Source organism: Duganella violaceipulchra (assembly GCF_019166075.1).
In the GTDB taxonomy this organism is placed as follows: Bacteria; Pseudomonadota; Gammaproteobacteria; order Burkholderiales; family Burkholderiaceae_D; genus Rugamonas; species Rugamonas violaceipulchra.
In genome coordinates this window covers 1-56,312 of record NZ_JAHTGR010000023.1, presented here as the reverse complement: position 1 = coordinate 56,312, position 56,312 = coordinate 1, and the positions used below count along the sequence as shown (strand labels likewise).

Below are 56,312 nucleotides of genomic sequence, written 5' to 3'. Positions count from 1 at the left end.
TCTCGGCCAGCAGCTTCTGCTTGGGGTTCTTCAGCACCCGCGTCAGCGCCGGCAGGGTGCCGGGCTGCATCTCCTTGATGTCGACCTTGATGACGTCGCACAGCGGCTGGAATTTTTGCACGTCTTCGGACTGGCCGATCACGTCGTCCAGCGCAAACTTGAAGCCGGCCTGCTTCAATTCACGGATGCGGTCGAGGATTTCCGGCGTGGCTTTGACCGTCTCCAGGATTTCCAGGATGACCTTGTCGTTCGGCAGAAAACGGATGAAGTCGCTCATCAGGCCGATGGCGTCGACGTTGACGAAGGCCATCTGGTCACCCACCACGTGCTCCATGCCCAGCTCGGAAGCGTGGGCGATCACGGTGGCGGTGGCCTCGGCGTCGTCGGTGATGGTGGCTTCGTTGCGAACGCGGGCGTCGCGAAAGAGCAGCTCGTATGCCACCAGCCGCTGTCCCCGGTTGAGGATGGGCTGGCGCGCAAGAAAGAAATTATCGGCTAGCTTGGACGGCATATTGGACGGCGCGATCATCATGGGAAACTCCCAATCTGCAATCTGCTTTGATTCGGTTTGCCGTCTCAAGCGGCAATCCGCTAATGACGAGACTATACCCAGCTATACCGTCCTGACAACATTTTTCTAGCGCGCAACCGGCCGGCGCGCCGCATTGTTGCGCGCACCCGTCGGTTTGCCGCTTTCCAGCGTGAACCGGGCGCCGGAATCCTTGCCCAGCACCTTGACCAGGTAGGGCATGACTTGCTTCAGCATCGGCTCCAGCGTGTACGGCGGGTTCAGGATGAACATGCCGCTGCTGTGCAAACCGAAACCATCCGGCATCGGCGTGTTGGTGGTCAGCACGACGTTGAGCCAGTCGCTGCATTGCAGCTGCTTGAGCTTGTCGGCGAACTGGCGCGACTCCATGCGATGCAGCAGCGGATACCAGACCGCGTAGGTGCCGGTCGGGAAGCGCACCAGCGCCTCGGCCAGCGTGTCCTTGACCTTTTTGTAGTCCTGCTTGTCTTCATACGGCGGATCGATCAGCACCAGCGCGCGGCGCGACGGCGGCGGCAGCAGCGCCTTCAGTGCCTGGAAGCCGTCGCCGCGGGTGACCAGCACGCGCTTGCCGCGCGTGGTCGAACGGATGCCCTGCTGCGCGGCGTGCTCGTCGAGCTTGCGGAAGTTATCGGCCAGCAGCTTGGCGTCGGCCGGGTGCAGCTCGAACAGACGCAGGCGGTCCTGCTCGCGCGCGACCTGGTCGGCGATGTAGGGCGAGCCGGGGTAGTAGCGCATCTTGCCGCTCGGGTTCATGGCGCGCACCAGGTCGACGTATTCCTTGAGCGCGGCCGGCATGTCGGTGCGCTCCCACAGCGGGCCGATGCCGGTGTCGTACTCTGCATTCTTGGAGGCGAACGTGCCGTCGAGCGCATAGACGCCGGCGCCGGAATGGGTGTCGATATAGCTGTAGGCGGTATCTTTTTGATTCAGATACTGCATCAACTGGATGGTCACGAAATGCTTCAACACATCGGCGTGATTACCCGCGTGAAAACCGTGGCGGTAACTCAACATAAGCTTGGTACTTCCTAAATAAGATGGTGCGGAACAATCCGGCATTATCCACTAGAAAGCGCCGCCCGCCAAAAAAGCGCCCATATCGTTTGCGTCAAAGCGTGCACCAGCATGGTGACTAAGATGGAACAGCCGTGCTGCATCCGCAGCCGCGGCGACCTTTCACGGAGGAGATTATGGCATTCAACAACGTAGGTCCACTGACCTTCCTGGCGCCGGGACAAACGGCGTTCTGGAGCTACAGCTATCCCAGCGACCATGGCACGCAGTTCGCCTCGGCCGACGTCAAGGCGCCCAACCTGGGCGCGGTCCACATGGCGGACCAGCAAAGCAAGCGCAAGGAAAACAATGGCAATGCCACCTATTTCGTCCAGATCCACAACAAGGGCATAGGCGGCGCCTTCCACAACCTGCAAGGCGGAGGCATGATATGAAAATGACGATCATTACGGACGACCAGAACAACATCCTGGGCGCAGTCCAGGGTCATTCGCTGACCGACAAACAGGGACAGGTGGAAGCCAGCGTCTCATTCGCGCCCGGCCACACCACCCACATGCTGGAGGTGGACGACGACCTGGGCACCATCAACGACATCGACGACTTCCAGGGCCGCCTGAAACAACACCTGCAACAGCACCTGGCCGGCAAGCCCTGACCTACCGCGGCGCAGGCAGCCTGCTCCAGCCTGCGCCGCGCCTCCCCTCTCAGGCCACCTTCTTGTCGAAAAATTGCTCGTCCTCGGTCGAACCGTGCAGCGCGGTGGTCGATGACTGGCCGTTCTGGATGCACTGGGCCACGGCGTCGAAGTAGCCGGTGCCCACTTCGCGCTGGTGCTTGACCGCCGTGAAGCCGCGCTCGGCGGCGGCGAATTCCGCCTCCTGCAATTCCACGAAGGCCGACATCTGGCGCCGCGCGTAGCCGTGCGCCAGGTTGAACATGCCGTAGTTCAACGCATGGAAGCCGGCCAGCGTGATGAACTGGAACTTGTAGCCCATGGCGCCCAGCTCCCGCTGGAACCTGGCGATGGTGGCGTCGTCCAGGTTTTTCTTCCAGTTGAACGAGGGCGAGCAGTTGTAGGCCAGCATCTTGCCGGGGAAGCGGGCGTGCACGGCCTCGGCGAACTGCTTGGCGAAGGCCAGGTCGGGCTTGCCGGTCTCGCACCAGACCAGGTCGGCATACGGCGCGTAGGTCAGCGCGCGCGCGATCGCCTGCCCCATGCCCGGCTTGACCTTGTAGAAGCCCTCCACCGTGCGTTCGCCGGTGCAGAAGGGTTTGTCGTTGTCATCCACGTCCGAGGTCAGCAGGTCGGCCGCTTCGGCGTCGGTGCGGGCGATCACCAGGGTCGAGACGCCCATGACGTCGGCCGCCAGCCGGGCCGCCGTCAGTTTTTCGATGGCTTCGCGCGATGGCACCAGCACCTTGCCGCCCATGTGGCCGCATTTCTTGACCGAGGCCAGCTGGTCTTCGAAGTGCACGCCGGCGGCGCCGGCCTCGATCATGGATTTCATCAGCTCGTAGGCGTTCAGCACGCCGCCGAAGCCGGCTTCAGCGTCGGCCACGATGGGCGCGAAGAAATCGATGTCGTCCTTGCCTTCGGACCACTGGATCTGGTCGGCGCGCTGGAAGGTGTTGTTGATGCGTTTGACCACCATCGGCACCGAGTTGGCCGGATACAGTGACTGGTCGGGGTACATTTCACCGGCCAGGTTGGCGTCGCCGGCAACTTGCCAGCCGGACAGGTAAATCGCTTTCAGGCCGGCTTTGACTTGCTGCATGGCCTGGTTGCCGGTCAGCGCGCCGAGGGCGTTGATATAAGGCTCGTTGTTGACCAGGTTCCACAGTTTTTCCGCGCCGCGCTTGGCCAGCGTGTGCTCGATCTGCAGGGAGCCACGCAAGCGCACCACGTCTTCGGCGCTGTAGGTGCGGGTGACGTCCTTCCAGCGAGGGTTGGTGTCCCAGTCCTGTCGCAAGGCTGCGATTTGCTGTTCACGGGTTGCCATGGTGCTCTCCTATTTAAAAACGAAATCCGTTAATCAAATAGTAGACCTCTTTGTGCTATGCACCAATAGTCTTATATAAGACATATAACTAAATATATTTCCTTAAAAATCATATGCTTGCATAAAATTTCCCATGATATGGAACGACATTTCTTGAAATGGAAGGAAAAAAGGTAGCTGCCAGTCATGCTTTTCCGCAATGTGAAATACCTGCCTCGCCAGATGAAAAAACACCCCGCAAGCCGCGTGGCTGACGGGGTGTCCGAGAGCGCCGGATCGGGATCAGGCTTTGCGGCGGCGCGCAGCCACTCCCAGCAGGCCCAACCCAGTCAGCAGCATGGCGTACGTTTCCGGTTCGGGAACGGCTTGCACGGCGAAGCCGGTAGCACCGATGTAGGCGCCGCTCATGGTGAGGAAGCTGATCGACGGGGCGCTCTCCAGGAAACCGTGGAATTCGCCCTGGTTCTGGCCGCCATTGGTCGTGAAGGTCAAGGTGGTCGATTCGATCAGCGTGTGCGTTGCATCGTAGACCGCGATCGTCGCCGGACCATAGTAGACCGGCACATAGTTGAAGAAGGCGCCGACGCCGGCTACCGCCTGGCTGAACGCCAGCGTCATGGTGCTGCTCTGGTCGTTGGTGCCGGCCATCGTCAGGCCGCTCCAGCGGCCATTGTCGGCGAAGCCGTAACCGTCGCCATAGCCGAAGACGGAGTTGCTGTTGGCGCTGCTCCAGTCCACGCCCGGCGCCAGATTCAGCGGGCCGGCGCCGAAGTAATTCAGCACTGGCATCGTCAGGGTGGTGGCGCCCGGCAGGGAGGTCACCGGGGCGGCGTGGGCGGTCACCCCTGCCAGCGCGCATAACACGGCAAAGCTAAGTCTTCTCATGGAGCACTCCTGATGAGCCCGCGCCCGGAAATTGACGCCTTGTAACTCTCACATGGAAACTTATCATTGTCAATATTTCATTAAGGAAATACCACAAAGGTTTCCATAATGCACATCCTCAGGCAAGCATTTGCTGCGCCACCAGAATACCGTCGGCGTCCGCGTAGATCCAGTCGCCCGGCTGCACCGGCACGCCCTGGATATGCACCCGCACATTGCGCTCGCCTAGCCCCTTCTTGCTGCTTTTTTGCGGATGGGCGGCCAGCGCGCGCACGCCGATTTCGCAGGAATTGATCTCGTCGCTGTCGCGGATGCAGCCGTCGACGATGATGCCGGCCCAGCCGTTGTCCTGGGCCAGCAAGCCCAGCTGGCCGCCGACCAGCGCCCGGCGTAGGCTGCCGCCGCCGTCGATCACCAGCACATTGCCGCCGCCCTGGGTTTCCAGCACCGACCGCACCAGCGCATTGTCCTCATGCACCTTGAGCGTGGTCACGCGACCGGAAAAACGCCGCTGCTTGCCAAAGTGCTGGAACACCGGCGGCAGCACGGCCAGGCGGCCGTCCTCCAGCAGGTTGGCGTTGTCGTCGCATAAATCGGTGGTGGCAAAGCTCATGGTGGTCCTGTGCGGGTTGGTTAAGATAGCAATGATTCTAAGCTGTTTTGGGCATGCCCACCACGCGGGTCTTGCTGCCGACCCCGATCGCGGTCAGTATCACCAGCGCCTGGAACACGGCAATGCCGATGAACACGCCGGACGGATGGTTGGCGTCCATCAGCGCGCCGAACAGCAGCGGCCCCAGCGCCAGCCCGCTGTCCAGGCCGGAATACACGACGCCGAACACGCGGCCGGTGGCGTTGGCCGGCGCCGCGCCGCGTATCAGCAGGTCGCGCGACGGTCCGGAGATGCCGGTCACCAGTCCGATCAGCCCCATCAGCACCACCGCCAGCCAGGCCGGCACCACGGCGGCGGCCAGCACCAGCGCCAGCAGCGCCGCCGTGCCGAACGCCAGCATGATGATACGGTCATGATGGCGGCTGCCGGCGCCCAGGAAGCCGCCATACAGCATGCCCACCGCCGAGGCCAGCATGTAGGCGGTGTAGGCCGTGGTGGCCCACGCCAGCGACATGCCGTACAAGCTCACCAGGCTGGTGGCCGCGAAGCTCTGGATGCCGGCCAGCGCCACCGCCGAGATCAGGAAGAAGGCAAAGCACATCCACACCACCTCCAGCCGCAGGAAGCTGAAGGCACTGGCCTTGCCGCCGCCGGCCGCCGTGGCCAACGGCGCCGCGACCGGCTCGGGCCGCAGCGCGTGGCGGTTCCAGACCAGCAGCGCCAGCACCGCCAGCGGCAGCACGGCCGCGCTCAACAGCGCCGTGCGCCAGTCCGTGCGCGCGGCCACGACGGTCAGGAACAGCGGCGAAATCGCCCAGCCGATATTGCCGCTGATGCCGTGCACCGAAAAACCGTGCGTCAGCCGCGCCCTGGACACCCGCTGGTTCAGCAGCGTGTAGTCGGCCGGATGGAACACGCTGTTGCCGCAGCCGGCCAGGAAAGCCCCCAGCATCAGCTGCGCGTAGCTGTGCGCGCTCGACAGCATCACAGCCGACAAGCCCAGCAGCGCGATGCCGCTGAACAGCACCGTGCGCGCACTGTAGCGGTCGACGACGAAGCCGGCCATCGCCTGCCCCACGCCGGAGACGGTGAAAAACACCGTCATCAGCAGGCCCAGCTCGGCATAGGAAAGATGGAACTCCGGCTTCAGCCAGGGGATCAGCGCCGCCAGGATCACGTGGTAAAAATGCGAAGTGCCATGCGCCAGCCCGACCAGGCCGATCACCCTGGCGTCCTGCCGCAGCAACGATGTGTGGTTCATGCCGTCTCCCTGTTTCAAAAAAAGAAAGCATAGTGTAAGCATTCGGCGCCAGACCGATTTAAGATAGCGGGTCAATATTTGTCGAGAATCCGCCATGCCGATACCGGTCGTCACACACACGCAATTCAACTGGCATTGCGACTTCCCCACCCCGGACCGGCCGCTGACCATGTCCGGCCGCGACCTGCCGGCCGCCGCCGTGCTGCTGCCGCACCACCATCCGTGGGGCCAGTTCACCTACGCGATGCAGGGCGTGATGCGGGTGACGGCCAACCATAGCAGCTGGATCGTGCCGCCGCAGCGCGCCATCTGGATCGCGCCGGACGTCGAGCACGCGATCACGGTGCTGGAGCCGAGCCGGCTGCGCCCGCTGTGCGTGCACGCCAGCCGCTCGCCCTTCCCCGACGCCTGCAAGGTGGTCGAGGTGTCCAGCCTGCTGCGCGAGCTGATGGCCGCGTTGGAGCAGCACGACCAGGACGAGCAGTCCGGCCGCGAGCAATTGTTGGGAGAGATGATCCTGGACGAACTGCCGCGCTGCGCCGGCCGTGCACTGCGCGTGCCGCTGCCGGACGACAAACGCCTCAAAGCCCTATGCGACGCGCTGATCGCCGATCCCGGCGCCGAGCACACGCTGGAACACTGGGCCGGCCAGGTCGGCGCCTCCGAGCGCACGCTGACCCGCCTGTTCGAGCGCGAGCTGGGCATGAGCTTCAGCCAGTGGCGCCAGCAGGTGCGGCTGGCGCACGCGGCGCCGCTGATCACGCGCGGCGTGCCGCTGTCTCAAGTGGCGGCACAGCTGGGCTATGCCAGCCAATCAGCCTTTTCCGCCATGTTCAAGAAGACCTTCGGCAGCACGCCGACCGCTTTTTTCGCCGAAAAATAGCCCGGCGGGGTTAGCTGAAGTCCAGCTCGCCGTGCGCGACACCGATGTGGATGGTGTCCTTGGGGCCGAAGCGGCCTTGCAGGATCAGCTTGGACAGCGGATTCTCGATCTGCTGCTGGATCGCCCGCTTCAACGGCCGCGCGCCATACACCGGATCGTAGCCCGCCTCGGCGATCTTCTGCAGCGCGTCCTCGGTAATGGTCAGCGTCATCTCCATCTTGGCCAGGCGCTGCTCCAGGATCGCCAGCTGGATCTTGGCGATGGCGCCGATGTTCTTCTCGTCAAGGCCGTGGAACACGACGATTTCATCGATACGGTTGATGAACTCGGGACGGAAGTGCGAACGCACCTCGGCCATCACCGCCAGCTTGACCACGCCGGGATCGGACTCCTCCATCGCCTGGATCTTGTGCGAGCCCAGGTTGGAGGTCATGATGATGACCGTGTTCTTGAAGTCCACCGTGCGGCCCTGGCCGTCCGTCATGCGGCCGTCGTCCAGCGCCTGCAGCAGCACGTTGAACACGTCCGGATGGGCCTTCTCCACCTCGTCGAGCAGGATCACGCTGTACGGCTTGCGGCGCACGGCCTCGGTCAGGTAGCCGCCCTCGTCGTAGCCGACGTAGCCGGGCGGCGCGCCGATCAGGCGGGCCACCGAATGCTTCTCCATGAACTCGCTCATGTCGATGCGTATCATCGATTCCTCGGTGTCGAACAGGAAGCCGGCCAGCGCCTTGGACAGCTCGGTCTTGCCGACGCCCGTCGGCCCCAAGAACATGAACGAGCCATATGGACGGTTCGGATCGGACAGGCCGGCGCGCGAACGGCGGATGGCGTCGGACACGGCGGCGATCGCCTCGTCCTGGCCGACCACGCGCTCGTGCAGCTTCTCTTCGATGTGCAGCAGCTTGTCGCGTTCGCCCTGCATCATGCGCGAGACCGGGATGCCGGTCGCGCGCGAGACCACTTCGGCGATTTCCTCGGCGCCGACCTCGGTGCGCAGCAGCTTCGGCTTGGCGGCCTCGCCGGCCTTCAGGTTGACGCTCTCGGCCTGCTTGAGCTGCGCTTCCAGCTCCGGCAGGCGGCCATACTGCAGTTCCGACACGCGCTGCCAGTTGCTCTCGCGCGTGGCCTGCTCCATCTGCAGCTTGATGCGGTCGATCTCTTCCTTGATGTGGGTGCTGCCCTGCACCACCGCCTTCTCGGCCTTGAGGATTTCCTCGTAGTCGTTCAGCTCCCGGCCCAGCTTGACGATCTCCTCGTCGATCAGGTCCTGGCGGCGGCGCGAAGCCTCGTCCTTTTCCTTCTTGACGGCTTCCTTCTCGATCTTCAGCTGGATCAGGCGGCGTTCCAGCTTGTCCATCACCTCCGGCTTGGAATCGATCTCGATCTTGATCTTGGACGCGGCCTCGTCGATCAGGTCGATCGCCTTGTCGGGCAGGAAGCGGTCGGTGATGTAGCGGTGCGACAGCTCGGCCGCGGCGATGATGGCGGCGTCCGAGATGGCGACCTTGTGGTGCAGCTCATACTTGTCCTGCAGGCCGCGCAGGATGGCGATGGTGGCCTCGACCGACGGCTCGTCGACCAGGATCTTCTGGAAGCGGCGCTCCAGCGCGGCGTCCTTCTCGATGTATTTGCGGTACTCATCCAGCGTGGTGGCGCCAACGCAGTGCAGCTCGCCGCGCGCCAGCGCCGGCTTGAGCATATTGCCGGCGTCCATGGCGCCGTCGGCCTTGCCGGCGCCGACCATCGTGTGCATCTCGTCGATGAAGACGATGGTCTGGCCCTCGTCCATGGCCAGCTCCTTGAGCACCGACTTCAGGCGCTCCTCGAACTCGCCGCGGTACTTGGCGCCCGCCACCAGCGCCGCCATGTCCAGCGACAGCACGCGCTTGCCCTTGAGCGAATCGGGCACCTCGTTGTTGACGATGCGCTGCGCCAGGCCTTCGACGATGGCGGTCTTGCCGACACCGGGTTCGCCGATCAGCACGGGATTGTTCTTGGTGCGGCGCTGCAGCACCTGGATCGCGCGGCGGATCTCGTCGTCGCGGCCGATCACGGGGTCGAGCTTGCCGGCGCGGGCGCGCTCGGTCAGGTCCAGCGTGTATTTTTTCAGGGCTTCGCGCTGGCCTTCGGCCTCGGCGTTGTCCACCTTGGCGCCGCCGCGCACGGTGTCGATGGCCGCCTCCAGCGACTTGCGGGTCAGGCCGTTCTCGCGCGCCAGCTTGCCGGCGTCGGATTTGTCCTCGGTCAGCGCCAGCAGCACCATCTCGCTGGAGATGAACTGGTCGACGCGCTTCTGCGCTTCCTTGTCCGCCAGGTTCAGCACCGAGACCAGTTCGCGCCCGGCCTGCACGTCGCCGCCGGTGCCGGACACCTTGGGCAGCCGCTCCAGCGAGGCGCCCAGCGCCTTGGTCAGGCCGCCGACATTGACGCCGGCGCGCTGCAACAGCGAGCGCGCGCTGCCGTCGTCCTGGTTCAGCAGCGCGGTCAGCAGGTGGACCGGCTCGATGTACTGGTTGTCATTGCCGACTGCCAGGCTCTGCGAGTCCGACAAGGCTTCCTGGAGTTTGGTGGTGAGTTTGTCTTGCCGCATGGAATTGCTCCGATAAATTTAACTTATCGCATACATAGGGGTATGCGATCCGTTTTCAAGGAGACACCGTTTTAAATCGCAAATCCATGCGCTACATCAATTAGGGCTCAGTGCTCCACTTTTTCAGCGCGACGTCGTCGCTGACGCGGGCGTCCACCCAGCGCGAGCCGGCCGGGGTTTGCTCTTTTTTCCAGAACGGCGCTTCGGTCTTGAGGAAGTCGATGATGTACTCGCAGGCGGCGAAGGCCTCGCCCCGGTGCGCCGACGTCACCGCCACCAGCACGATCTGCTCGAGCGGCTTGAGCGGGCCAACCCGGTGGACCACCAGCGCGCCGAACACCGGCCAGCGCTGGCGGGCCTGCTCGATGATGGCGAGGATGGATTGCTCGGTCATGCCGGCGTAGTGCTCCAGCTCCATCTCCGCCACGCTGGCGCCCTCGTTCAGGTCGCGCACCGTGCCGACAAAGTTGACGATGGCGCCGACCTTGGGGTTGGCGGCGCGCAGCCGCGCCAGCTCGGTGCTCAGGTCGAAGTCTTCGGTCTGGATGCGGACCTGGAAGTGATCGCCCGCGCTCATGCACGCTCCGCGGCGCCGATGCGGCGGAACAGTTGCTCGATGCGGCTGGCGGTGCGGTCGTCGGCCAGGGCCGGCATCGCGCACAGCTGCAGATAGGCGGTGCCGGCGCTCTGCGGCTTCTGGCCGGACTTCAGCGACGATTGCAGCACTTCGACCTGCATCTTCAGGCGCTCGCGCGCGAACTCGGCGCCGCTGTCGACGCCGGCCACGATCTCCAGCCGCAGCACTTCATCGAGCAGCTTGGCGCGGTTGCGCTCCAGCTGCTCGGCGTAGGCGCTGCGTTGGCCATCGAGCGCAGCCAGCGCCGCGTTGAAGCGGCCGTGCAAGGCGCGCTCGTATTCGGCGGCCAGCGGCGGCAGCGCCGACCAGCGCGCTTGCCAGTCCGCGCCGTCGATGGCGGCGCCGTCGGCCGGCGTGCCGATCGCGCTTTCCAGCGCCTGGCACAGGCGCAGCTTGTCGCGCAGCGCGTTGGCCTGGGCGGCGCCGGCGCGGCGTTTGATCGCGTCGGCCTGGCCCTGCACCTTCGCCACCGCCGCCTGGTAACGCTGCGTGATGCGCGCTTCCGACGCGCGCGGCACGCCGCCGGCCGCATGCCAGGCCGCCGCCGTGTCGCGCAGCGTCTTGGCGATGGCCGCCAGCTGCGCCTTGTCGTCGCCGCTGAAGGTTGCCGCTTCCAGTTCGTTGCACAGCGCTTCGCGCGCGTGCAGGTGGGCCTTGCGTTCGTGGTCGGCGGCGTGCGCGGACTCCTTGCGTTTGGCGAAGATCGCGTCGCAGGCGGCGCGGAAGCGTTGCCACAAGGCCTGCTCGATCTTGCGCTCCAGCGGCAGCGCCTTGGCCTGCTCCTGCCAGCGCTCCTGCAGCCGGCGCAGATGGTCCAGGGTGTGGCGGTCGCTGGCCTGCATCTGCTCGGCTTCGGCGATCAACAGCTCGCGCTTGGCGCTTTCGATCTTGCGCTGCTCGGACAGCGGCGCCAGCATCTGCGCCAGCGCCTTGTCGAAGGCCTGGTCGAGCTTGCGTTTATCCTTGCGGTCGATGGTGCCCAGACGGCCCCACACCTGGCGCAGGCGCTGGCCGGCGGCGGCCACGTTCTTCAAGTCCGCGCCCTCGCTGGCTGCGGTGGCGGCCATGTTGCGGGTTTCGTCGATCAGGGCCTGGGCCTTGGCGGCGTTGGCGTGGCGCTCGTCGGCCAGTTGCTTGAAGTGGGCGGCGGCCGGCGCGTAGGCGGCGGTGCAGGCGCTGTCGAAGCGCTCCCACAGGCTCTTGGGCGCGTGGCCGGAGACCGCGTCCAGCGACTTCCAGCGCTCGCGCATGCTGCCGACCTTCTTGGCCAGCTCGCTCATCGCCAGGCCCAGCGCGGGCAGTTCTTCCACCGCCTTGACCAGTTCCTCGCGCGAGACGTTGCCGCCCCAGCGGGCCCAGTCGCCCAGGCGTTTGAGCTCGGCGCGGACGTGGTTCAGGCGGTCGGTCTGGGCCGGCGTCAGACGGGTCTTGTGTTCCTTGAGCCACTTGTCGTGGTCGGCGGCAGCGTGCAGCAGGCCCTGCTCCAGCGCGGCTTCCATCGCATCCAGCGTTTCCAGGAATTTCTTGTCGGTTTCCTTCGGCACGGCCGGCTTCTTCGGCTCGCGCGCGACGGGCGCAGGCGCAGCGGCGGCGGCTGGGGCGACGGCCGGCGATTCGGCCGCGGGCGCGGCTTCCGGCGCGGCGGCGGGGCGCTGGCTGGCGGCCGCCAGTGCGGCGCGGCTCTGCTCCAACGCCTGCGCGAAATCGCTCAGCAGATGCTTGGGCAAGGCGTTGTGTTCCGGCGCTCGCTGGTATTCGGCCTGGGCGGCGGCGTGGCGTTCCAGCGCCTGCTGCGCTTCTTCGGGCGGCAGGCCGGCGCTCGGCAGCTGGCGCAGCGCCGCCATCGCATCGATGATGGTGCGCTGCAGATTGACCTGCGCCTCCAGCCGCGCAGCCAGCGCGGCGCGCGCGCCGGCGAACGGCTCGGCCAGCTCAGGCACGGCGGCGGTGACCTGCCATTGACGATCCAGGTCGGCGACCTGATTGGGCGTCAGCTTCTCATCCTGCAACAAGCGCTGGGCCTGGTCCAGGCAGGCCTGGGCCTTCTGCTGCTCGGCCAGCTGGTAGCGGATCGCATCCAGCCGCCCCTGCATCAGCTTGGCGACGCGGCGGTCGGTATTGCGCATCGCCTGCATTACCTGTTCGAGACAGGCCTGGGAATGGACGTGTTCGGCGGCGGCCAGGCGCACGCCGGCAAATTCGCTGTGCAGGATCAGTTCGACGGCGGCGGCCTCGTCGCCCGCCAGCGCGGCGGCGCGTTGCGCCTGCTCCTCGCGGCGGCTGGCCGATGCGGCAGCGGCGGCGCCCTGCTCGGGAGCGGCCACGGCGGTCTGTTGATCGGCCGCCTGGTCGGTAGTTCGCTTGAAGATGAAATCGAACATGGATGCGCTATGAGATGGCTAAAACCACCATCATAGCAAAGCGAGGGGAATTTGCCCGATGCGTATGCTAATTGGGCGGTTATTTCATCGCCGGCAGCTGCCGGGTCGATCGGACAAGGCTGGCGGGCGCCGTTTGCGCCGCGTCTTCCTCGATGCTTACTATCGGCAACACCTGCAAACCGGGGATGCTGATCTGGCCGTCATCTACCACGCGCACCGCGCCGGCCAGGTTGCGCGCGGCCACCGCCTTGGGCTTGGCCGCCTCGACCGCCTCGACCGGCGTCATGCCCGCACGTTTCATTTCTTCCAGATGCTTGTCGTGCATCATCAATTGATTCGCAATGGAAAACCATGTTTCGCCGGCGATGGCGTTGCGGGCGATGGCGAACAGTTCCTGCTCCTCCTTTTCCAGCCGCTTCAGCAGCGAGGAGCAAAAGGTTTCGATGCTGTCGCAAATCAGGTTGACCTGTTCGTCGCGCACCTCGGCCACCGAACCCAGCCGGTCTTGCAGCATGCGGATCGACAGCAGCGCCGACTGGTTCAGACGGTTGAGCTCGTCCAGCAGCTGGTCGGCGCGCTCGGTCGCCTCGCGCAGCGCGGGGATCAGGTACATCTCGGTTTTACGCCAGTGGCAGGCCTGGTACAGGCTGTTCAAATTCTCGCAGGCATATTCCAGCTGCGACAGGGTGATGCTGTGTTGATGCATCAGCGTGGAGCGCACATACTTTTGGAACGATAACAAACTGAGGCGGACACTTGCGTGTTCCACCGACAGTGCTACCAGAGTATATGTGGCAGTTAACATTCTGACTCCCAAAGCTGAAGTTGCGCGCGCCCGGACGAGCGGCAATACCGGAAGTGAAAGTGTAAATAAAGCCGACAAACACGCTTTGAGCTAGAACAAATACAGGCCGTAGCGCTATACATATCAATATATAACAACCCGGCCGCGAATGCTATCGTAAAGACAATTGAAGCCGCACCATTCCTGCCTCCGGGTGCGGCAAAACCACGCCGCCGAAATGCCGCACCAGTTTTTGCACGCCCAGGTTTTCCGACAAGGCGTCGCCGACGATCTCGGCCGTGCCCCGGCTGCGGAAGTAATCGACCAGTTTCTGGAACAGGATGTAGCCCAGCCCCTGCCCCTTCAGGTCGGAACGCACGATGACGGCAAATTCAGCGGACTGATTGTCCGCATCGGCCACGGCGCGCACCACGCCCAGCGTTTCCGGCTCGCCGCCGGGGCCGTTGCGGGTGGCGATGAAGGCCATCGCGCGGTCGTAGTCGATCTGGGTCAGCCGCGCCAGCTGCGACGGCGGCAGCTCGCGCATCGCGGTGAAGAAGCGCAGCCGCACATCGTCCGGATCGAGCGCGGCGAAGAACACCTGGTGCTGCGGCGCGTCCTCCGGCCGGATCGGCCGCAGCAGGATGCGGCCACCGCCCCAGTCCAGCGCCTGCTCCAGTTCCAGCGGATAGGGACGGATGGCCAGCGTGTTGTCGCTGCGCGCCGGCGCCAGCCGCACGCGCGCGGCCAGCGCCACCACGCCGCCGCCCAGCGCCAGCAGCGGATTGAGGTCAAGTTCCGCCAGCTGCGGCAGGTCGGCCACCATGTCGGCCACCTGCACCAGCGTGCGGCACAGCGCGTCGGCGTCGGCGGCGGTCTGGCCTTGCGCCAGCAGGCGCGCCACGCGGGTGCGGCCCACCATGTCGCGCGCCAGCACCATGTTCAGCGGCGGCAGGCCGGCGGCGCGGTCGGCCGCCACCTCCGCCGCGATGCCGCCCTGGCCAAAGAACACCACCGGCCCGAACACCGGATCGGTGGCGATCTGGATGCGCGCAGCGGCCAGCGTCGGCCCGGTCAGCGCGGCCTGCTGCGGCGTGGCCAGCGCGATGCCGTAGGCCGACAGCAGCGCGCGCGCGTCCAGATCGGACAGCTCGCCGCGGCCGGCCGCCAGGGCCGCGATCACCAGCGCCTGGGCCGCCGCGCGTTCCGGCGCCGCGGTCGCGGGCAGGCGCGCCGGCACCTCCATCAGCAGCTCCTGGTTGCGCCGGTACTGGGCGATTTGCAGGAAGCCGTGGATCGCCTTTTCCGGCGTATCGTAGGTGGGCAGGCCGGCGTCGGCGAACACCTGGCGCGCGGCCGCCACCGAACGGCCGCCCAGCCAGCAGGACAGCACGTTCTTGGAGGCGTTGCGCATCAGCGGCGCCACCGCCGCCGCGATCAGGCTGCTGGGCACCATGGCGGTGGGCGCGTGCAGGAACAGCAGCGCGTCGGCCTGGGTTTCGCGCAGCAGCGCCTCCACCGCGCTGGTGTAGCGCTCGACCGGCACGTCGGCCAGCAGGTCGACCGGGTTGGTCAGCGGCGCGTCGGCGCGTTTGAGCAGACGCAGGGTCTCGGCCGACAACGGCGCCAGTTGCGCGCCGCCGCATTCGAGCGCGTCGGCCGCGATCAGGCCCAGGCCGACGCCATTGGTCAGCACCGCCAGCCGCTCGCCGCGCTGCGGGCGTTGGCGCGCCAGCGTCTCGACGGCGTCGAACAGGTCCTCGGTGGAATGCACGCGCAGCATGCCGGCGCGGCGGATCGCGGCGTCGAACACCAGGTCGGCGCCGGGGGCGGCGTCGCGTCCCACCTTCAGCACGATCACCGGCTTGCCGCGCGCCGCCAGCCGTCCGGCCGACATGAACTTGCGCGCGCAGCGCACGTCTTCGATGCACAGCAGGATGGCTTCGGTCTCCGCGTCGCCGGCCAGGTAGTCCAGCAGGTCGCCGAAGTCGATGTCGGCGCCCTCGCCCATCGCGACAAAGCGCGAGAAGCCGATGCCGCGCAGGCTGGCCCAGTCCAGCACCGCCGCGCCCAGCGCGCCCGATTGCGAGACGAAGGCCAGCTTGCCCGGAGCGGCGGCAAGATGGGTGAAGCTGGCGTTGAGCCCCAGCGCCGGCGATTGCAGGCCGACGCTGCCCGGCCCGAGGATGCGCAGCAGATGCGGCTTGGCCGCATCCAGCATCGCCTGCTGCAGGCTGCGGCTGCCGGCCTTGATCTCGGCCAGCCCCGCCGTCATGACGATGGCGGCGCGGGTGCCGCGCGCGCCCAGTTCCGCGATCAGTCCCGGGATGGTCGACGGCGGCGTGCACAGGATGGCCAGGTCCGGCGCCGCCGGCAAGGCCGACACCCTGGCGTAGCACGGCAGGTCATGCAGCACCTGATGCTTGGGATTGAGCGGCCAGAGGGCGCCGCCGTCGCCACCAAAGCCGGCTTCCGCCAAGTTGGCCAGCACGCGCGCGCCGATGCGCTGCGGGTTGTCCGATGCGCCGATCACGGCCACCGAGCGGGGTTGGAACAATCGATCGAGATTCCTGATGCTCATGGCGGCCCTGCCTTTTTACCAGCGTGAAGCGTGGTCCTCGGTCACGCCCATCATCTGCGTGACCATGCGTTTGGGTTGGTCGGGCGCGCTGCGCACCCAACCGGTGAAGGTGCCGATCGGCTGCAGGTAGCGGCTGGCCGCCACCACCAGGTTCTTGTTGTCGCGGCGCGCGCCTTCCGGCGTGAAGTACAGCTCCAGCAGATCGTCCTCGGTGAAGATGTGCCACTGCGACAGCGGATCGCTGCTGTCGTAGATGAAGTGCACCGGCGCCAGCGCGTGCACCTGGCCGTCCAGCCACAGCGCGTTCTCGTTACCGCCGAAGTAGCCCGACTGCAGGTTGAAACCCATCTCCAGGTTGTGCGCCGAAGCCCAGCGCCAGGCGGTGTTACGCGCCAGCAGGCCGTTGGAATAGTCGAAGCTGGCGACGCCGCCGGCCAGGTTGTAATCCTCGCGGAAGGTGCGCACTTCGCCGCTCAGCGGCAGGCCGGACGACTTCTGCGTGGCATGCACCGAGCCTTGCGCAACGGGCCCGGTGGCCAGCAGCAGCGGCGAGGCGCCGGGGCCGAATTCGGCGTCGATCTCCAGGTAGTCGCAGCGCAGCGTCAGGCCGTAGCTGCCGTCGTCGCGGCTGTCGATGGCGATGCTGCTCTTGCGCGTCTTGAAGCTGCTCGACGCGCCGGCATGGTCGGCCAGCCGCGCCGACAGGCCGGGCAAGCCGTCCTGGCCGAAGTTGGCCAACATGTCGCCGTCGCTGCGGTCGAAGGCGTAGGCGAAGGCGGTGCTGGTCCAGCCCAGGTCGACGATGGCCACCGCGCAGAATATCTGCTCGGTACACAGGGCCACGTAGTGCCAGCGCTTGTGGTGGAAGCGGCGCCACAGGCGGCCGCGCGCGAACGGCGCGGCCAGCTGGCTCCAGTCGATATGGCCAACCTGGCCGGCGTAGCGGCCGAACAGCGGCTGGCCGTCTGCGCTCAGCAAACTGGCGGGGGCGGCGGGCAAACTCATTGAACTCCCATCATGCAGCTTCCATTTCCTTGGTGTTGTTGACCAGCGCGGCGCGCAGCAGCGGCGCGAAACTGTCCGGCGTGGCCTGGGTGATCTGTACATCGGGGCACTCGTGCCAGTTGGCCAGGCGCTGCAAGGCGCCGGCGACGTCGCGCACGAAGCGGTCGCTGACGCGCACGCCCGGCTCCAGCGCCAGCGCTTTCAACTCGAACACGCCGCCGCGCCGGTGCGCCTTGGCGTCCACCCGGCCGACCAGCGCGCCGCGCCGCAGGATCGGCAGCGTGAAGTAACCGTAGCGGCGCTTCTCCGCAGGAGTGTAGCATTCAAGCCGGTAGTCGAAGCCGAACAGCTCCAGCGCGCGGCGCCGGTCCCACACCACCGGGTCGAACGGCGACAGGATGGTGGTCAGGGTCGGCGCCAGCGTGCCGGCGGCAGCGGCGGCCAGCAGTTCGGCGTGGTCGGGGTGGACGTAGACTGGATCATCCCACTCGTCGACCCAGGCGCGCAGCAGCAGGCCCTGCTCCACCAGCTGCTCCGGATCGAGCCGCGGCGGCTTGGTGCGGAAGTAGTCGCTGATCCAGCCGGCGCGGGCGCAGCCCATCGCCTTGACCGCCTTCAGCACCAACGCACGGCGGGTGTCGTCGATATGCGGCGTGCGGCTGTCGTCCCAGCCGGGCAGCACGCGCTCGGCCAGGTCGTAGATGCGCTGGAAGTTCTCGCGCGCGGCGATCATCAGCGCGCCGGACGTGAACAGCACTTCTAGCGAGCGCTTTTCCGGCTTCCAGCTCCACCAGCCGCCGCTCTGGCCGTCGGTGCGCTCGAAGTCCGATGAGCGCGTCGGGCCGTTGGCGCGGATGTGGGCCAGCACGGCGTCGACGTCGGCGCGGCGTTCGACCATCCAGGTCGCCGAATACTTCCAGCCCATCGCGGCCGGATCGAGCATGCGGTGGCGATACAGGCCGTAGTCTTCGATCGGCACGAAGCAGGCCTCGTGCGCCCAGTACTCGAACAGCTGGCCGGCCGCCAGCGCCTGCTCCAGCCACGGCTGCGGATAGTCGCCCAGGCGGCTCCACAACACCAGGTAGGGACTGCGCGCCACTACGTGGATGGTGTCGATCTGCAGCACGCCCATTTGACGGATCGCCTCCACCACATCGGCCTGGCGCGCCTTGCGGCGTCGCGCTTGCAGCAGTCCCTGCGCCGCCAGGTGCAGCGCCCTTGCCGCGGCCAGGCTGATGATCAATTCGTTCATGAACGCTATTCTAATAAAGAAATCAACATTGCCTGTGATCGGAAAGGGGTTTTTTTTGACCCGCCAGCCACAAACGTGACATTTCCGTGCAGAATATCCACACATGGCAAGCAGCTTTCAATTCGCGGGGAACGTAGATTTTCGATGAACTATTTCGCCACTCGCCCGTTCGTGATGTATTTACGCCACCTGTATCGCGCGATACTACTGCCGGTGTTTGCACTGGCGCTGTTGGCGGCCTTGTGGGCGGCCGCCGCCTACCAGATCGGCCAGGAGAAACTGACCGCCCATTACGAAGCGGTGCTGCATAGCCAGTCGCTGGCGCGCACGCTGGCCGAACACACCAACCACCTGCTGCGCCAGATCGACCACGCGACGCAGCTGTTCAAGCTCAAATACGAGGAAACCGGCGGCACGCTGCGGCTGGCCGAATTCACCCGCCGCAACGGCCTGCTCGATTCGCTGCTGCCGTCCAAGCTGGACCTGCCGCTGGCACTGGTCGGCGCCGACGGCCGCCTGCTCGACAGCCGCAACGGCTACTTCGCGCCGGACCAGCACCAGCAAGCCTTCTTCAGCCAACTCGCCAACAACACCGCCGATACGCCGCTGGTGACCACGCCGGTGGTCGAGCCGCGCACGAAGAAATGGCAAATCCAGATCTCGCGCCGCCTGAACAACCGCCAGGGCGAATTCGCCGGCATCATCATGGTGATGATCGATCCCGCCGCCTTCGTCGAGGACTACGACCGCCTGAACGTCGATCCCGGCGGCGCCGTGCTGCTGATCAGCCGTGAAAACGGCATGTCCACCGCCCGCGTCGACGAACAGGTCATCATCAGCGATTCGATCGACTTCACCGTGGCGCAGGGCGGCCGGCAGCAATCGGACGAGCTGCTGCTGGCGCATCCGTTCGACGCCGTCGAGCGCATCTACGGCTACACTGAGATGCCGCGCTACCTGATGCTGGCGGTGGTCGGCAATCCTGTAACTTCGGCGATGGCCACCTTCGAGCACCGGCGCGACATCTATTACAGGGCGGTGGCCGTGGCCTCGGTGCTGGTGCTGCTGTTCGTCGGCTTGTTGATGCAACAGGCGCACCGCCTGCGGCGCAGCGCGCGCATGGTCACCGAGGCGCAGACCATGCTGCGGGCCGCGGCCGACGCCAGCATGGACGCGGTCTACCTGTTAAAGGCCTGCCACATGCGCGGTCCCGGCAAAGAAGTGGTCGACTTCACCATCGCCGACCTGAATGAGCGCGGCGCGGCGCTGCTGGGCTCCACCACCGACGAGATCAAAGGCAGGCGCCTGATCGAAGTGCTGCCAGCGCTGCACACCAAGGGTTTCCTGGAAAAATACAAGACGGTGCTGGCCAGCGGACGCCCGCTGGAGGAGGAATTCGAAATCGACTTCCTGCCGGGTAGAGGCCATTTGTGGCTGCACCATCAAATCGTCGCCATCCACGACGGCGTGGCGGTGACCACGCGCGATATCACGCCGCGCAAGGAAAGCGAACTGGCGATGCGCAAAAACCAGGCGGAGCTGGCGGCCGTCAACGACGCCTCGCCATTGGGTTTGATACGGGCCGATCCCGCCGGCCACTGCACCTATGTCAACCGCACCTTCGAATTCATCACCGGGCTGACGCGCGACGAGGCGCTGGGCGATGCCTGGCTGCGCGCCGTCCACCCCAACGATCGCCAGGTGCTCAAGGAAGCCTTGAAGCATATGGCGAAGACCCGCGTTCCCTACCAGGACACGGTACGCTGCGTACACCCGGACGGCATGATGGTCTGGGTTTCGTTCAAGGTCGCGGCGATGGTGGTGGACGGCCATATCTATGGCTATGTCGGCACGGTGGACGACATCACCCACGTGCGCAAATCCGTGATGGCGCTGCGCGAGAGCGAAGCGCGGCTGCGCACCATCGCCGACACGCTGCCGGCGATGGTGGCATATGTCGATTCGGAGGAGATCTACCGCTTCCACAACGTCGCCTACGAACGGGAATTCAACCGCAGCGGCCTGACGGTGCTGGGCAAGTCCATCGAGGCGACCATGGGCCAGGAGCGCTATCAATTCCTCTCCCCCTACATCAAGCGCGCGCTGGCCGGCGAAACGCTGACCTTCGAAGAGGAGGACCCCGACAGCACCGTCGGCCGCACTTTCGAGGTGGTGTACATCCCGCAGATGGACGAAGACGGCGTGACCGTGATCGGCTTCCACGTCATGCGGCAGGACATCACGGCGCAAAAACGCGAGAAACAGCGCCTGCTCAAGCTGTCGCAGGTCGATGCGCTGACCGGGCTGACCAACCGCGCCGGCTTCCTGCAAAAACTCCAGGACACGATGGCCGCCTGCCGCGAGAACCACAGCCTGATGGCGGTGATGTACATGGATATCGACCGTTTCAAGCCGGTCAACGACACCTTCGGCCACAGCGTCGGCGACGCGCTGCTGAGGGCTTTTTCGGGGCGGCTCACGCACGCCATGCGCGCCACCGACACCATCGCCCGCCTGGGCGGCGACGAATTCACCATCATCATGGAGCGCATCGGCCGCATGGACGCCGCCGATGCGCTGGCGGCCAAGATCGTCACCGCGATGCAGGCGCCGTTCGACCTCGATGGCACGGTGGTGTCGATTTCCGCCAGCATCGGCATGGCCTATTACCGCGGCGAGGATGTCACGCCGGCCGAGCTGCTGAACCGGGCCGACGTGCTGCTGTACGAGGCCAAACAGGGCGGCCGCAACACCTATCGCGCAGGTCCGGCCCTGCCGACGACGACCAGCAACGCGGCCTAGTCGAAGGCCGATCCACTTTTATCAACTCATCCGGCGCCATCTTGCGCTATATTGTGCGCTTCCCGGCTGTTTTGATTACACATCTTCATGCGTCTGCTGCACACCTCCGACTGGCATCTCGGCCAATCCCTGCATAATTTCGAGCGTACCTACGAGCACCAGCATTTCCTGGACTGGCTGCTCGACACCGTCGCCGCCGAACAGGCCGACGCGCTGCTGATCGCCGGCGACATCTTCGACAACGCCAATCCGTCGGCCGCCTCGCAGAAGCAGCTGTATCGATTTTTGCAGCAGGCCAGGGAGCGCGTGCCGCATCTGAACCTGGTGGTCATCGCCGGCAACCACGATTCGCCGGGGCGGCTGGAGGCGCCCGGACCGCTGCTGGAAGCGCATGGCACGCGGGTGGTCGGCAGCGTGCAGCGCAAGGCGGACGGCGAGATCGACCTGGAACAACTGGTGCTGCCGCTGACCGGCCGTGGCGGCGCGGTGGAGGCCTGGTGCCTGGCCGTGCCCTTCCTGCGCCCTGGCGACGTGCCGCGCGTGGCGGCCGACGAAGGTGCCGATCCTTGCGCCGACCCTTATCTGGCCGGCATCGCCCTGCTCTACAAGCAGGCGCTGGGACTGGCGCTGGCCAAGCGCCAGCCGGGCCAGGCGATACTGGCCATGGGCCATTGCCACATGGTCGACGGCCAGATGTCCAACGATTCGGAGCGCCGCATCGTCATCGGCGGCACCGAGATGCTGCCGGCGGGGATCTTCGACCCGGCCATCGTCTACGCCGCGCTGGGGCATTTGCACCTGGCGCAGAGCGTCGGCAAGCAGCAGCACATCCGTTATTGCGGCAGTCCGATTCCGCTGTCGTTCGCGGAGATGGGCTACCAGCACCAGATCCTGCGCATCGATATCGACGGCGGCGAAGTGCGCGAGATCGCGCCTTTGATGGTGCCGCGCGCGGTCCAGCTGCTGCGCGTTCCGGCCAAACCGGCGCCGCTGGCGCAGGTGCTGGAGGAACTGGCGGCGCTCGATGCGCAGCCGGCGCAGCCGGAACAGCAGCCCTTCCTGGAGGTGCGGGTGCGGCTGGATGCGCCGGAGCCCGGCCTGCGTGCGCGCATCGAGGCGGCGCTGGACGGCAAGCCGGTGCGGCTGGCCAAGATCGAGACCTCCAGCGCGGCGCGCAGCACCTCCATCGATGACGAGGTGATGACGCTGGACCAGCTGGAGCAGCTCAAGCCGGACGATATCTTCCGCCAGCTATACCGGCAACGATTCGACAACGAAGCGCCGACCGACCAGTTGAGCGCCTTCGCGGAACTGATGTTGACGCCGGGGCAGCCATGAGAATCCTGAAAATCGGCGGCAAGAACCTGGCGTCGCTGGCGGGCGAATTCGGCGTGGACTTCGAGCAGGAGCCGCTGGCGTCGACCGGCCTGTTCGCCATCAGCGGCCCGACCGGGGCCGGCAAAAGCACCCTGCTCGACGCGCTGTGCCTGGCGCTGTACGACGCCACGCCGCGCCTGCTGAAGGTCGCCGGCCGCAGCTACCTGACCGACGTCGGCGCGGAGACCATCTCCACCCAGGACCCGCGCACGCTGCTGCGTCGCGGCACGGCCGAGGGCTTTGCCGAAGTGGATTTCGTCGGCAACGACGGCGCCTCCTACCGCGCCCGCTGGAGCGTGCGCCGTTCGCGCACCAAGGCCGAAGGCGCGTTGCAGCCGACCCAGATGACGCTGCATCTGCTGCCGTCGCTGCAGGCCATCGGCGGCACCAAGACCGAAGTGAAGGTGGAAATCGAGAAGCGCATCGGCCTGTCGTTCGAGCAGTTCACGCGCGCCGTGCTGCTGGCGCAGAACGAGTTTTCCGCCTTCCTCAAGTCCGAGGACAACGAACGCGGCGAACTGCTGGAGACGCTGACCGGCAGCACCGTCTACAGCGAGATATCAATGCGCGCCTTCGAGCGCGCCAAGCTGGAACAGGCCGCGCTGCAAAGATTGAGCGCACGGCTGGCCGACCAGAAGCCCCTCAACGCTGAACAACGCGGCGAACTGGAAGCGCAAAGCGCGACCGCCGCAGCCGGGCTGCAAGTGCTGGAACAGCGCAAGGCCGAGCTGGAACAGGAACTGCGCTGGCACAAGCAAGCAGAAAAACTGGCGGAAGACGAACAGTCGGCGCAGCAGGCTTGCCAGGCCGCCGTCGCGGACGTGGAAGCGTCGGCGCCGCGCCGCACCGCGCTGGCGCGCATCGCCGCCGTGCAACCGGCGCGTCCGCTGGCCGCTGAAATTGAGCGCATCGCAGCCGACATCGCGGCCACGCAAGCGGCCATCGTCGCCAGCACGCAGGATGCCGCGTCCGCAGCGCAGGCGCTGGAGCGCGCCACGGCGGCGCAAGCGCAGGCCGCGACGCAGGTGCAGGAATCGGAGACCGCCCAGCGCGCAGCCGCGCCGCAGCTGGACCAGGCCAAGGCGCTCGACGCCCGCATCGAAGCCCTGCTGCCCGCTTACCGTCAGGCCGCCGCCGCGTGCGAAACCGCCGACCAGGCGGATGCCGTGGCCAGGGCTGCGCTGCAAGAACGGCAGGACGAACGCAAGCGCCTGGGCGCGCAGCATGAAGCAGGCGTCGCCTGGCTGGCGCAGCACAAGCAGTGGCAGACGATGGCCCAATCTTGGGAACGCTGGGATGTGCTGTTCGTGCAGGCCGGCCAAGCCGCTTCGCAAGCGGAGAAACTGAGCAGCGCGCTGGCCCGCGTGCAGCGCAACGCCAAGGCGCATCGCGACGACGAGGCGGAGGCCAGCGGCAAGCTGGCCGCCTCCAGCGTCGCCTTGCAAACGCTGGAAGCGCAGCGCCAGGAAGCGGTGCGCGCGCTGACGGCCTTCCCGGTCGAGCAGCTACAGACATCGCGCCACGATCTGGAGCGACGCCGCGATCAACTGGCGGCGGCGGAAAAGCTGTGGATCGAACTCGATGCGCGGCAATCGCGCCATACGCATATCCAGGCGCAGTCCGCGCAGCTGCGACAGGCGGTGGACGCAGCCAAAATTCAGTTAAAAACAGCAGCGCAGGAAGGCGTTGGCATCCTGGCTGCCTCCTCGCAGGCGGAACGTTCGCTGAAACTGGCGGAAGGCGCCTGTGCCAAGAACGTGGAATCGCTGCGCGCCGCGCTGGAGGACAATACGCCTTGCCCGGTCTGCGGATCGAACGAGCATCCATATCGCCACGATAACGACGGCCTGCACGACATGTTGGCCGAGTTCCAGGCGGAAGTCACCCGCTGCCGCCAGCAGTTAGAAGCCAATGTCAACCAGCAAGCGGCGCAACGCGCGACCGAGCAGGCCAGCCTTGAGCAACTGAACGCGCTGGCCAGCGAAGGCCGCACTGTGGCGCAGGCGCTGGAACGCGTCGCTGCAGCGTGGCACGGCCACCTGCACGCTGAGGGCCGGGACGAGGCCGCGTCCCAGCTTGCGGCAAAGCTGCCGCCGGAGCCCGAACGCACCGGCTGGTTCGTCGCACAATTGGAGACTGTGCGCGACGCGCTGCAAGCCATCGAACGGCAGGAACGCGCCCTGCATGCGGCCCGCATCGCCCGCGACCAGGCGCAATCGGCCTACGACCTGGCGGCGGCCGAGCACACGCGTTTGCAGAGCGTCGCCTCGCACGCCCAGACCGCGCTGGCGCAATCGAACACGGAATACAAGGCGCTGGACGACCAGCGCATCGAAGTCGCCTTGACGCTGAGCGCCCTGCTCGCGGACCTGGACCCGGCCTTCAGCGGCAGCGACATCCCGAGCGACGACTGGAAGGACGACTGGAAAGCAGGCCCCGCCCGATTCTACGAAGCCCGCCAGGCCGAGAGCCGGCAATGGCTGACGCAGCGCGCCGCCCACGACGAACGCGCCGCCGCCACCGCCACGCTCGACGTGGAAGTGAAGGCGCTCGGCGAGGCACAGGCCAAGGCCGGCCTGGACGCGGTCAACGCCCGCGTCATCTACAGCAGTGCCGACGCCGCGCTCAAGGACATGCAGCAGCAACGCATGGCGCTATGGGGCGGCAAGGAAGTACGCGACGTCGAAACGGCGCTCAACGCCGCCATCGACGCCGCCAGGGAGCGCCTGGCCGGCCTGCAAACCGCCGCACAGCAGGCGGCCCACGCGCGCGCCCGCGCGGACGAGGCACTGGCCCAGGCCGCGCAACGGCTGGCGGCGCTGCACGGTGCATCGGCATCGGCGGCGGCGGCGCTGTCCGACTGGATCGCCGCCTTCCAGCAGCGCCAGCCCGACGCCGGCCTGCGCGACCTGGAGCACCTGCACGCACTGCTGGCCCATACGGCCGAACAGGTCGACGCCGAACGCGCCGCGCTGCAAGCCATCGACCGCGCCGCCGACAACGCCGCCACCGTGCTCAATGAACGCCAGCGCCAACGCGCGCAACACCAATTGTCCGCGCCACCGGAGCGCGCGTCGGCAGACGAACAAACGCCGATCGCACTGCTGGCCACCGCGCTGAACGAGCTGGCGGTCGAACGCAAGACAGCCCACGACCACGCCACCGCCCTGCAACTGGCGCTGGCGCAGGACGACGCCAAGCGCCAGCAATCGCAAGCCATGCTGGCCGAGATCGAGCAGCAGGAAGCGATCGAACAGCGCTGGGCGCGCATGAACGACCTGATAGGCTCGGCCGACGGCAAGAAGTTCCGCAACTACGCCCAGCAATTCACGCTGGACGTCCTGCTGGGTTACGCCAACGCCCACCTGAACCACCTGGCGCGCCGCTACCAACTGGAACGTATCGACAACCCGGCCAGCCCGTCGCTGGCCTTGTTGGTGCGCGACCAGGACATGGGCGGCGAGATGCGCTCCGTGCATTCGCTGTCCGGCGGCGAATCGTTCCTGGTGTCGCTGGCGCTGGCGCTGGGACTGGCCTCGCTGTCGTCCAACCGCGTGCGCGTCGAATCGCTGTTCATCGACGAAGGCTTCGGCAGCCTCGATGCCGAAACCCTGCGCGTGGCCATGGATGCGCTGGACGGCCTGCAAGCGATGGGCCGCAAAGTCGGCGTCATCTCGCACGTGCAGGAAATGACGGAGCGGATCGCCGTTAAAATCCTGGTACAACCTTCGGCGGGCGGCAAAAGCGCGGTCACAGTGCAGTAGAATGGTGTTTTATTGTTAATTCAGGCCGGCTCATGAAATTGCTGCTTTGTCTGTGCTTTTGCTTATCGACCGTACTGCCCCCAGCCCATGCCGCGCCCTGCGCCGCGCCCTACGCGCAAGGCGATGGCTGGGAACTGGCGGCGCCTGAAGCATCTGGCTTCAACGCCAACGCGCTGTGCGTCACGCTGACCGCGCTGGCACAGGGCAAGGACAATATCCACGGCATCGTCATTGAACGCCACGGCAAGCTGGTGGCGGAGATGTACCGCGCCGGCAAGGACCGCTCGATCCGGCGCGGGCTGGGCGTGTGGCCGCCGTTCGCGCCGACGGTGGAATTTGGGCCGGACACGCTGCACGACGTGCGCTCGATCGGCAAGAGCGTCATCGGCCTGCTGGTCGGCATCGAGAAGCAACGCGGCAAAATCGGCGCGCTCACCACGCCGGTGCTGGACTACTACCCCGAATACCAGGACTTGCGCACGCCGCTGCTGAACGCCGTCAACCTCGAACACCTGCTGACCATGAGCGGCGGCTGGAAGTGGGACGAAGGCGCGCAGCCCAACAACGAGCTGCGGCTGTTCTGGAAATCCGACCAGCTGCGCTATGTGCTGGAGCGCCCCATCGTCGCCCCGCCTGGCGCGGTGTGGAACTACAACGGCGGCGGCACCACCATCCTGGCCGACATCGTCAGCCGCGTCAGCGGCCAGCCGTGGACCGAGGTCGCCCGCAAGGACCTGTTCGAACCGCTGGGCATCCTGCAGTGGGAATGGGTGACCGACTTGCGCGACCGGCCGGCGCCGTTTGCGGGACTGCGCCTGCGGCCGCGCGACATGGCCAAGCTGGGACGGCTGATGCTGAACCACGGCCGCTGGAACGGCCGCCAGATCGTGGCCGAGGAATGGGTGGATGAATCGCTGAAACCGCGCCTGAGCGTGGGCTTCAGGAGTCCGGGCAACCAACCGGACGAGCTGCACTACGGCTACCAGTGGTGGGACGGCACGGCGGCCTGGCACGGCCACCGCACGCCATGGAGCGCCGCTTTCGGCAACGGCGGCCAGCGCATCTTCATCGTGCCGGAGCTCGATCTGACGGTGGTCATCACCGCCGGCGACTACGGCTCCGATGCGATGGGCGCGAAGGTCAACCAGCTGCTGCACACGCTGATCGCCACCGTCAGCGACTAAAACAAGCTAGCGTTCGCGCGTCTCCTTGCGCTCCAGTTTGAGCATCTCCCACCCCAGCTCGCGGCGGATTTGCTGGGCGTCCGGCGGCGGGCGCCGTTCCGCGATCTGCGTCTGCAACCACTGCCGCACGGATTCTTTGCTCGGTTGCTTCTTTTGGTCCATGGTCTTGCCTCTTTGGTGGAAGATGATCCCCAGTAGACCTTCAACGCGGGCGCGCCGCGCCAGTTGACCTGCGGGCCGCCGCCAATTGCAACCATTTGCTACAGATTTGCTATCATTCAGAGAGCAGGAGGCAATGCGCACCACCATGAGCACAGGCGCCATATCACCGAGTTCCGCCAGCCAGCCGCCGGTGCGCGCGACGCCGCCGGTGCAGGTGACGTCGTCGGTCACGCCGGCGGGTCCGGCATCCGCCTCGACCAGCTCGTCCCCGAACACCAATTTTTCCGGCAGCGACTCCGTCACCAACCTTACGCCCGAAGCGCTGGCCCTGGTCGCCCAGCTGAAAGCCCGCGACACCGAAGTGCGCCAGCACGAGCAGGCGCACATGGCCACCGCCGGCGGCCTGGCCACTTCCGGCGCTTCCTACACCTATCAGCGCGGACCGAACGGCGTCGATTACGCCATCGGCGGCGAGGTGCATATCGATACATCGCCCGGCCGCACGCCGCAGGAGACCATCGAACGGGCCCACACGATACAGGCGGCGGCCTTGGCGCCGGCCGATCCCTCCGGCGCCGACCGCGCGGTGGCGGCCCAGGCGGCGCTACTCGAACTGCAGGCCCGCGCCGAACTGGCGACGCAGCAGGTGGAACAGGCGGCGGCACGGGTCCAGGGACAGGGCTCGGGCGATGCCGCCAAAGTCCGCCGCACCTACGAAACGCCGCCGCTGGTGCCGCCCAAGCTGGACATCTATGCCTGAGTGATAGAATCCCGCCTTTGCCAGTCCAACAAAAGAGCAACCATGTTAAAAGCACCACGCACCCTGACCTTCAAATGCGCCAAGTGCGCCAAAGCCGTGCAGGTCCGCCTGCAAAAGGTATCGGCCTGCTCGCACATCCAGCCTTACCTGGGAATTTGCGCCTGCGGCGAAGTCAAACACCACGCCATCGGCCAGAAAGACGCCGTCGCTTCCTACCTGGCGGCGCCGGAAGGCTGGACCCACCATCATTAATCTTTGCGCAGCCCTCAAGAAATCGCCAGCGGGACCGTTATAGAAGTACTATCAAACGAAATCCGCTGGAACCTGCCATGTCTATCCTACCTGCTCTCGGCCCCCGCGCTTTGCCAGCGTCCCTCTACGGCGCCAACACGCGCAACGACGGCAAGACGAACGGCGCGACCGCCGCCACGCCCCTGAAAGCAGCCAGTTCCTCGCCGGCTTCGCTGTCCGACGACGCCCTGGCGCAGCATGTGGCGTCGGTTGGCAACGCGACGGTCGATTTCGCGCAGGATTTCGTCAATAAGTTCGCCACCTCGCTGTTCGGCGACGCGGGCAAGGGCGCGACCATCAGTTTCGACTCGGCCAGCCTGGACACCTCGTCCAGCTTCGCCGTGGGCGTGCAGCACACTTCGGGACCGAACGGCAGCAGCGACGCCGCCGCTTTCGACCTGACCGACAGCTCGCACTTCATCGGCAAGGGTACGATCACCACTGCCGACGGCCGCAAGTTCGATTTCGAAGTGGAGGTGCAGTACGACGCTGAATTGAGCGGAGCCGCCAGCCAGGAAACCAGCAACAGCAAGCCGGCAAGCGACGCCGCCAGCAAGCGACCAGTGGCCGCCAATGGCGCCAGCACCGACAACCTGCCGTCGGTGCAGGTGCCGAATATCGACTTCCCTGGCACCTTGGCCGACCTGTTCCAATTGATCGGCCGCGACCTGCACTCGGCGCTGTCGACCGGCGACAACTCCCCGAGCCAGGCCAGCAACGGCATCGACCGCAATACGCTGCGCAACCTGTCGCTGCGTCTTCTCAGCCTGGTCAACAGCAAGGACACCAACACCTACAGCGCGCCAACCGCCGCCGACAAGGTCAAACCGGCAAGCGACGCCACCGGCCTGCAAGCCGTGTCGGACCCCATCAAGGCGGGACCGGCAGGCGTCAGCGCGACGCCCGCGCCGGCCGACGACCCGATCTCGACCACCGCCGCCAACGACGCCGCACCGAGCGCCAAAGACGCCACCAGTTAAGCGCCAAGTATAATAAGCGCCTCAACACCAAAACGCCGGCAGGGATGGACACCATCCCCGGCGTTTTTTGTGCTTCCGCTTATTACACCTACCGATTGCCCCGACATGTCCGCACAAACCACCGCCTCCCCTACGCCACAACAGATCCACTGGGAGGAGAACGGCGTGCAGTGCTCCGCGCGCTGGCGCTCCGAAGCCGGCATGGCGCCGCCGAAGCGCGTCGTCCTCGCCGACGACCGCACCAATGCCGACGTGGCCTACCGCCTGGCCTGCGAAGGCACGGCACTGCTGTGGCGCGGCGACTTCCAGAACGCCCGCCAGCTGCTGCAAGCGCTGGCGCGCCGCGCCGACCACAAGGCCAAGCCAGCCAAGAAAGCCAAGCCGGCCAAAGTGCCCGCCACGCCGACCGAAGCCTTCCACCTGCATCGCCAGGCGCAGTCGCAACGCGCGCGCACGCTGGCCATGCTGCTGATTCCCTTCGACGCCGCCTACTCGATTCCGCTGCGCCGCGCGCCGGACGTGCAGCTGGCCTGCAATGAGGCATACGGCCGCTTCGAGGAACCGTTCGTGGCCTCGCTGCGCGAGCTGCTGGGCGTGATCGGCGCGCACGAATGGCGCCGCACCGGCGTGGAGATCCCGGCGCTGGACGCGCGCATCCACCCGCACTACGGCGTGTTCTCGCCGGTGCGCGGCGAGTATGTGGAACTGGTGGCGAACACGCCGCTGCCGGCCGGCGTCAAGCTGGCTTACGACATCGGCGCCGGTACCGGTGTGCTGTCGGCGGTGCTGGCCAAGCGCGGCGTGGCGCGCGTCATCGCCACCGACCAGGATCAGCGGGCGCTGAGCTGCGCGCGCGAGAATCTGGCGCGACTGGATCTGGACGGCCAGGTCGAGCTGCTGGAGGCGGATCTGTTCCCTGAAGGCCGGGCGCCGCTGGTGGTGTGCAATCCACCGTGGGTGCCGGCGCGTCCGAGCTCGCCGATTGAATACGCGGTCTACGATCCGGACAGCCGCATGCTGCGCGGCTTCCTGGCCGGCCTGTCGGACCATCTGACGCCGGGTGGCGAGGGCTGGCTGATCCTGTCGGACCTGGCCGAGCACCTGGGCCTGCGTCCGCGCGCGGACCTGATGGAATGGATCGCCGCCGCCGGCCTGAAAGTGATCGACCGCCACGACGTGCGCCCGACCCACCCGCGCGCCGCCGACGCCACCGATCCGCTGCACGCCGCCCGCGCCGCCGAGGTCACGTCGCTATGGCGCCTGGCCGCCGCGTAACCAGGTCGGCTATCGAAAAATGCAATATTTGTAGTTCTGCTATGCTCGCTTGAGTCAACTTCATGGAGGATGCCCCATGTTCAAGCTATGATTCGGGCTGCTGTCACCACAAGCGGCGGCGCCCGTTCCGCCTGCCGCCGACCTGCTGAGCGAAGAGGCGTATGCGCGCCACAAGGCCGGCGCCTGCGGGGTCACCCGCCTGATTTCGCGCCACCTTGGCAATCAGGAAAGCGAACGGCTGGTACGGCAAATGGAAGCCAAGTACGATGCCGCAGGACTGACCAGCATCGACGAGATCCGCTGGCTTTTTTTCGGCGCCATGCTGGACGATCAGGGCCAACAGCGCGGTCAGTGGCTCATGCTACAGGCAAGGGCTGGGCGAGCTGTCTCACTGGCTGGAACCTCGGCAATTGTCGTTGCTGATAGTGGACTATGAATCGGATTCCTACTACGCACTCATCATGGAAAACGCATTGGTCGAGCAGACGCTCGCCCTGGCGCGGGAAGCTGGCGTGAAAATCCTGCGCTTTGAAGACTTCGCGCTCACGCAAAGCGAGGAATGATAGGATAAACATAAGCACCACTTAAAATTTTCGACAAAATATAAGTGGCTCTTATTTTGACCCTTGCGGAATACAAAAGGTCTCTGTATAATTCGGGCCTCAGACGCGGGGTGGAGCAGTCTGGCAGCTCGTCGGGCTCATAACCCGAAGGTCACAGGTTCAAATCCTGTCCCCGCAACCAGATTCGATAAGCCGTTGATTCTTCTCAAGAATCAACGGCTTTTTCTTTTTCGCGCTTGCATTCTCCGTTATGACGTATCTACAATGTAGATACACTCACGGAGGCTGATATGCTGGTCGAGATACAGAAATGGGGCAATAGCGCCGCTGTGCGCATACCGGCAGCGGCATTAAAAGAAACTGGCCTCCAGATCGGGCAAAAGCTGGACCTGCAAACCGACGCAGGGCAATTGCTACTGGTGCCGGCAGCCGAAAGCCTGGAAGACCTTCTCGCACGTATTACCCCCGAAAATCGTCACACCCCCTTGCTGGACGACCCAGCCGTGGGCGGCGAAGCATGGTAACAAGCGTCTACATTCCAGATCGCGGGGATGTCGTATGGCTCGACTTTACTCCGCAAGCCGGACATGAACAGGCTGGCCGCCGGCCTGCCCTGGTGCTCTCCGTAGCCAGCTACAACGCAGCATCCGGTCTGGCCATCTGCTGCCCGGTCACCAATCAAGCCAAGGGCTATCCATTTGAAGTTCCCGCGGCAGCTCCATCCAATTACCAACTGACCGGCGTCGTTTTAGCCGATCACGTTCGTTCAGTCGATTGGCGGGCGCGCAATGCACGCAAATTCGCCGAGGTGACTCCACAGTGCGCCAACGACGTCAGCAAACGCATCAAGCTACTCCTTCCCTGATATACCCAACCCGTCACAAAACTGTCACAATTGCTCTTTTTGCCTACCCAGGGAGACGCGTGTGAAGGATCTAGTTCAGGTTACAGCCCCACAGGAGCAGGATGCGCCCGTCAGTCCATCGCGCCGCCGGATCTTCCAGGTCGCCGCCGCTACCGGCATGGCTGCTTCCCTGCCCGCCCTGAGCGAAGCCGCCACCGCCAAGCCGGCCGCCGTCAAAGGCTCGCTGGACGCCAAGCTGCAAGCCCACATCAAGACCGTGGTCGTGATCTACCTGGAAAACCGCAGCTTCAACAACCTGTTCGCCAACTTCCCCGGCACCGCCTCGCCATTGTCGGCCGCCACTGCGGCCGCCTGCCAGCAGCGCGACTTCGACGGTTCGGTGCTGCCCGCGCTGCCGAAAGTCTGGGGCGGCATGGTGCCCAACACCCAGGACATCGGCGGCAAAAAATACGGGCTGAAAGAAGACGACGTCAAGAACCTGCCGAACGGCCCGTTCAAACTGGCCGACACCGAAGGCAAACCGCTGCCGGAAGCCGTGATCACGCGCGACCTGTGGCACCTGTTCTACCAGAACCAGATGCAGATCAACGGCGGCAAGAACGACGGCTTCGCGGCCTGGGGCAACACCGGCGGCATGGTCATGGGCTACTACGGCGAGACCAGCAAGAACCTAGGTCTGTGGAAGATCGCCGAACAGTACACGCTGTGCGATAACTTCTTCATGGCGGCCTTCGGCGGCTCCTACCTGAATCACCAGTTCCTGATCTCCAGCCGCACGCCCGAATATTTCAACGCCAAGGACACCGCCGCCAAGAAGAAGATCGCGGTGCTCGACGACGGTCCGACCGGCATGCGCCTGTCCGTGACCAAGGACAGCCCCGCCTCGGCGATGGACGGCTATCCAATCTACACCAACAACGGCGCCATCACGCCGGATGGCTACGCGGTCAACACCATGGCCCCGCCCTACCAGCCGAGCTACATCCGCCCGGCCTTCGACGGCGATCCGCTGCTGGCCGATCCCAAGGACTCCGGCACCCTGCCGCCGCAAACCTACGACACCATCGGCGACCTGCTGTCGGCCAAGAAGGTCAGCTGGGCGTGGTACGGCGGCGCATGGCAGGCGGCGCTCGACGCGCGCGGCGGCGGCGAAAAGCCCAACTTCCAGTACCACCACCAGCCGTTCAACTATTTCAAGCAGTTCGCGCCCGGCACCGCCGCGCGCGCGGAGCACCTGCGCGACGGTGGCCTGGGCGACAGCCCGATCTCGAACAAATTCATCGCCGACGCCATCGCCGGCAAACTGCCTGCGGTGACCTTCTACAAGCCGCAAGGGAACCTGAACCTGCACGCCGGCTACTCGGACATCGAGTCGGGCGACGCCCACATCGCCAACGTGATCGAGCACCTGAAGAAGTCCCCGCAGTGGAAGGACATGGTCATCGTGATCACCTTCGACGAAAACGGCGGCTGGTGGGATAACGTGGCGCCGCCCAAGGGCGACCGCTGGGGTCCGGGCTCGCGCGTTCCCGCCATCGTGGTCTCGCCGTATGCAAAGAAAGGCCAGGTCGATCACAGCTTCTACGACACCACCTCGATCATGCGCTTCATCACCCGCCTGCATGGCCTGCCGCTGCTGGAAGGCCTGAAGCTGCGCAACGAGGCCTTCGCGGCCCGTAATGCGCTGCCGCCGGGCGATCTGACAGGGGCACTGAGCTTCCGATGAATTGATGCCGCGGATGTGCTGGAGACGGCGCCTCTGTGTTACAATCCGCGACTTACTTACTGAGCCCGACTGCTGCAGCCGGGCTTTTGTTTTGAGCGGCGCATTTTCACCAGTGCCGTGGGCACGAGATTTAAGAATGAGAGATAAAAAAGATAACGCCACGTTCGACCTGCCCGGCTTCAGCCCGGCCGCGCCGCTCGAACCGGAAGCGAAGCGCCCACCGGCGCCACGCGGCAAGCGTGCCACGCTCAAGCAAGTGCAGCTCGAACTGCTCGAAGCCACCGACAACTCCGGTCTGCCGGTCTGGGTGCGCGACGAAAACCTGGACCTGACCGGCTTGCCGGTGTGGGCGCCAAACTAATACCAACCCGATATCACAGCGTCAGCGAGCCTGTTAGACTGTGACCACGTCCTTTTTGAACAGGTCTGACACCATGACATCCACCGCCTCCACCGCGTTTTCCAGCCTGCCGCTGACCACCGCCCTCCTGGACAATCTCGAATCGCTCGGCTACAAGGAGATGACGACGATCCAGGCGCAAAGCCTGCCGTCGGTGCTGGAAGGCCGCGACCTGATCGCCCAGGCCAAGACCGGCAGCGGCAAGACCGCGGCCTTCGGCATCGGCATCCTGGCCAAGCTCAATCCGGCCTGGTTCGCCGTGCAGGCGCTGGTGCTGTGCCCTACCCGCGAACTGGCCGACCAGGTGGCCAATGAGCTGCGCCGCCTGGCGCGCGCCACCGGCAACGTCAAGGTGCTGGTGCTGACCGGCGGTTCGCCGATGCGTCCGCAGATCGCCTCGCTGGAGCATGGCGCCCACATCGTCGTCGGCACGCCGGGCCGCGTGCGCGACCACCTGGGCCGCGCCACGCTGGACCTGTCGAAAGTGGAAACGCTGGTGCTGGACGAAGCGGACCGCATGACCGACATGGGCTTCTACGACGAAATCGCCGGCATCGTCAGCGCCTGCCCAAAACGTCGCCAGACCTTGCTGTTCTCGGCCACCTATCCGGACGACATCCGCCGCGCCACCGATTCCTTCCTGGCCGATCCGGTCGAAGTGACGGTCGAAGCGCAGCACGACAACAGCCAGATCGAACAGCTATTCTTCGAGATCGGCTTCGACGAGCGCACCTCCGCCGTGGCGCGCCTGCTGGGCCACTACAAGCCGGTATCGGCCATCGCCTTCTGCAACACCAAGGTGCAGTGCCGCGAGCTGGTGGAAGAGCTGCAGGCGAAGGGCTTCTCCGCGATGGCGCTGTACGGCGAACTGGAACAGAAGGAACGCGACGAGATCCTGGTGCTGTTCTCCAACCGCAGCTGCTCCGTGCTGGTGGCCACCGATGTCGCCGCGCGCGGCCTGGACATCCCCAACCTGGAAGCGGTGATCAACGTCGACGTGTCGAAGGACACCGAGGTGCACATCCACCGCATCGGCCGCACCGGCCGTGGCGCCGAACAGGGCCTGGCCTTGTCGCTGTGTGCGCCGAACGAGAAGAAGTGGGTCAAGCTGATCGAGGAATACCAGAAGGCGCCGGTCGAATGGTTCGACCTGAAATCACTGGACGACAACGAATACGGCGTCGATCCGGCACCGATGATGACGCTGGTGATCTCCGGTGGTAAGAAGGACAAGCTGCGTCCAGGCGACCTGCTGGGCGCACTGACCGGCGATGCCGGCTTGAGCAAAGAACAAGTCGGCAAGATCAACGTGTTCGAGTTCCAGACCTACGTGGCGATCGACCGCCGCGTGGCCTACGATGCCTTCGAACGCCTGAGCAAGAACAACCCGCTGGGCGGCGACTTCGGCGCCATCAAAGGCCGCAACTTCAAGATGCGCTTCATCGAGTCCTGATTCACTTAACGGTGCGGCTGCTCGATATGCGGCAGCAGCACCGTCAGGATGCCCAGCAGCGGCAGGAACGAACACAGTTTGTACACATAGGCGATGCCGGCTACGTCGGCGATATGCCCCATGGCGGCGGCGCCGATGCCGCTCACGCCAAACATCAATCCAAAGAAGATCCCCGCAATCATGCCGACCTTGCCCGGCATGAGCTCCTGCGCGAACACCACGATGGCCGAAAACGCCGACGAGATCACGAAGCCGATCACCACCGACAGCACGGCCGTCCAGAACAGGCCGACGTAAGGCAGCATCAGCGTGAACGGCGCCGCGCCGAGGATCGAGATCCAGATCACGCGCTTGCGGCCAATACGATCGCCGATCGGCCCACCCATGAAAGTGCCCGCCGCCACCGCCGCCAAAAACAGGAACAGATACAGCTGCGCCGACGATACCGACAAGCCGAATTTATCGATCAGGTAGAAGGTGTAGTAGCTGCTCAAACTGGACATGTAGGCGTACTTGGAGAAGACCAGCAGCGCCAGCACCGTCAGCGCGCCATAAACGCGGGCTTTAGTTAAAGGCGATACGGCATGCGATGCGGCCTTGCGCGGAAGTCCGGCCAGGTGCGCGCTGTGCCAGCGGCCGACGCGCACCAGCACCGCAATCGCCACCACCACCAGCAACGCGAACCAGGCGATATTGCCCTGCCCCCGGCCGATAATGATGGCCGCAGCCAGCAAGGGCCCAAGCGCCGAGCCGACATTGCCGCCGACCTGGAACAGCGATTGCGCAAAACCAAACCGCCCACCCGAGGCGATGCGCGCCACGCGCGAAGCCTCCGGGTGGAAGGTCGAGGAACCGACGCCGATCAACGCGGCCGCGATCAGCAAGGCCGGGAAGCTGCCGGCGACGGACATCATCAGCACGCCGATCAGCGTGGCGACCATCCCCAGCGGCAGCAGAAATGGCATCGGGCGACGGTCGGTGTACAGGCCTATCCATGGTTGCAGCAGTGAGGCGGTGCACTGGAAAACCAGCGTGATCAGGCCGACCTGTGTGAACGTCAGGCCGAACTGCGCCTTCAGCATCGGGTAGATCGACGGCAGCATCGCCTGCGTCAGGTCGTTCAGCAGATGGACCAGGGCGACGGCGCCAAGGATGGAGATAACAGTGTCGCCGTGCGGGCGACTGACGGGAGCTAGTGTGGATGTATTCATGCCAGCCAGTGTAATATGGTCGAAAACCTGATCTATTCCATTTTTCGTCGAATAAGTGACAATGAAAGCTCTCCAACGCAGCGGCGACCATCGCGATTATCAGCGCGTGCCACGCGTGGTAACGGCGATGGCCCGAGACGCCGTGCACGGTGTATCGGCGCCCCCGCACAGCCACGAGCGCGCGCAGCTGCTATATGCCACCGAAGGACTGATGAAGGTGAAGACCGCCTTCGGCGTATGGATACTGCCGCCGCGCCGCGCGCTATTCATCCCGCCCGGCGTGGTGCATCAATGGACCTCGCTGAGCCGCGTGACGATGCGGACCATTTACATCGAGGCCGCAACGGCGCAGGCATTCGGCGACAGCTGCCGCGTGATCGAAGTCAGCCCGCTGCTGCGCGAGCTGATACTGTCGCTGTTGGACGAGCCGATCGAATATCCGTTGCCCGGGCGCGGTGAACATCTGGCGATGCTGATCCTGTCCGAACTGGCGGCGGCGGAGACGGTGCCGATCGCGATCCCCTGGCCGCGCGACCGGCGCCTGCTGGCCGTGTGCGAAGCCATCGTGGACGATCCCGGTAGCCCGCGCACTATCGAGGACTGGGCCGCTGAAGCCGGCGCCAGCGCGCGCACCTTGATACGCCTGTTCCCCAAGGAGACTGGGCTGCACTACCGCCAGTGGGTGCAACAGGTGCATCTGGCCGAGGCGTTCGGCCGCTTGGCGCGCGGCGACAGCGTGGGCGAGATCGCGGCGGCGCTGGGCTATGCCAGTCCGAGCGCGTTCAGCGCGATGTTCCGCCGCATACTCGGCAAGACGCCGCAGCATTATCTGAACAGCTGGCGCGCGCCGTTGCAGCCAGCTTAAGCCATCGGCAGAGCAAAACGGAAGACGGCGCCGCGTTGAGGCACGCGGATCAATTCGATGCTGCTGTCGTGCAGTTGCAGGATGCGGCTGACGATCAGCAGTCCCAAGCCTCCTTCCCTGTGTTCGCCGCGCAGCGCGAACGGGCGGCGAAACAGCACGTCCTCCATGTCCGCAGGGATGCCTGGACCGGTATCGCCGACGGTGATGCGGACGTGACTTTGCCCACCCGGCTCCACCGTGATCTCGACGTTGCCGCCGGGCGGCGTATGGCGGATCGCGTTGTCCAACAGGTTGGTCAGCACGCGCTCGATCATGCCCAAGTCCGCGCGCACCATCGGCGCAGGATGGGGCAGCACGGCGTTCAGGTGCAGTTGCTTTTCCTCGGCGCGCAGCTCGAATTTTTGGAACACGTCCTGTATCAGATCGCTGAGCGAAAAGGCTTCAATCTCCGGCTCCACCGCGCCGTGCTCCAGGCGCGCCAGCTCGAACAAAGCCTGCGCCAGGCGTCCCACCTTGCGGCTCTGCGCCAGCGCGATGCCGAGGTAATGCTGGCGACTCGCCGCGTCCAGCGTTTCATCCTTCAGCGACAAAGTCTCCAGGTAGCCGTGCAGCGAGCCAAGCGGCGTGCGCAGGTCGTGCGAAATGTTCGCCACCACTTCGCGACGTTCGTGATCCAGCTGGCGCATGGTCTGCCATTGTTCGTTGATGCGCTCCGCCATTTCGCCATAGGTGCGCTCCAGGATCGCGATCTCGTCGCGCCGCCCGCCGGCATTGGGCGGCGGCAGCACCAGCTGCTCGGCCTTGGTGTCGAGCTGGCGCATGGTCGCGGCCAGGCGATGCAATGGCCGTGTGATCAGGCGGAAGGCAACCAGGCCGGCCAGCAGGCCTAGCAAGGCCACGATCGCCATCGACCACAAGGTGGTGCGCAGCACCGAGCTGGCGGTGGCGCGGGCGGCGAGGCGGTCGTGCTCCTCGCTCTGCAAGATGACGTAGATGTAGCCGACCTTGCGCTCGTCCATGCGCAGCACGGCCGCGCTGAACACCTTGCGGCCGCTGTCGCTGCGCGGATCGTCGCCCTGGATCGGCAAGGGCTGCTTGTCCAGCAGGCGGCGGATCGGTTCAAGGTTCACATGGTCGCGCTTCAGGTGGCCGGCCGGCGCGGCGTGGCCGACGATGCAGCCGTCCATGTCCAGCAGGTAGACCTCGACGTTGGGATTGACCACCATCAGCTGGCCGAACAGGCGGCGTACCGTTTCGGGACCGAGGCCCACACTGGCCGGTACGCCGGGCGCTGGCGCGGGATCGCTGTTCGCATGCATCAGCTGCGCGTCGAGCGCGATGCTGCGCGCCAGTCCGCGCGACAGGCCCTGCACCACTTCCTTCTCATGCATGATGTTGGCGCGGATCTGCAACCACGCGGACGCGCCGCAGCACGCCAGCAGCAGCACCGAGAACACCAGCGACAGCCGCTGGGAAAGGCTCAGGTTCATTCCGCAGGCCCGCCGTTGGCAAAGCGGTAGCCCTTGCCCCACACGGTCAGGATGCGGGCCGGATCGGCGGGATCGGTTTCGATCTTGGCGCGCAGCCGATTGATGTGGGTGTTGACCGTGTGCTCGTAGCCGTCGTGCTGGTAGCCCCAGACCTGGTTGAGCAGGTCCAGTCGCGAGAACACTTTTTCGGGGTGCTTGACGAAGAAGTACAGCAGGTCGAATTCACGCGGCGTCAGGTCCAGCGGGCGGCCTTCGACCTGGGCTTGCCGGGTCAAAGGATCGAGGCGCACGCCGTTCAGCTCCAGCGCGCCGGATTCGTTGCGCTGGTTGCGGGCCATGGCGTCGGCGCGGCGCAGCAGCGCCTTGACGCGCGCCACCAGCTCCAGCACCGAGAACGGCTTGACCAGATAGTCGTCCGCGCCCAGCTCCAAGCCCAGGATGCGGTGCACTTCGCTGGAGCGGGCGCTGGTGATGATGATGGGGGTGTAGGTCGCCATCGCCCGCGCCTGACGACAGATCTCCAGTCCGTCCACGCCGGGCAGCATCAGGTCGAGGATCAGCGCGTCCCAGCCGCCGGTGCGCAGCTGGGCCAGGCCCTGGTTGCCGTCGGCGCAGTGGGTGACCTGATAGCCTTCGTCCTGCAAATGCAGTCGCAGTAGGTCGGCGATGGGCATATCATCCTCAACGATCAGGACGCGTTTTTTTGGTAAATCCATAGTCAGTCGGGCCGGGTAAGAGTCTGGGTGCCGCCATTGTGCGGGATTCCTGCCTTGGAAAGTATCACATTTAATTGAAGTTTACGTGAGGATTTCGCCAGCCCTTCCCGGCCACAATGGCTGCATCGACATTCCACTTTATGGAGTTCTTATGACTTCCAGACGCAAATTTCTCCTGACTAGCGGCGCCGCCCTGATGGCAAGCGCCGCAGCTTTAAAATGGCGCGCCGCCCATGCCGCGCCGACTCCGGCCTGGGAAGTAAGCCACACGGACGCCGAATGGCGCGCCCTGCTCTCGCCTGCGCAGTATGAGATTCTGCGGCGCGGCGGCACGGAGCGGCCGTTCAGCAGTCCGCTCTACAAGGAGCATCGCGCCGGTAAATTCTTCTGTGCCGGCTGCCAGAATCCGCTGTTCTCGTCCGCGACCAAGTTCGATAGCGGCACCGGTTGGCCCAGTTTCTGGAAGCCGCTGGAACGCGGCGTCTACACCAGCCGCACGACATCGCTGGGTTTCCGTGGCGCCGAGGTGCAGTGCCGCCACTGCGGCGGGCATCTGGGCGATGTGTTCGACGATGGCCCGGAACCGACAGGCCTGCGTTATTGCATCGACGGCTTGGCGCTGACCTTCACGCCCGGCGCGGCTTAACGGAGGTTGATCGTCATGTTGTTGATACTCCTTTCCTATCTGGGCGGCGCGCTGACCATCGTCAGCCCGTGCATTTTGCCGGTGCTGCCGTTTGTGTTTGCGCGCACCGGGCAGCCGTTTGTGCGCAGCGGGCTGCCGATGCTGGCCGGGATGGCGCTGACCTTCGCGCTGGTGGCGACGTTGGCGGCTGTCGGCGGCGGTTGGGTGGTGCAGGCCAACCAGTATGGACGCTGGCTGGCGATGGCGCTGATGGCTTTCTTCGGGCTGACTTTGATGCTGCCGCATCTGGCGGATCGCCTGACCAAGCCGCTGGTGGCGCTGGGCGACAAGCTGTCCAGCAAGGCGCAGGCATCGGATGCTGCGGCTGGCGACGGTGCATGGTCCGGAGCGCGGGCGTCATTCCTGCTCGGGATTGCGACGGGTCTGCTGTGGGCGCCCTGCGCAGGTCCGGTGCTCGGCCTGGTGCTGACCGGCGCGGCGTTGAACGGCGCCAGTGCAGGGACTACGCTGCTGCTGTTGGCCTATGCGGCTGGCGCGGCGACTTCGTTGGCGTTGGCGCTGCTCATCGGTGGTAAGGTCTTCAGTGCGATGAAGCGTTCGTTGGGCGCGGGCGAATGGATACGGCGCGTCTTGGGCGTGGCCATGCTGGGTGGCGTGGCGGCGATCGCCAGCGGGCTCGATACCGGGCTGTTGACGCGGGTGTCGACCGTGGCGACGGCGGGTCTGGAGCAGAAACTGATCGACAAGCTGTCGCCCCGCGAACCGCAAGGCGGCGCGATGATGGCCGGCGGTGCGATGATGTCGCGCACCGCGATGACAGGCAAGGGGCCGGCCCTGATGGCGATGCACGCCACGCCGCCGGCCGATGACACGCTCCCGGTGGAAGGCAAGCTGCCGCCGCTGACCGGCGCCGTCGACTGGCTGAACTCCGCGCCGCTGACCGCGGCCCAACTGAAAGGCAAAGTGGTGCTGGTCGACTTCTGGACCTACTCCTGTATCAACTGCCTGCGCACCATGCCTTACCTGAAAGCCTGGGCGGAAAAATATCGCGACCAGGGCCTGGTGGTGATCGGCGTGCACGCTCCCGAATTCGCCTTCGAACGCGATATCGGCAACGTCCGCAAAGCGATCAAGGATCTCGGCATCACCTACCCTGTCGCCGTCGATAACGATTACGCCATCTGGCGCGCCTTCGGCAACCAGTACTGGCCGGCGCACTACTTCATCGACGCCAAGGGCCAAAGCCGCCATCACCATTTCGGCGAAGGCGAATACGCCCAGTCCGAGCAGGTGATCCAGCAGCTGCTGGAAGAAGCAGGCCGCAAGGACGTCGCCAACACGGTGGTCAGCGCGGAAGACGCCAAGGGTGTGCAGCAGGCAGCCGACATGGGCCAGGTGGCTTCGCCGGAAACCTACCTGGGCTACGAGCGCGCGCAGAACTTCGCCTCGCCGGAAGGACAGGCTGCGGACAAGGCGCGCAGCTACACCGCACCGTCGCAGCCGGCGCTGAATCAATGGGGCTTGGCCGGGAACTGGCTGTCGCAGCCGGACCAGGTAACGCTCAGCCAGGGCACCGGCCGTATCGTCTACCGCTTCCATGCGCGCGACCTGCACCTGGTGCTCGGTCCCGCCAAGAATGGAAAACCAGTGCGCTTCCGCGTGACGGTAGACGGCGCAGCGCCAGGGGCCAGTCATGGCACCGACGTCGCCGCCGACGGCAGCGGCACCATCACCGGCCAGCGTTTGTATCAGCTGGTGCGGCAGTCCGGCAGCATCGCCGACCGCACCTTCAGTATCGAATTCCTCGATCCCGGCGTGCAAGCTTACGCCTTTACCTTTGGTTGAAACGGAGAGCACATCATGAAAAAAATCCTGAAAAACTGGGGCGGCCCAGCGGCGCTGGTCGGCGCAGCCATCTTCGGCGTGGCGTTGTGGCAGCAGCCGGCGGAATCGGCGGAAGTCGCAGTGGTGATCGCACCGCCGGCGGTCGATGAACCGGCCTCCGGACACACAGCCACCGCCGTCTTTGCCGGCGGCTGCTTCTGGGGCGTGCAGGGCGTGTTCCAGCACGTGAAGGGCGTGACCAACGCCGTTTCAGGCTATGCCGGCGGCGACAGCCGCAACGCCAACTACGACGCCGTCAGCGGCGGCGACACCGGCCACGCGGAAAGCGTCAAGATCACCTACGATCCGGCGCAGGTCAGCTACGGCAAGCTGCTGCAGGTCTTCTTCTCGGTGGCGCACAATCCGACGGAGCTCAATCGCCAGGGGCCGGACAGCGGCACGCAATACCGTTCGGCGATCTTCCCGCAAACGCCGGTTCAGCGCAGTGTGGCGGAAAAGTACATCGCCCAACTGGATGCCGCGCACGTATTCAAGAAACCGCTGGCGACCAGGATCGAAATGGACAAGACCTTCTATCCGGCCGAGACCTATCACCAGAACTTCCTGACGCTGCACCCCAGCCATCCGTACATCGCCTTCAACGACCTGCCGAAGGTCGAGAATCTCAAGCGTATCGCGCCGGATGTGTATCGCGCCGACCCGGTGCTGGTCCGCAAGGGGCTGTAGTACAATTACAGCAAAATACTATGCGGCCAAGCGCCATGGATACCAGAGACGATCCCTCCCCCGATTCACCGCTGCGCCGCCGGTTGCTGGGAGGGCTATTGTCCGCCGCAGCGCCGGCGCTGATTTTGCCATCCAATGCGCGCGCGGCCGACGCGCCAATCCAGGTCGGAGGCTTGCCCGTCACCTGTAATCTGACGCTGCCGGTGGCCTGCATGGCGAAGGCCGCAGCGGCGGGCAAACCGGGCGCCCTGCCTCGTGGCTTCGAATACAGCAAATACAACGGCTGGCCCGAGGTCAAGGAATCGCTGATGACAGGCCGCATCCAGGCCGCCTACATGTTGGCGCCACTGGTGATGGACCTGGCCGACAAGCGCATCCCCGTCAAGATCGTCTCGCTGGGCCACCGTTCGGGCGCCGTCATCATGGTGCGCACCGACTCCACGCATAAAAAATTCTCCGACCTGCGCGGCAAGCGCATCGCCATACCAAGCCGCTTCGCGGTGGACTTCCTGTTCCTGCGCAAAATGCTGGCGCGCGAGAAGATGACGCCCAAGGATATCGAGATCGTCGAGATGGCGCCGCCAGACATGCCGGCCGCGCTGTACGCCAAGGCGGTGGACGGCTACTGCACCGGCGAGCCTTTCGGCGCCGCCGCGCAGCGCGCTGGCTACGCCCGTCCGCTGGCGATGACGCGCGACGAATGGCGCAACTACATCTGCTGCGTGCTGACGGTACGTGAAGAACTGATCAAGGAAAATCGCCCGCTGGTGCAGGAGCTGGTCAACTACGTGCAGGCCGCCGGCAGCTGGCTCGATTCCACGCCGGCCAGCCGCGAGAAGGCGATCACCATCGCCGCCGGCCGCAAGTACTTCAACCAGGACCCGAACATCCTGCGCTTCGTGATGCAGAACCCGGCCGACCGCGTGACCTACGGCGACCTGCGCATGATACGCGCCGAGTTCGACGAGTTGATGCAGTTGTCGATCGAAGCCGGCACCATCAAGCACCCCATCGCCTACGAGTCCTACGTGGACGAGAGCTTCGTCAAGGCCATCAAGCCGGTGGCCATCAACATATGAGCAAGTGGAGCGTAGCGTTACTGGCGATGTCGATCGCGTTCGGCGCGCAAGCCGCCGATACCCTCGGCTTGAAGGCCGGCGTATTCGATCCACCGCGCATGGCGCCCGACTTCACGGTGCGCGGCTCGGACGGCAAGGAGCTGAAACTGAGCCAGTACCGGGGCAAGCTGGTGCTGCTGGAATTCGGCTACACCTCGTGCGTGGATGTGTGCCCGGTGTCGCTGGGGATGCTGGCGGAGGCGCGCCGGCAGATGGGCGGGCAGGCCAGCCAGCTGCAGGTCATCTACGTCACTGTCGATCCCGAGCGCGACACGCCCGAGCGCATGCGGAACTATCTGCGCGCCTTCGACCCGACCTTCATCGGCGCCACCGGCACACCACAGCAGATGGCGCGTGTGCGCCAGGACTACGGCATCACCGCGACCAAGAAGATGATCGACGGTAGCAAGACCGATTACACCGTCGGCCATTCCTCGTACCTGTACTTCGTGGACCGCAAGGGAAGCTTGCGCGCGCTGCTGCCGTTCGGGCGCACCGCCGCCGATGTGGTGCATGACGCTACGCTGCTGTTGAAGAATTGAGTACGCAGCGTCTACGCAAACCGGCCGTTATCGCGCTGGGCCTTGCCGCTACCGGTGTTGTGGCCCTATGCGCATGGGCCGCGCTGGCGCCGCTCGCCCTGCCCTCGCGCGACGAGCTGTTTGAAATCCCCAACGGCACCTGGGCGCGCCGCATGGCCGGCGACAAGGTGGAGATCCTGCCTGCCGAAATCCGTCTGACGCAAGGCGCGAACGACGTGCTCCTGCTGCGCAACAAGGACAGCGTGCCGCAGATTTTCGGGCCGGTGCTGATCATGCCGGGCCAGAGTTTCCGGCTGCCGTTCGAAACCGTCTCCGTCAACGACTTCGCCTGCACCGCGCACGCCAGCGGGCAAATGCGGGTGGTGGTCGACGCCATGCCAAGCACCGGCTGGCCGCGCCTGAAGTGGCGCGCCTTGCGTGCCTGGGCGCGCGCGCCGCATATGTTCTCAACCTGATTGGACGTTATGGAAAAACTCAAAAAAATCCTGCCGCCGCTGGCGGTGCTGGCCGCGCTGATCGCCCTGTGGTGGATCGTGGTGGTGCAGACCGAGAGCGTGATCTTCCCGACGCCACTGCAAGTGGTGACCGGCACGCTGGAGCTGGCCGAAGACGGCACGCTGTGGGAGCATATCGGCGCCTCGCTGTTCCGCGTTGGCACCGGCTTCGGACTGGCGGCGGCGGTGGCGATTCCGCTGGGGCTATGGATGGGCCGCGTGGACGGCGCCTACATCACGCTCAATCCCATCTTCCAGATCCTGCGGCCGATTTCGCCGATCGCCTGGATACCGCTGGCGATCCTGTGGTTCGGCGTGGGCAACCTGTCGCCGATCTTCCTGATCTTTATCGCCGCCGTGTTCCCGATGATCGTGCAGACCGCGTCCGGCGTGCACACCATCGAACGGCGCTACCTGCGGGCGGCGGAGAACTTCGGCGTCTCGAAGACCACGCTGTTCCGGCAGGTGATCATTCCTGCAGTGCTGCCGGAGATTATCATCGGCATGCGCATCGCGCTGGGCGTGGCGTGGCTGGTGGTGGTGGCGGCCGAGATGATCGCGCTGCGCTCCGGCCTGGGCTACCTGATCATGGACTCGCGCAACGCCGGCAACCGCTATGACCTCGTCATCGCCGGTATGATCATCATCGGCATCATCGGCCTGGTACTGGACGCGGTGATGCGCAAACTCGAAGGCCTCAAATCGGTAAGGTGGCGCTATGGACGCTAAGATCGTCGTCAACGATATCAAGAAAAACTTCAAGGACCTGCCGGTGGTCGGCGGCGTCAGCCTGGATGTGAAGGACGGCGAATTCGTCGCCATCGTCGGTCCGTCCGGCTGCGGCAAGTCGACGCTGATGAAGATCATCGCCGGCTTCGAACAGCCCAGCGAGGGCGAGGTGCGCATCGATGGCGTGGTGCGGCGCGGGCCCAGCCCCAAGGGCATCGCGATCTCGCAGCATGGCTCGGTGTTCCCGTGGTTGACGGTGCAGCAGAACCTGATGTTCGGCCTGACCGGCAACGGCCATGGCGACAAGTCGGCGCTGGCCGATCACTATGCGGAGATGGTGGGCTTGAAGGGTTTCGAGAACAGCTATCCGCACGAACTGTCGGGCGGCATGTTGAAACGGGTGGAGCTGGCGCGGGCCTTCGTGGTCAAGCCGGAGATCCTGTACATGGACGAACCCTTCTCCGCACTGGACGCGTTGATGAACCTGAAGATGCGCACCGAGCTGCTGCGCATCCTTTCCGAGGAACGCCACACGGTCATCCTGATCACGCACGATGTGGAGGAAGCGCTGTTCATGGCGGACCGCATCCTGGTGCTGTCGCCGCGGCCGACGCGGATACAGGCGACGTTCGACGTGCCGCATCCGCATCCGCGCAAGCTGTCCCGCCCCGAGTTCCAGGAGATGAAGGAACAGATCCTGCGTGAACTGGGTGTGACTATTTGACCTGCTTGAGCACTTCCAGCACGGCCTCGGTCACGGCTTCCGGCTTGTCGGCCTGAATCCCGTGGCCGGCGCCGGCCACGATGCGCTGCGTGCCGCGCGTGGACAGCGCGGCCATCTGCTTCTGGATCGCCACGTTCTCGTCCTCCATCGCCTTATTCAGCGCGCTTTGCGGCTGGTTCGGCACCGCATACGGGCTCACGCCGCGCGTCAGCACCACCAGCGGCAGGTCACCGAGCGGGCGGCGTAGCGCGCGCAGCTGCTCGTCGCTGTCCTTCATCGCATTCCATTCCGCCACCGTGGTGCGCCAGTAGGTCGGCTTGCGCTCTTGGGCCAGCACCACCGGTCCCAGTGCCGCGCCGAAGAAGGTCGATGGATCGCCGATGCAGTTCTTCTGCTGCTCGCTGCCGGCGGCGATGCCCTTGCCTTTGCTGGCAGCGGCCAGGCAATACTGGTTCTGCTGCTCGACCATGCCGTAGATCTGCTTGATCTTGCCGTCGGTGGCTTTATCGAGGCGGCTGGTTTCGTCTTCATGCTGCGCTTCGACCAGCACCAGGCCCTTGACCTCCTCCGGATAGCGATAGGTGTAGACCTGCACATTGGCGCCGCCGAGCGAATTGCCGACCAGGATATACGGCGGTTTGACGCCGGCGCCGGCTAGCAGCTTGTGCAGATCCTCGGCCACGTTCTCGGACGTATTGGGGCGCGCGGCGGGTTCACTGAAACCGTAGCCGGCGCGGTCGAACACGCAGGCGCGCGTGTGCCTGGCCACTTCCGGCTGCACCTTGAACCACGCCCAACCCGCGTCACCGGAAGGCGAGTCGAACAACACGGTGGTGTCGCCCTCGCCGCTGCAGTGCAGATTCATCTTGCGGCCACCGACATCGATCAGCTGCTGCGGCTTGGCAAAAGCGCGGCCGCCATCATTCTTCGCGGCGGAAGCCGCCAACACAGGGGAAACCGCACCGGCGGCCAACGCCAGCAGTGCAAGACGAAACATAGGTTTGGTCATTCAATTCATCCTTAAAAATGGGGTCAAGTCTGACATTCGGACACGTGCTCAACCTTGTCGATCTTACTACAGTTGTGCTCGTGTCCGAATGTCAGACTTGACCCTCTTTTTAGCGGACGGCGAGGGAGACGCTGGCGGGGAATTGCGGGGCGCGGCGGTGCAGCGTGGCTTGCTCGTAGCTGTACGCCATGCGGATCAGCACGGCTTCGCTGTAGGCGGCGCCGACGAAGGATAGGCCTACAGGCAGGCCATGCACATATCCTGCCGGCACGGTGATGTGCGGATAACCCGCCACCGCCGCCGGCGACGAGAAGCTGCCGCCGAAATGGTCGCCGTTGATGAAGTCGGTCAGCCAGGCGGGGCCGCCGGTCGGCGCCACCAGCGCGTCGAGCTGGTGCTCGCGCATCACCTGGTCGATGCCTTCGGCGCGCGCGTAGCGCTGGTTGTTGGCCAGCGCTACGCGATAAGCAGGGGTGTCGAGATCGCCCTTCGCTTGCGCGCGCTCCAGGTATTCCTGGCCGAAGTATGGCAGCTCTTGTTGGTGGTTTTTCTGGTTGAAGGCGATGACGTCGGCCATGTTGGACACCGGCGCGTGCGGCGCGTATTCCTTCAGGTAGGCCGCCAGGTCGGCCTTGAATTCGTACAGCAGCACTTCGGTCTCGCTGCCGCCGTATTTGCTGATGTTGGGCACTTCGGTGTCGACCAGGATCGCGCCCTGCGCCTTCAGGTCCAGCAGCGCTTTTTCGATCACCGCGTCCAGCTCGTCGTTGGTGCCGAAGAAGTTGCGGGCCACGCCGATGCGCTTGCCCTTCAAGCCGCCCTTCTCCAGCGCAGCACGGTAGTCGCCGGCCTTGCCCGCGCCTTCCCGTGTGACCGGGTCCCGGGCGTCGACGCCGGTCATCGCGGCCAGCATCAGCGCGGCGTCGGCGACGCTGCGCGCCATCGGGCCGGCCGTGTCCTGCGAGTGGGCGATCGGGATGATGCCGCTGCGGCTCACCAGTCCCAGCGTCGGCTTGATGCCGACCAGGCCGCAGATCGAGGCCGGCGACACGATCGAGCCGTCGGTCTCGGTGCCGACCGCCAGCGTGGCCAGGCCGGCCGCGATCGCCGCGCCCGAGCCGGAGCTGGAGCCGCTGCAGTTGCGGTCCAGCGAATATGGATTCAAGGTCAGGCCACCGCGCCCGCTCCAGCCGCTGACCGAATGCGTCGAGCGCATATTGGCCCATTCGCTGAGGTTGGTCTTGCCGATGATGACGGCGCCTGCCGCGCGCAGCTGCGCTGCGACGTGGGCGTCGCGCGCGGCGCGGATGCCGTTCAGCGCCAGCGAGCCGGCGGTGGTGCTCATGCGGTCGCCGGTGGCGATGTTGTCTTTGAGGAGGACGGGGATGCCGTGCAACGGACCACGCACGCGCTTGAGGTTGCGCTCGCGGTCCATGTCCAGCGCGATCTTCAGCGCTTCTGGATTGATTTCGATGATGGCGTTGAGGCGGGGGCCGGCTTTGTCGATGGTCTTGATGCGGGCCAGGTATTGCGAGGTCAGCGAGTGCGAGGTCAGCTTGCCGGCCTCCATCATCTGCTGCTGTTCCCAGACGCCGGCGTCGAGAATGCCGCCAGGACCGTGCTTGGGCGCCGCACCCGCCGGCGCCGCCAGCACCCGGTTGCTGCCCGCCGCGGCACCCGCCGCCACGCCGATACGAACGAATTCCCTGCGATCCATGCCATCCTCGTGAGTGGTTTGAACTGATCAGCCATGCGCACTATTTATTGCGTTGCATAAATATATCAGCGTGTTGCCACCTACACTACAAAAATTATTACAAATCAGCAAATAATTACCAATTTCCAATAAAAAAAGCACGCCGGCATGTGTTTAACATGCTTGGGCGTGCTTTTTAGGCACATAAACCGATTAGTTACGAACGATACGCTTGTATTCGTTGGTACGGGTGTCGATTTCGATGACGTCGTCCTGGCTCACGAACAGCGGCACTTGCACGGTGTGGCGATGCGCTTCGATGGCGTTTTCGATCTTGGCTTCCTTCAGGACGTTGCCCGAAGTGTTGCCCTTGACCGCAGGCTCCGAGTACACGACCTGGCGTGCGATGGTGGTTGGCAGTTCAACCGAGATCGCCTTGCCGTCGTAGAACACGGCTTCGCATTCCATACCGTCTTTCAGGTAGTTCAGCGCTTCGCCCAGGTTTTCTTCTTCGATTTCGTATTGCTCGTAGTCGGTGTCCATGAACACGTACAGCGGATCGGCGAAGTACGAGTAGGTCACTGGCTTCTTGTCCAGAACCACCACGTCGAACTTGTCGTCGCCGCGGAACACGTTTTCCATCGGGGTGTTGGTCAGAAGATTCTTCATCTTCCATTTGTACGTGAAGCCCGTGCGGCTCGAACCGTTGACGTCGGAGCGCAGAACGATCATAGGCTTGCTGTCAACCATGATGATGTTGCCAACACGAATTTCTTTTGCAGGTTTCATAGAGAGTGTACGTAAAAAGTAGGTTGCGTAAAAATCATCTGTCGCCAGGTGCTAGGCCCAAAGCTCACGGTTGATCAGGTAAAAATGCGCTAAAGATTAACCCGGCATTATACCCGGCTTTTCCCGCGCCGCCTATCTCAGCGTGGCGGCAAACGCCATCAGATTGGTGGCCAGGTCGCCGTTGGCCAGCATTTCCCCCTGCCACTCGGCAGCGCGCGCGCTCATCGCCGGCATCTGCCGCGCGAACGCCTGCCACAGCGACGACCAGTCGCTGCCCTCGCCCGCCGTCGGCGCGCCGTTCCAGCGCAGCGAAAATTCGGCCAGCGCGGCCTGCTCCCTGGCGTAGCGCTGCAGGAAGGCGCGCAGCTTCTGGTGGTGCAGGTCTTCGTCCTGCGGATAGATGTGCCAGACGAAGGGCTTGCCGGCCCACTGCGCGCGCACGAAGGAATCCTCGCCGCGCACGAAGTTCAGGTCGCAGGCCCACAGCAGCTTGTCGTAGTCCGGCTGCGGCACGAACGGCAGCACGCGCACCGTCAGCGCGCCGTCGGTGGCGCTGGCGCCGGCCTTGGCTTCGGTGCCGAGGAAGGCTTGCACCGACTCGGCCGCCACGCCTTCCGGCACCAGGCAGGTGACGGCCGTATCGCCCTGGCGCCAGACGTCCAGCAGCGCCGACACCGGCGCGTGCGGGTAGCAGAACAGCGAGACCTTGGTGGCCGCCATCTCGGCCGGCGTGACGCCGAAGCGCGCCAGGAACGCCGCCATCGCCGCCGGCGAGGACTGGAACTGGCGGCGCTGTTCATCGAGCTCCGCTTCGCGCAGCAGGCCGCCGGTCTTGTCGGTGAAGCCAGGGAAGAAGAAATGCTTGGTCAGCGACAGGCGCGGATGCGGCGACGTCAAACGATGGCAGCCCTCGACCCACTCCTCGGCCGTCAGGCCTTCCAGGTTGAACCACACCGGGCGCGGCTCGCACCGCGCCATCGCCTCGATGTAGCCGGGCGGGATGTCGACCGCGAAGAATTCGATGACGATGTCGGCCACGTCGGCCGGCGTGTAGACGCCGTCCTGGTCGCGCCAGTGGCGCACCTGCACGCCATCGAGCTGCTGGCGGTCGGCGGCGGTGTCGACCTCGGGGCAGATGCGGCGGAAGCTGGCCAGGTCGTCGACCCACAGTGTGACGGCGAGGTCGTGTTCGCGCCGCAGCTGGCGCGCCAGGCGCCAGCAGATGCCGATGTCGCCGTAGTTGTCGACGACACGGCAGAACAGATCGAGGCGGCGGAATTTTTTCATGGCAGGTCGAAAAAAAAGGAGGCTGGATGATACCTGATTAACGCGCGGGGGCCACCAAGAATACCAAAACTTCCGCTCACAGGCCCAGTCCAATCCCTTCCAGCGCAGCTGCACGCGGCACGCAGACAGCGCTGGCCAATAGCAACCACAACAAGGAGATGTCATGAACGAGTATCAACAGTACTATGCACAACAACTAGCACCGCAACAACTGGGCGGCCTGGCGCCGCAAGGCTTCTTTGGCAGCTTGCTGGGCGCACCGCTGGGCGGACTGATCGGCCGCGGCATCGGCGGGCTGTTCGGCAACTCCCATCTCGGCAACCAGATCGGCCAGGCGGCCGGCGGCATCGGCGGCGCCTTCCTGCCACTGGGCGTCGACCCGGTGACCGCCGCCTACGCACAACAGGCACAACAACAGCAACTGCAGCAACTGCAGCAACTGCAACAGGCCCAGCTCGCACCACAGGGCTGGTTTGGCAACATCATCAAGAGTGTGGCGCAACCGCTGGGCGGCGCCATCGGCGGCGCTTTCGGTAACGCCGGCCTGGGCAACACCATCGGTGGCATCGCCGGCCAGCTGGGCGGCATGCTGCCGTTCGCGGCCGATCCGGTGCAACAGGCTTACGCCCAGCAGGCAGCGCAGCTCCAACAACTACAACAGCTGCAAGCACAAGGCCTGGCGCCGCAAGGCTGGTTCGGCAACATCATCAAGAGCGTGGCGCAGCCGCTGGGCGGCATGATAGGCGGCGCCTTCGGCAATGCGGGGATCGGCAACACCATCGGCGGCATCGCCGGCCAGCTGGGCGGCATGCTGCCCTTCGCGGCCGATCCGGTGGCGCAAGCCTATGCACAGCAGGCGGCGCAGCTGCAAGCGCAAGGCCTGGCGCCGCAAGGCTTCTTCAGCGACCTGCTGCGCAACCGCGCCAACACCGGCATCATCAGCCCACCCATCGTCAACCAGCCCTTCTTCAGCCGGCCCATCGGCAGCCCCGGCATCGGCTACTCGGGTCCCAACATCGCCAACATGCTGCCGTTCGCCGTCGATCCAGTGACGCAAGCCTACGCGCAGCAAGCCCAGGACGCGCAGCTGCAACAGCTGCAAGGCCTGGCGCCGCAGGGCTGGTTCGGCAACATCATCAAGAGCGTGGCGCAGCCGCTGGGCGGCGCGATCGGTGGCGCCTTCGGCAATGCGGGACTGGGCAACACCATCGGCGGCATCGCCGGGCAGCTGGGCGGCATGTTGCCGTTCGGCGTAGATCCGGTGACGGCCGCGTATGCGCAACAGCAGCAGCAACTGGCCCAGCTGACGCAGCAGGCGCAAATGGCCAATGCCGGCAACACCGCGCTGTATGGCGGCGGCCAAACCCTGCATTGACCGCGCGCTGAGGCGCTGACCGGACGGCGGCGCCGCCCCTGCCCTCCGACGGCGGCGGCCGCGGAGGGCGCTGCACTTTTCAAGGAGACCCTTATGTTTGAAACCCAAGGCGCGCCAGCCAAGAAGGCCAGGTATCTGATCCATGCCACCGACGGCGCGCCGTTGGCCGATTTTCTGGCGCTGGCCGACGTCGACCCCGAGATCAATGTGGTCGACGTCATCGGCCCGCACGACCAGCCGCATACGGCGGTCGTGGAAATCAGTCCCGACAAAGCCCGCGTGCTGGAGCTGCATTTCCGCAGCACCGGCACGCCCTCCCACCAATTGACGATAGAACCGGACCAGCCGCTGTCGCTTTTCGACCGCGAGCAGGCCGATCCGATTTGAAAGGAAAGTCCATGCCCAAGCCTTCCAACGATGGCGTCTCGTCGTCCCCGGATTCCACGCTTTCCGGCGGCGGTGAAACTGCCAGCTCCACAGACAACACCAGCCGCTCAACGCGCGGCTCCAGCGGCGCCGGCGCCGGCCCGGTCGCCGCTGGCGGCGACGCGGCGGCCGATGCCGCCGGAGATCCCGGCAAACGCACCGCCAACGGCGCTGGCCGCACTATCTCGGCGCGCAAGAAGCAGTATGTGATCGCGCCGCGCCAACCGGACGGCTTGCAGGCCATGAGTTTCCAGCCGCTGCAATTCTCGGCGCTGGAGCAGGCCCTGCGCAGCAGCAACGACATCGAAGTGGTCGACACGGTCGGCCCGAAATCCGTGCTCGGCGCGCTGGCCGACGGCATGGGCGGCTCGCAAGGCGTGCTGGTGGCGCGCATGACGGAACAGAAGGCCGCCGTGCTGCATCAGCAAGGCCAGGGCCGGCTGCTGGTGGAACACGACCAGCACCTGAACCTGATGGACCCGGCGCTGCGCCAGCCGGCGATGGTGACCGGCGTAATGTCGACCAGCGGCGGCCCGGTGCTCAACGCGGTGATCAGCGTGATCGGCAAGGACGGCGCGCCGCAGCCGGAAGCGGAAGTGTCGCTGTTTGGCAGCATGCTGCCGGCCAGCGGCGTGACCGACGCCAACGGCCAGGTCACGCTGTCGCTGTTCGGCGAGACGCCGGAGTCGGTGCGCGGCCTGTACGTCAAGCCCAAGTCCGACTACTGGAGCTTCTACCAGCGCGACCCCGACATCAGCACCGACGAAGCCAATGTGGTGACGCTGCGCGCACTGTCGGACTGGCCGTCGCTGGCCGGCTTCCCGCGCCAGCGCGCCTACGGCTGGGGGCAGAAGGCGATGCGGCTCGATCAGCTGCCCGGCAATTATCGCGGCCAGGGGATCAAGATCGCCATCATCGATTCCGGCGCCGCCACCACCCACGCCAACCTGAAAGGCATCAAGGCCGGTTTCGACGTGCTGAACAAGAAAACCAATCCCGACGGCTGGGACCAGGACACACTGGGCCACGGCTCGCATTGCGCCGGCGTGATCGCGGCGGCCGACATCGCCTCGGGCATACGCGGCTTTGCGCCGGACGCCGAGGTTCATGCCTGCAAGCTCTTCCCCGGCGGCCAGATCAGCCAGTTGATCGACGCGCTGGAATACTGCATCGACCAGCAGATCGACGTGGTCAACCTGAGCCTGGGCGGGGCCGAGGTGTCGGAGGCGCTGGAGCAGCAGATTGTGCGCGCCAAGCGGGCCGGCATCGCCTGCATCGTCGCGGCCGGCAATTCGGGCGGCGCGGTGCAGTACCCTGCCTCGTCGCCCAACGTGCTGGCGGTGGCGGCGGTGGGCAAGCTCGACGAATTCCCGGCCGACAGCTATCACGCGCAGACGCTGGACCAGAATGTCGACGCCTACGGTTATTTCACGGCCAAGTTCAGCTGCTTCGGTCCGCAGGTGGCGGTGTGCGCGCCCGGCGTGGCGATCACATCCTGCGTGCCGCCGAATAATTTCGCGGCCTGGGACGGCACCTCGATGGCGACGCCGCACGTGACCGGACTGGCGGCGCTGACCCTGGCGCACCACCCGGACTTCCAATCGCCGCAGTACAAGGCGCGCGGGGCCGAGCGGGTCGAGCGGCTGTTCCAGATCATCCGCGCCAGCGCGCACCGGGTCAGCCTGGCCGACCAGAGCCGCACCGGTTTCGGCTTGCCGGATGTGCTGGTGGCGGTGGGCTTGCAGAACCAGGCCAACCAGCAGCCGGCGCAGGTGGCGCCGCAGCAGGCCGGCGTGATGTCGCCGATGATGGCGGCGCCGCAGCTGGGTGGCGCGATGGGCAACGCCATGAGTGGCTTGATGGGCGGCGGCGCGGTCTACGATCCGCTGGGGCTGGACGTGGCGCGGGCGGCGCAGTTGGCTGCCTACGGCACGCAATGGCCGCAGCTGCACGTCGGGCGCTTCCCGCTGCCGCAGCCGTACAACCCCATCATGTGGTAGCGACTGAAATGCAAAAAGCCGCACAAGGCGGCTTTTTGCATGACTGGCGTCCCCAAGGGGATTCGAACCCCTGTACTCACCGTGAAAGGGTGATGTCCTAGGCCTCTAGACGATGGGGACAGAAATCTGTCCGTACTGACCTGTTGGAAAAGTCCTGAAACACTGGCGTCCCCAAGGGGATTCGAACCCCTGTACTCACCGTGAAAGGGTGATGTCCTAGGCCTCTAGACGATGGGGACTTTTCCAAGGCGCGAATCATAGCAGTCAACTTCGCGCTTGGCAAGAGCAAACCCTTGTTTTTACAGGAAAAACCCGAAACATAGTCGAGCTTACAACAAGCGCGTAAACGCTGCAAAAACAAAAAAGCCGCTCAAGGCGGCTTTTGCAATGCTGGCGTCCCCAGGGGGATTCGAACCCCCGTACTCACCGTGAAAGGGTGATGTCCTAGGCCTCTAGACGATGGGGACATATCGGTGCTTCCTGCGCTAATGGTGGAGGTAAGCGGGATCGAACCGCTGACCTCTTGCATGCCATGCAAGCGCTCTCCCAGCTGAGCTATACCCCCCGGGCGCAGAAA

The 56,312-nt window shown here is 65.3% G+C and carries 51 protein-coding genes and 5 tRNA genes (1 of these 56 running past the window's edge); 30 read left to right on the top strand and 26 right to left on the bottom strand.

From position 1 onward, the window contains the following. Window positions 1-532, bottom strand: partial view of an EAL and HDOD domain-containing protein gene (locus KVP70_RS29225; RefSeq protein WP_217945899.1) — the 5' portion only. The gene continues 737 nt to the left of window position 1, outside the view; 532 of the gene's 1,269 nt are visible here — the first part of the coding sequence; it begins with the start codon at window positions 530-532; the stop codon falls past the left edge of the window. Between the two features lie 105 nt (window positions 533-637). Further along, entirely contained in the window at window positions 638-1,567 is a 930-nt protein-coding gene (locus tag KVP70_RS29220; RefSeq protein ID WP_217945898.1) for a 23S rRNA (adenine(2030)-N(6))-methyltransferase RlmJ, read from the bottom strand. 176 nt (window positions 1,568-1,743) lie between these two features. On the opposite strand from KVP70_RS29220, the gene KVP70_RS29215 reads away from it, so the two are divergent. Further along, entirely contained in the window at window positions 1,744-2,001 is a 258-nt protein-coding gene (locus KVP70_RS29215; protein ID WP_116989330.1) for a hypothetical protein, read from the top strand. Between the two features lie 2 nt (window positions 2,002-2,003). Next, window positions 2,004-2,225: a hypothetical protein gene (locus KVP70_RS29210; RefSeq protein ID WP_229225171.1), complete on the top strand. Its 222-nt coding sequence runs from the start codon at window positions 2,004-2,006 to the stop codon at window positions 2,223-2,225. A gap of 49 nt (window positions 2,226-2,274) precedes the next feature. Here the strand turns inward: KVP70_RS29210 and aceA are convergent, their stop codons facing one another. From aceA to KVP70_RS29190, 4 genes are all read right to left on the bottom strand, one after another. Continuing rightward, window positions 2,275-3,570, bottom strand: coding sequence for an isocitrate lyase (aceA, locus tag KVP70_RS29205; RefSeq protein WP_217945896.1), 1,296 nt, complete (start codon window positions 3,568-3,570; stop codon window positions 2,275-2,277). A gap of 282 nt (window positions 3,571-3,852) precedes the next feature. Then, window positions 3,853-4,455, bottom strand: coding sequence for a PEP-CTERM sorting domain-containing protein (locus KVP70_RS29200; RefSeq protein WP_229225170.1), 603 nt, complete (start codon window positions 4,453-4,455; stop codon window positions 3,853-3,855). Between the two features lie 118 nt (window positions 4,456-4,573). Beyond that, window positions 4,574-5,068: a ribonuclease E activity regulator RraA gene (gene rraA, locus KVP70_RS29195; protein WP_217945895.1), complete on the bottom strand. Its 495-nt coding sequence runs from the start codon at window positions 5,066-5,068 to the stop codon at window positions 4,574-4,576. Window positions 5,069-5,105: 37 nt separating this feature from the next. Continuing rightward, window positions 5,106-6,329, bottom strand: a complete 1,224-nt coding sequence (locus KVP70_RS29190) for an MFS transporter (RefSeq protein ID WP_217945894.1) — start codon at window positions 6,327-6,329, stop codon at window positions 5,106-5,108. Window positions 6,330-6,423: 94 nt separating this feature from the next. Between KVP70_RS29190 and KVP70_RS29185 the strand changes: the two genes are divergently transcribed. Next, window positions 6,424-7,212 (top strand): AraC family transcriptional regulator, encoded by a 789-nt coding sequence (locus KVP70_RS29185; RefSeq protein ID WP_217945893.1) that lies wholly within the window; start codon window positions 6,424-6,426, stop codon window positions 7,210-7,212. A 10-nt stretch (window positions 7,213-7,222) separates the two neighbouring features. On the opposite strand, the gene clpB is transcribed toward KVP70_RS29185, so the two are convergent. The 7 genes from clpB to KVP70_RS29150 form a co-directional block, all read right to left on the bottom strand. Then, window positions 7,223-9,805: an ATP-dependent chaperone ClpB gene (clpB, locus tag KVP70_RS29180; RefSeq protein ID WP_217945892.1), complete on the bottom strand. Its 2,583-nt coding sequence runs from the start codon at window positions 9,803-9,805 to the stop codon at window positions 7,223-7,225. A gap of 100 nt (window positions 9,806-9,905) precedes the next feature. Continuing rightward, on the bottom strand, window positions 9,906-10,382 hold the full coding sequence (locus KVP70_RS29175; protein ID WP_217945891.1) for a molybdenum cofactor biosynthesis protein MoaE: 477 nt from the start codon (window positions 10,380-10,382) through the stop codon (window positions 9,906-9,908). Beyond that, window positions 10,379-12,823: a DUF349 domain-containing protein gene (locus KVP70_RS29170; protein WP_217945890.1), complete on the bottom strand. Its 2,445-nt coding sequence runs from the start codon at window positions 12,821-12,823 to the stop codon at window positions 10,379-10,381. Before KVP70_RS29170 ends, KVP70_RS29175 begins: the two co-directional genes overlap by 4 nt. 79 nt (window positions 12,824-12,902) lie before the next feature. Continuing rightward, a complete protein-coding gene (locus tag KVP70_RS29165; RefSeq protein ID WP_229225169.1) occupies window positions 12,903-13,529 on the bottom strand; it encodes a hypothetical protein in 627 nt (208 codons plus the stop codon). Window positions 13,530-13,779: 250 nt separating this feature from the next. Continuing rightward, window positions 13,780-16,188, bottom strand: coding sequence for a bifunctional acetate--CoA ligase family protein/GNAT family N-acetyltransferase (locus tag KVP70_RS29160; protein WP_217945888.1), 2,409 nt, complete (start codon window positions 16,186-16,188; stop codon window positions 13,780-13,782). A gap of 15 nt (window positions 16,189-16,203) precedes the next feature. Beyond that, a complete protein-coding gene (locus tag KVP70_RS29155; protein WP_217945887.1) occupies window positions 16,204-17,193 on the bottom strand; it encodes a DUF2804 domain-containing protein in 990 nt (329 codons plus the stop codon). A 10-nt stretch (window positions 17,194-17,203) separates the two neighbouring features. After that, the gene (locus KVP70_RS29150; protein ID WP_217945886.1) at window positions 17,204-18,445 is read right to left on the bottom strand and encodes a winged helix-turn-helix domain-containing protein; all 1,242 of its coding nucleotides are present in this window, start codon (window positions 18,443-18,445) and stop codon (window positions 17,204-17,206) included. Between the two features lie 144 nt (window positions 18,446-18,589). Here KVP70_RS29150 and KVP70_RS29145 point away from each other — a divergent pair, with 144 nt between their 5' ends. The 4 genes from KVP70_RS29145 (at window position 18,590) to KVP70_RS29130 (ending at window position 27,572) form a co-directional block, all read left to right on the top strand. Further along, complete coding sequence (locus KVP70_RS29145; RefSeq protein WP_217945885.1) at window positions 18,590-21,247, top strand: diguanylate cyclase domain-containing protein; 2,658 nt, start codon at window positions 18,590-18,592, stop codon at window positions 21,245-21,247. A gap of 87 nt (window positions 21,248-21,334) precedes the next feature. After that, window positions 21,335-22,585 (top strand): exonuclease SbcCD subunit D C-terminal domain-containing protein, encoded by a 1,251-nt coding sequence (locus tag KVP70_RS29140; protein WP_217945884.1) that lies wholly within the window; start codon window positions 21,335-21,337, stop codon window positions 22,583-22,585. Beyond that, window positions 22,582-26,388: an AAA family ATPase gene (locus KVP70_RS29135; RefSeq protein WP_217945883.1), complete on the top strand. Its 3,807-nt coding sequence runs from the start codon at window positions 22,582-22,584 to the stop codon at window positions 26,386-26,388. The genes KVP70_RS29140 and KVP70_RS29135 overlap by 4 nt, the downstream gene beginning before the upstream one ends. A gap of 32 nt (window positions 26,389-26,420) precedes the next feature. Continuing rightward, entirely contained in the window at window positions 26,421-27,572 is a 1,152-nt protein-coding gene (locus tag KVP70_RS29130) for a serine hydrolase domain-containing protein (protein ID WP_217945882.1), read from the top strand. Window positions 27,573-27,578: 6 nt separating this feature from the next. Here KVP70_RS29130 and KVP70_RS29125 read toward each other — a convergent pair whose 3' ends face one another. Next, entirely contained in the window at window positions 27,579-27,734 is a 156-nt protein-coding gene (locus tag KVP70_RS29125) for a hypothetical protein (protein ID WP_217945881.1), read from the bottom strand. A 145-nt stretch (window positions 27,735-27,879) separates the two neighbouring features. Between KVP70_RS29125 and KVP70_RS29120 the strand changes: the two genes are divergently transcribed. From KVP70_RS29120 to KVP70_RS29105, 4 genes are all read left to right on the top strand, one after another. Further along, window positions 27,880-28,494: a putative metalloprotease CJM1_0395 family protein gene (locus KVP70_RS29120; RefSeq protein WP_217945880.1), complete on the top strand. Its 615-nt coding sequence runs from the start codon at window positions 27,880-27,882 to the stop codon at window positions 28,492-28,494. 42 nt (window positions 28,495-28,536) lie between these two features. After that, window positions 28,537-28,746 carry a hypothetical protein gene (locus KVP70_RS29115; protein WP_008449977.1) on the top strand — a complete coding sequence of 70 codons (210 nt, stop codon included), beginning with the start codon at window positions 28,537-28,539 and terminating at the stop codon, window positions 28,744-28,746. A gap of 77 nt (window positions 28,747-28,823) precedes the next feature. Continuing rightward, window positions 28,824-29,765, top strand: coding sequence for a hypothetical protein (locus tag KVP70_RS29110; RefSeq protein ID WP_217945879.1), 942 nt, complete (start codon window positions 28,824-28,826; stop codon window positions 29,763-29,765). A 105-nt stretch (window positions 29,766-29,870) separates the two neighbouring features. After that, window positions 29,871-31,040 carry a methyltransferase gene (locus KVP70_RS29105; RefSeq protein ID WP_217945878.1) on the top strand — a complete coding sequence of 390 codons (1,170 nt, stop codon included), beginning with the start codon at window positions 29,871-29,873 and terminating at the stop codon, window positions 31,038-31,040. A gap of 103 nt (window positions 31,041-31,143) precedes the next feature. Here the strand turns inward: KVP70_RS29105 and KVP70_RS29100 are convergent, their stop codons facing one another. Further along, complete coding sequence (locus tag KVP70_RS29100; protein ID WP_217945877.1) at window positions 31,144-31,380, bottom strand: hypothetical protein; 237 nt, start codon at window positions 31,378-31,380, stop codon at window positions 31,144-31,146. On the opposite strand from KVP70_RS29100, the gene KVP70_RS29095 reads away from it, so the two are divergent. The 7 genes from KVP70_RS29095 to dbpA all read left to right on the top strand — a co-directional run bounded on the left by KVP70_RS29095 (window position 31,370) and on the right by dbpA (window position 36,047). Next, window positions 31,370-31,603, top strand: a complete 234-nt coding sequence (locus KVP70_RS29095; protein WP_439897413.1) for a DUF6630 family protein — start codon at window positions 31,370-31,372, stop codon at window positions 31,601-31,603. The two genes, KVP70_RS29100 and KVP70_RS29095, sit on opposite strands and share 11 nt — an antisense overlap. 104 nt (window positions 31,604-31,707) lie before the next feature. Continuing rightward, window positions 31,708-31,784, top strand: a tRNA-Met gene (locus tag KVP70_RS29090). A 109-nt stretch (window positions 31,785-31,893) separates the two neighbouring features. Beyond that, complete coding sequence (locus tag KVP70_RS29085; RefSeq protein ID WP_217945875.1) at window positions 31,894-32,127, top strand: AbrB/MazE/SpoVT family DNA-binding domain-containing protein; 234 nt, start codon at window positions 31,894-31,896, stop codon at window positions 32,125-32,127. Further along, window positions 32,121-32,468 (top strand): endoribonuclease MazF, encoded by a 348-nt coding sequence (gene mazF / locus KVP70_RS29080; protein WP_217945874.1) that lies wholly within the window; start codon window positions 32,121-32,123, stop codon window positions 32,466-32,468. Before KVP70_RS29085 ends, mazF begins: the two co-directional genes overlap by 7 nt. 61 nt (window positions 32,469-32,529) lie before the next feature. Next, a complete protein-coding gene (locus KVP70_RS29075; RefSeq protein ID WP_217945873.1) occupies window positions 32,530-34,194 on the top strand; it encodes an acid phosphatase in 1,665 nt (554 codons plus the stop codon). Between the two features lie 136 nt (window positions 34,195-34,330). After that, entirely contained in the window at window positions 34,331-34,555 is a 225-nt protein-coding gene (locus tag KVP70_RS29070; RefSeq protein WP_020702334.1) for a hypothetical protein, read from the top strand. Between the two features lie 73 nt (window positions 34,556-34,628). Continuing rightward, the gene (gene dbpA / locus KVP70_RS29065; protein WP_217945872.1) at window positions 34,629-36,047 is read left to right on the top strand and encodes an ATP-dependent RNA helicase DbpA; all 1,419 of its coding nucleotides are present in this window, start codon (window positions 34,629-34,631) and stop codon (window positions 36,045-36,047) included. A 5-nt stretch (window positions 36,048-36,052) separates the two neighbouring features. Here the strand turns inward: dbpA and KVP70_RS29060 are convergent, their stop codons facing one another. Beyond that, on the bottom strand, window positions 36,053-37,258 hold the full coding sequence (locus tag KVP70_RS29060) for an MFS transporter (protein WP_217945871.1): 1,206 nt from the start codon (window positions 37,256-37,258) through the stop codon (window positions 36,053-36,055). Between the two features lie 61 nt (window positions 37,259-37,319). Here KVP70_RS29060 and KVP70_RS29055 point away from each other — a divergent pair, with 61 nt between their 5' ends. After that, on the top strand, window positions 37,320-38,123 hold the full coding sequence (locus tag KVP70_RS29055) for an AraC family transcriptional regulator (protein WP_217945870.1): 804 nt from the start codon (window positions 37,320-37,322) through the stop codon (window positions 38,121-38,123). Here the strand turns inward: KVP70_RS29055 and KVP70_RS29050 are convergent. Continuing rightward, complete coding sequence (locus KVP70_RS29050) at window positions 38,120-39,613, bottom strand: HAMP domain-containing sensor histidine kinase (protein WP_217945869.1); 1,494 nt, start codon at window positions 39,611-39,613, stop codon at window positions 38,120-38,122. The genes KVP70_RS29055 and KVP70_RS29050 overlap by 4 nt on opposite strands. Beyond that, on the bottom strand, window positions 39,610-40,329 hold the full coding sequence (locus KVP70_RS29045) for a response regulator transcription factor (protein ID WP_217945868.1): 720 nt from the start codon (window positions 40,327-40,329) through the stop codon (window positions 39,610-39,612). The genes KVP70_RS29050 and KVP70_RS29045 overlap by 4 nt, the downstream gene beginning before the upstream one ends. 151 nt (window positions 40,330-40,480) lie before the next feature. On the opposite strand from KVP70_RS29045, the gene msrB reads away from it, so the two are divergent. Genes msrB through KVP70_RS29005 form a run of 8 tightly spaced genes read left to right on the top strand, consistent with a single transcriptional unit; the run spans window position 40,481 to window position 47,153 of the window. Then, a complete protein-coding gene (msrB, locus tag KVP70_RS29040) occupies window positions 40,481-40,975 on the top strand; it encodes a peptide-methionine (R)-S-oxide reductase MsrB (RefSeq protein ID WP_217945867.1) in 495 nt (164 codons plus the stop codon). A gap of 15 nt (window positions 40,976-40,990) precedes the next feature. Further along, the gene (locus KVP70_RS29035; protein ID WP_217945866.1) at window positions 40,991-42,820 is read left to right on the top strand and encodes a cytochrome c biogenesis protein DipZ; all 1,830 of its coding nucleotides are present in this window, start codon (window positions 40,991-40,993) and stop codon (window positions 42,818-42,820) included. 15 nt (window positions 42,821-42,835) lie between these two features. Further along, window positions 42,836-43,546, top strand: coding sequence for a peptide-methionine (S)-S-oxide reductase MsrA (gene msrA, locus KVP70_RS29030; RefSeq protein ID WP_217945865.1), 711 nt, complete (start codon window positions 42,836-42,838; stop codon window positions 43,544-43,546). Window positions 43,547-43,581: 35 nt separating this feature from the next. Beyond that, the gene (locus tag KVP70_RS29025) at window positions 43,582-44,625 is read left to right on the top strand and encodes an ABC transporter substrate-binding protein (RefSeq protein WP_217945864.1); all 1,044 of its coding nucleotides are present in this window, start codon (window positions 43,582-43,584) and stop codon (window positions 44,623-44,625) included. After that, window positions 44,622-45,206: an SCO family protein gene (locus KVP70_RS29020; protein WP_217945863.1), complete on the top strand. Its 585-nt coding sequence runs from the start codon at window positions 44,622-44,624 to the stop codon at window positions 45,204-45,206. The genes KVP70_RS29025 and KVP70_RS29020 overlap by 4 nt, the downstream gene beginning before the upstream one ends. Beyond that, window positions 45,203-45,661, top strand: a complete 459-nt coding sequence (locus KVP70_RS29015) for a cupredoxin domain-containing protein (protein WP_229225168.1) — start codon at window positions 45,203-45,205, stop codon at window positions 45,659-45,661. The genes KVP70_RS29020 and KVP70_RS29015 overlap by 4 nt, the downstream gene beginning before the upstream one ends. A 9-nt stretch (window positions 45,662-45,670) precedes the next feature. Next, window positions 45,671-46,429 carry an ABC transporter permease gene (locus KVP70_RS29010; RefSeq protein WP_217945862.1) on the top strand — a complete coding sequence of 253 codons (759 nt, stop codon included), beginning with the start codon at window positions 45,671-45,673 and terminating at the stop codon, window positions 46,427-46,429. Next, window positions 46,419-47,153: an ABC transporter ATP-binding protein gene (locus KVP70_RS29005; protein WP_217945861.1), complete on the top strand. Its 735-nt coding sequence runs from the start codon at window positions 46,419-46,421 to the stop codon at window positions 47,151-47,153. Before KVP70_RS29010 ends, KVP70_RS29005 begins: the two co-directional genes overlap by 11 nt. On the opposite strand, the gene KVP70_RS29000 is transcribed toward KVP70_RS29005, so the two are convergent. From KVP70_RS29000 to earP, 4 genes are all read right to left on the bottom strand, one after another. Then, on the bottom strand, window positions 47,146-48,162 hold the full coding sequence (locus KVP70_RS29000; protein ID WP_217945860.1) for an alpha/beta fold hydrolase: 1,017 nt from the start codon (window positions 48,160-48,162) through the stop codon (window positions 47,146-47,148). The genes KVP70_RS29005 and KVP70_RS29000 overlap by 8 nt on opposite strands. A gap of 109 nt (window positions 48,163-48,271) precedes the next feature. Continuing rightward, entirely contained in the window at window positions 48,272-49,879 is a 1,608-nt protein-coding gene (locus KVP70_RS28995) for an amidase (protein ID WP_217945859.1), read from the bottom strand. 192 nt (window positions 49,880-50,071) lie between these two features. Then, window positions 50,072-50,647 carry an elongation factor P gene (locus tag KVP70_RS28990; protein ID WP_116988197.1) on the bottom strand — a complete coding sequence of 192 codons (576 nt, stop codon included), beginning with the start codon at window positions 50,645-50,647 and terminating at the stop codon, window positions 50,072-50,074. A 132-nt stretch (window positions 50,648-50,779) separates the two neighbouring features. Further along, entirely contained in the window at window positions 50,780-51,934 is a 1,155-nt protein-coding gene (earP, locus tag KVP70_RS28985) for an elongation factor P maturation arginine rhamnosyltransferase EarP (protein WP_217945858.1), read from the bottom strand. Window positions 51,935-52,097: 163 nt separating this feature from the next. Between earP and KVP70_RS28980 the strand changes: the two genes are divergently transcribed. From KVP70_RS28980 to KVP70_RS28970, 3 genes are all read left to right on the top strand, one after another. Continuing rightward, entirely contained in the window at window positions 52,098-53,309 is a 1,212-nt protein-coding gene (locus tag KVP70_RS28980) for a hypothetical protein (protein ID WP_217945857.1), read from the top strand. A gap of 93 nt (window positions 53,310-53,402) precedes the next feature. Next, window positions 53,403-53,696 carry a hypothetical protein gene (locus tag KVP70_RS28975; protein WP_217945856.1) on the top strand — a complete coding sequence of 98 codons (294 nt, stop codon included), beginning with the start codon at window positions 53,403-53,405 and terminating at the stop codon, window positions 53,694-53,696. Window positions 53,697-53,707: 11 nt separating this feature from the next. Next, on the top strand, window positions 53,708-55,735 hold the full coding sequence (locus tag KVP70_RS28970) for a S8 family serine peptidase (RefSeq protein ID WP_217945855.1): 2,028 nt from the start codon (window positions 53,708-53,710) through the stop codon (window positions 55,733-55,735). A 44-nt stretch (window positions 55,736-55,779) separates the two neighbouring features. On the opposite strand, the gene KVP70_RS28965 is transcribed toward KVP70_RS28970, so the two are convergent. The 4 genes from KVP70_RS28965 to KVP70_RS28950 all read right to left on the bottom strand — a co-directional run bounded on the left by KVP70_RS28965 (window position 55,780) and on the right by KVP70_RS28950 (window position 56,300). Then, window positions 55,780-55,855 (bottom strand) — tRNA-Glu (locus KVP70_RS28965). Between the two features lie 43 nt (window positions 55,856-55,898). After that, window positions 55,899-55,974, bottom strand: a tRNA-Glu gene (locus KVP70_RS28960). A gap of 152 nt (window positions 55,975-56,126) precedes the next feature. Then, a tRNA-Glu gene (locus tag KVP70_RS28955) sits at window positions 56,127-56,202 on the bottom strand. Between the two features lie 22 nt (window positions 56,203-56,224). Beyond that, window positions 56,225-56,300, bottom strand: a tRNA-Ala gene (locus tag KVP70_RS28950). Between the last annotated feature and the right edge of the window lie 12 nt (window positions 56,301-56,312).

Excerpts from the sequence above, each read along its gene's own strand:
- KVP70_RS29110 (WP_217945879.1), top strand. The coding sequence starts at position 28,824 with ATGTCTATCCTACCTGCTCTCGGCCCCCGCGCTTTGCCAGCGTCCCTC.
- KVP70_RS29165 (WP_229225169.1), bottom strand. The coding sequence starts at position 13,529 with ATGCATCAACACAGCATCACCCTGTCGCAGCTGGAATATGCCTGCGAG.
- KVP70_RS29160 (WP_217945888.1), bottom strand. The coding sequence starts at position 16,188 with ATGAGCATCAGGAATCTCGATCGATTGTTCCAACCCCGCTCGGTGGCC.
- KVP70_RS29120 (WP_217945880.1), top strand. The coding sequence starts at position 27,880 with ATGAGCACAGGCGCCATATCACCGAGTTCCGCCAGCCAGCCGCCGGTG.
- KVP70_RS29135 (WP_217945883.1), top strand. The coding sequence starts at position 22,582 with ATGAGAATCCTGAAAATCGGCGGCAAGAACCTGGCGTCGCTGGCGGGC.
- KVP70_RS29005 (WP_217945861.1), top strand. The coding sequence starts at position 46,419 with ATGGACGCTAAGATCGTCGTCAACGATATCAAGAAAAACTTCAAGGAC.
- earP (WP_217945858.1), bottom strand. The coding sequence starts at position 51,934 with ATGAAAAAATTCCGCCGCCTCGATCTGTTCTGCCGTGTCGTCGACAAC.
- KVP70_RS29185 (WP_217945893.1), top strand. The coding sequence starts at position 6,424 with ATGCCGATACCGGTCGTCACACACACGCAATTCAACTGGCATTGCGAC.
- KVP70_RS29155 (WP_217945887.1), bottom strand. The coding sequence starts at position 17,193 with ATGAGTTTGCCCGCCGCCCCCGCCAGTTTGCTGAGCGCAGACGGCCAG.
- KVP70_RS28995 (WP_217945859.1), bottom strand. The coding sequence starts at position 49,879 with ATGGATCGCAGGGAATTCGTTCGTATCGGCGTGGCGGCGGGTGCCGCG.
- KVP70_RS29150 (WP_217945886.1), bottom strand. The coding sequence starts at position 18,445 with ATGAACGAATTGATCATCAGCCTGGCCGCGGCAAGGGCGCTGCACCTG.
- KVP70_RS29070 (WP_020702334.1), top strand. The coding sequence starts at position 34,331 with ATGAGAGATAAAAAAGATAACGCCACGTTCGACCTGCCCGGCTTCAGC.
- dbpA (WP_217945872.1), top strand. The coding sequence starts at position 34,629 with ATGACATCCACCGCCTCCACCGCGTTTTCCAGCCTGCCGCTGACCACC.
- KVP70_RS28970 (WP_217945855.1), top strand. The coding sequence starts at position 53,708 with ATGCCCAAGCCTTCCAACGATGGCGTCTCGTCGTCCCCGGATTCCACG.
- mazF (WP_217945874.1), top strand. The coding sequence starts at position 32,121 with ATGGTAACAAGCGTCTACATTCCAGATCGCGGGGATGTCGTATGGCTC.
- KVP70_RS28980 (WP_217945857.1), top strand. The coding sequence starts at position 52,098 with ATGAACGAGTATCAACAGTACTATGCACAACAACTAGCACCGCAACAA.
- KVP70_RS29210 (WP_229225171.1), top strand. The coding sequence starts at position 2,004 with ATGACGATCATTACGGACGACCAGAACAACATCCTGGGCGCAGTCCAG.
- msrA (WP_217945865.1), top strand. The coding sequence starts at position 42,836 with ATGAAAAAAATCCTGAAAAACTGGGGCGGCCCAGCGGCGCTGGTCGGC.
- KVP70_RS29060 (WP_217945871.1), bottom strand. The coding sequence starts at position 37,258 with ATGAATACATCCACACTAGCTCCCGTCAGTCGCCCGCACGGCGACACT.
- KVP70_RS29200 (WP_229225170.1), bottom strand. The coding sequence starts at position 4,455 with ATGAGAAGACTTAGCTTTGCCGTGTTATGCGCGCTGGCAGGGGTGACC.
- KVP70_RS29010 (WP_217945862.1), top strand. The coding sequence starts at position 45,671 with ATGGAAAAACTCAAAAAAATCCTGCCGCCGCTGGCGGTGCTGGCCGCG.
- KVP70_RS29025 (WP_217945864.1), top strand. The coding sequence starts at position 43,582 with ATGGATACCAGAGACGATCCCTCCCCCGATTCACCGCTGCGCCGCCGG.
- KVP70_RS29190 (WP_217945894.1), bottom strand. The coding sequence starts at position 6,329 with ATGAACCACACATCGTTGCTGCGGCAGGACGCCAGGGTGATCGGCCTG.
- KVP70_RS28975 (WP_217945856.1), top strand. The coding sequence starts at position 53,403 with ATGTTTGAAACCCAAGGCGCGCCAGCCAAGAAGGCCAGGTATCTGATC.
- KVP70_RS29140 (WP_217945884.1), top strand. The coding sequence starts at position 21,335 with ATGCGTCTGCTGCACACCTCCGACTGGCATCTCGGCCAATCCCTGCAT.
- KVP70_RS29045 (WP_217945868.1), bottom strand. The coding sequence starts at position 40,329 with ATGGATTTACCAAAAAAACGCGTCCTGATCGTTGAGGATGATATGCCC.
- KVP70_RS29130 (WP_217945882.1), top strand. The coding sequence starts at position 26,421 with ATGAAATTGCTGCTTTGTCTGTGCTTTTGCTTATCGACCGTACTGCCC.
- KVP70_RS29220 (WP_217945898.1), bottom strand. The coding sequence starts at position 1,567 with ATGTTGAGTTACCGCCACGGTTTTCACGCGGGTAATCACGCCGATGTG.
- KVP70_RS29055 (WP_217945870.1), top strand. The coding sequence starts at position 37,320 with ATGAAAGCTCTCCAACGCAGCGGCGACCATCGCGATTATCAGCGCGTG.
- aceA (WP_217945896.1), bottom strand. The coding sequence starts at position 3,570 with ATGGCAACCCGTGAACAGCAAATCGCAGCCTTGCGACAGGACTGGGAC.
- KVP70_RS28990 (WP_116988197.1), bottom strand. The coding sequence starts at position 50,647 with ATGAAACCTGCAAAAGAAATTCGTGTTGGCAACATCATCATGGTTGAC.
- KVP70_RS29215 (WP_116989330.1), top strand. The coding sequence starts at position 1,744 with ATGGCATTCAACAACGTAGGTCCACTGACCTTCCTGGCGCCGGGACAA.
- msrB (WP_217945867.1), top strand. The coding sequence starts at position 40,481 with ATGACTTCCAGACGCAAATTTCTCCTGACTAGCGGCGCCGCCCTGATG.
- KVP70_RS29035 (WP_217945866.1), top strand. The coding sequence starts at position 40,991 with ATGTTGTTGATACTCCTTTCCTATCTGGGCGGCGCGCTGACCATCGTC.
- KVP70_RS29125 (WP_217945881.1), bottom strand. The coding sequence starts at position 27,734 with ATGGACCAAAAGAAGCAACCGAGCAAAGAATCCGTGCGGCAGTGGTTG.
- rraA (WP_217945895.1), bottom strand. The coding sequence starts at position 5,068 with ATGAGCTTTGCCACCACCGATTTATGCGACGACAACGCCAACCTGCTG.
- KVP70_RS29115 (WP_008449977.1), top strand. The coding sequence starts at position 28,537 with ATGTTAAAAGCACCACGCACCCTGACCTTCAAATGCGCCAAGTGCGCC.
- KVP70_RS29175 (WP_217945891.1), bottom strand. The coding sequence starts at position 10,382 with ATGAGCGCGGGCGATCACTTCCAGGTCCGCATCCAGACCGAAGACTTC.
- KVP70_RS29020 (WP_217945863.1), top strand. The coding sequence starts at position 44,622 with ATGAGCAAGTGGAGCGTAGCGTTACTGGCGATGTCGATCGCGTTCGGC.
- KVP70_RS29170 (WP_217945890.1), bottom strand. The coding sequence starts at position 12,823 with ATGTTCGATTTCATCTTCAAGCGAACTACCGACCAGGCGGCCGATCAA.
- KVP70_RS29145 (WP_217945885.1), top strand. The coding sequence starts at position 18,590 with ATGAACTATTTCGCCACTCGCCCGTTCGTGATGTATTTACGCCACCTG.
- KVP70_RS29085 (WP_217945875.1), top strand. The coding sequence starts at position 31,894 with ATGCTGGTCGAGATACAGAAATGGGGCAATAGCGCCGCTGTGCGCATA.
- clpB (WP_217945892.1), bottom strand. The coding sequence starts at position 9,805 with ATGCGGCAAGACAAACTCACCACCAAACTCCAGGAAGCCTTGTCGGAC.
- KVP70_RS29050 (WP_217945869.1), bottom strand. The coding sequence starts at position 39,613 with ATGAACCTGAGCCTTTCCCAGCGGCTGTCGCTGGTGTTCTCGGTGCTG.
- KVP70_RS29105 (WP_217945878.1), top strand. The coding sequence starts at position 29,871 with ATGTCCGCACAAACCACCGCCTCCCCTACGCCACAACAGATCCACTGG.
- KVP70_RS29000 (WP_217945860.1), bottom strand. The coding sequence starts at position 48,162 with ATGACCAAACCTATGTTTCGTCTTGCACTGCTGGCGTTGGCCGCCGGT.